Source organism: Caballeronia sp. ATUFL_F1_KS4A, from assembly GCF_023630905.1.
Lineage (GTDB): Bacteria > Pseudomonadota > Gammaproteobacteria > Burkholderiales > Burkholderiaceae > Caballeronia > Caballeronia zhejiangensis.
Genome location: NZ_JALQEB010000002.1, coordinates 395,823 through 453,493, shown reverse-complemented (window position 1 = coordinate 453,493; position 57,671 = coordinate 395,823). Strand labels below are relative to the sequence as shown.

Genomic DNA, 57,671 nt, shown 5'->3' with positions numbered 1-57,671 from the left:
GCTGTCGCTGATCGTCGTGTACGGCAATCGCTGGCCGCAGATCAGCTTCGCGACGCTCTTCATGATGGTCGTCACGCTGGAAGAGCATTTCACGCCGATGCAGGCGCTCATCAACGCATCGTGGATTTTGCTGGGCGGCCTCTGGTACACGTATTGGGCGACGCTGGTCTCACGGCTGCTCGTCTATCGCATCGAGCAGCAGGCGCTGGCCGAAAGCATCTTCAGTTGCGCGGAGTATCTGCTCGCGCGCGCCGAGTTCTACGACAGCGACGCCGATCTCGACGAGTGTTATCGCGTGCTCATCGAAAAGCAGATTGCGGCCGTCGAGCGGCAGGAAGCGGCGCGCGACATCGTGCTGCGCAACTTGCCGAAGGTGAAGAGCGGCAAGCTCAACGCGCGGCGCGCGCGGCTCTTCAATCTGTTCATCAACGTGGTCGATCTGCACGAGTTCTTCGTCGGCGCGCATACGGACTATCCGCTCGTGAGAAAGACGTTCGCCGGCTCCGACGTGCTGATCTTCTATCGCGACCTGATGCGCAAGGCGAGCGCGGATCTCGAGGAAATCGGGCTCGCGGTGCTGCAGAACAAGGCGGCCGGCCGGCAGATCAGCATGAAGGCCGAACTGCGCGCGATCGAATACGAACTGGAACTGATGCGCAAGCACGGGCTGCCGGAGAAGAATCCCGAAGCGTACGCGGCGGCGGCCGCCGTGTTCAGGCGTCTGTGGAGCGCGACGCGTCTCATCGACAAGATGCGCCGCCGCACGCGCGACGAACCGAGCGTCACCGAAACCGAAGTGCAGATCGACCACGCGCTGTCGCGCTTCATATCGAGCCGGCGCGTGCCGTTCATGCAGATATTCTCGAACCTCACGATGTCGTCGCCGAGTTTCCGGCATGCGCTGCGCGTGACGATCGCCGTGGGTATCGGCTTCTGGCTCGGGCGTCTCTTGCCGCTCACGAACGCGTACTGGATCGTGATGACGACCGTCATCATTCTGAAGCCCGGCTACTCGCTCACCAAGCAGCGCAACACGCAGCGGATCATCGGCACGGCGATCGGCTGCGCGGTGACCATCGCGCTGATCCTGTTCTTCAAGGAGCCGCATATCCTGCTCGTCGTGATGTTTGCGTCGATGGTGATGAGCTACAGCCTCCTGCTTTTCAACTATGCGGCGAGCGTCGTGTTCACGTCGTCGTATGTGCTGCTGATGTTCCATCTGCTCGCGCCGGGCAACATGCGGATCATCGGCGAGCGCGCGATCGACACCGTCGTCGGCTGCGCGATCGCGATCGCGGCGAGTCATCTGTTTCCGTACTGGGAATATCGGCTGATGGGCAAGCCCGTGAAGGATCTGCTCGCCGCGACGCGCAATTATCTCGAAGCGAGCTGGTGGTGGCGCGGGACGCAGACCGACAAGGCGCGCGCGGCTGCGGTTCACGCGCCGGCGGCCGAAACGCCGGTCGATCGCGCCGTGTTCGCCGATGCGAATGCGGGTGCGGTGGCGGCGACGTCGTCGGCCGTGGCGACGCCCGCGCAAACGGTGACGATCGCGGCGGAAGCGGTCAGCGAACCGGTCGAGCCGATGGCCGCCACGCCGCCTCCCGCCGCCGATTCCGCGATGAAAGCCGCGAGCGCGACGGCGCAGCGTTTATCGCCGGTGAGCATCGGCGAGAGCACGGCGGCCACGGCGAGCAAGGGCGCATCCGCCGCGGCGACGGTGACCGCCACGGCGCTCGACCGCGACTTCCGCTACCGGCTCGCGCGCAAGAACGTGCATATCGCGTTCGCCAATCTCGCGCAGGCGTTCCAGCGCATGATGCTGGAGCCCAAGGCGCAGCAAAGGTATGCCGCCGAATTGAACGATCTGCTCGTGCAGAGCCATGTGCTCGCCTCGCAGATCACCGCCGCCGCGCCGCTGCTTCAATCGCTCAACGAGGTGGGCGGTCAGCCGTTCGAGCCGGTGCAGCGCACCTTCGGGATCGTGCGCGACAATCTCGCCGAGGCCGAGGGCGAACTGCCCGGCGCCGCCAAGCCCGATGCGCCGCCCGCTCACGCGGACGCGCTCAAGCAACTGCGGCGCGATCTGGACAAGATGGTCGTCGATGCAGAGCGCGCGCAGTCGCTGCCCGCCGATGCGCTTCACGATCTCAAGCTGCTCGCGCATCAATGCAAGCAGATGCTGACGGCGTCATCGCTGATCGAGAAGGACGCCGCGCAGATTCGCCTGCCGGTTTGACGCGTGCCTACTGCGACGCGCCGACCGCCGGCACGGCGGGGCGCACGTCGCTCGCCGCGGATGGCTGCGCGTTTTCCTCGTCGAACTCGCGCTTCTCGCGGATCGCGTTGAACAGGATCGTGCCGATCACGATCAGCACCACGACGACGATGAACACGCTGACGGCGCGGGTCGGATTCTTTTTCGGCGTACCGTCCGGGCGGCGCGGATCGCGGGGGTCGTGGCTCATGAATGGATTCGTGGCGGCGTGTCGGGAAGAACCCGCTATGGTACTCGGGTTGGGTTTCAGTTGGATTGCGGGGCGCCCATCGTCGTTTCGCAACCCGCGCCGCCATCGCGAAATTCTCTGCTGCACGCGCGCGCTTGAACGCGGCCCGTCCGATTGACGATACTAGTCACGATTCCATGCGCGTCCGATCCCGGGAAGGGCTAAAGGGGCAATCCCGGGATACCTAGTGACCGGACGTGTTGAGCCGCCCGCCCGGGCGGCTTTTCTTATGTGTCGGCGGTTCAGGGTTCGAGCGTGGGGCGCACCGGCAACGCCGTCGAATACTTGATCTGCTCCATCGCGAAACTCGAGCTCACGTCATACAGCGGCACGGCGCGAATGAGTTGCTTGTAGACGCGATCGTAGTCGTCGATATCCGACACCACGACGCGCAACAAATAATCGGTCTCGCCGCTCATCCGGTACACCTCGACCACTTCCGGAATATCGCGCACGGCGCGCGTGAAATCGTCGGCCCAGGTCTGCGTGTGCTGGTTGGTGCGTACCGCGACGAACACCGTCGTCCCGACGCCCAGCTTCTTCGGATCGCACAACGCAACCTGCGCGCGGATCACGCCCGTCTCTTTCAGACGCTGCACGCGTTTCCAGCACGGCGTCTGCGAAAGGTTCACGCGCTGCGCGAGTTCCGCGATGGGCATCGTCACATCCTGCTGAAGCAATTCGAGCAGCTTGCGGTCGATGAGGTCCATTCCCATGCTGCACCCCTTATAGGAAATTATTCTATTTCTTGATGGTCGAGCGGAATTATATGGAAACTAATTCTGGAGGCAAGCCGGTATAAATGAGCGGATCGAACAACAACGACGCGACGGCTCATCCACTATGCGACTCGAACATGTCAGCCGCCTGGCGCGGCCCTCTTCATCGGCTTTGGCGGCTTCCCCGGCCGCCGATTGTGCCGCGTTACGAAGCCCCGCGCTCGAACGACTGTGCCGCGAAATCGACGCCGCATTCGCCACCGCCGAAGCGGATTCGCGCGCGTCGTTCGGCGAGCGCGTGCGCCTCGCGCTGCAACGCGCGATCGCCGATCCGGGCCTGCTGCGTCCCGATCAGCGCGTGAGCGATCCGCGGAACTATTGCCGTCATCTGCTCGCCGCCGACCCGCTCAACCGTTACGCGATCGCCGCGCTCGTCTGGGAGCCGGGGCAAGCGAGCCCGGTGCATGGTCATCGGACATGGTGCGGCTATGCGGTGATCGATGGCGCGCTCGAAGAAACGCTTTATCGCTGGGATGCAGTCGCCCATCGCGCGATCGAGACGCGGCGTCATCCGCGCGCGCCGGGCGCGGTGTCCTATGTGGATGCGGGACGCGGCGCGATTCATCAGCTCGGCAATCCCGCCGATGCCGCCGCGCGCGCCGTATCGCTGCATGTCTACGGCGTCGCGGGCGAGCAGATCGCCACACACGTCAACGATCTGCTCGCCGCCTGAAAAAAGCTCAGCCCTTCCCCGGCTCGGACGCGGTCGGAATCTGCGGCGGAATCTGCACGGATTGATCGGTCGGCGGCGGCGCCGGCTGGGGTTCGTGCGAAACGTCGCGGGCCGCGGCTGCGGCGATCTTCGTCTCGCGCACAAAGGCCGGCCCGGCCGCGAGTTCTTCTTCCTCTTCCACCGGCGCCGGCGCCTCGCCCGTCCAGATGCGCCGCGCGCGCTCGCGTCCTTCGGCGTCCGCGCCCGACATCGCGTCGCGCGTCATTTGCACGTGCATCTGCGGAACCGGAATCTCGATGCCGGCTTCGTCCATCTTGCGCTTGATACGCAGATTGAACGCCCGCGCGACGCTCCATTGCTGCAACGGGCGCGTCTTGATCTGCCCTTTCACGACCATCCAGTTCGGATCGAAGCGGTCGAGTCCCCACACTTCGACCGGCCCGAGCATTTCGAGCCGATAGCGGAAATCGTCCAGCAGATCCGCGCCGACTTCGCGAATCATCTGCGTGACCTGGTCGACGTCCGCCGAAAACGGCACGCGCACCTCGAACACCGCGTACGCGAAATCGCGCGACAGATTCTTCACCGTCTTGATCTGCGAGAACGGAATCGCGTGGATCGCGCCCTGGCCGTCGCGCAGGCGCACGGTGCGGATCGTCAGGCTTTCGACGATGCCCGCGTGACCGCCTTCGACCTCGATCGAATCGCCGACCGAAATCGTGTCCTCGATGATGATGAAAAGCCCGGTGATCAGATCCGCCACGAGCGATTGCGCGCCGAAACCCACCGCGAGGCCGATCACGCCCGCGCCCGCGAGCAGCGGCGTCACATTCAGGCCGAGATTCGCGGCGGTGACGATCGCGGCGACCGTCAGCAGGAACACGAACACCACGTTGCGCACGAGCGGCAGCATCGTGCGGGCGCGCATGCTCGGGCCGCGTCCGCCGCGCCGCGCCGCGTCGGGCCTGAGCGCTTCCTGAATGCCCGTGTCGATCAGAATCCAGATCAGCCAGACGACGAAGAACGTCAGCACGATCATCCCGACCGCGTGCGTGATGCCGCGCGCGGCGACGCTCTCCTCGGCCATGTGCGCGAGCGAGAATCCCCAGAAACGCGACGACAATTCGAGGAACACGAGCCAGACGCCGACCACGATCATCGTGCCGACGAACTTGACGAGCCTGCGCACATACGCCGACTGGCGGCGCGGTTTTCTCGACTTGGGCCGCGTGATACGCACGACGATCGCCGAGAGAAAGAACGCGACGACGAGCAGGCCCGCGGTGGCGATCGCCATCTGCAGCACGTTTTCCGACGTACCGATGCCCATGAGCGTCGCCACGACCGACGCCGACGCGAGCAGCAGCAGCGGCAACTGCCAAAGCGACGCGACCACTTCGAACGTCTCGGTCGCGGCCTTGCGCGTGTTGCGCTGCTCGTACGTGCGGCTGCGGATCAGATGCGCGACGGGCCGCTGGAACGCGAGCGCGAAATACGCGGTGAGCGCCGCGGCGCCCATGTTCGCGCACGTCGAGATCAGCGCGGAGAGATTGGTGCCGAGCTGCTGCGCGACGTCGTAATTCGCGGCGGCGTCGCCGAGCGCGCCGAGCGTGCCGATCAGAAAGAGAAGCCGCCGCGCGCGGCCGATGAGCAGGTTCACCGCGACGCGCCGGTGCGCCGAGCCGAACAGCGAGAACATGATGAGACAGATTGCGGAGAACACCGCGCCCGCGACGATCGCGTAAGCGGTGACCATCGCGAGCGTGCGGCCGAGCGACAGCGGCATGTAGTGCGTGAACGTGAGCGCCGCGAGGAACGCGAACAGGTACGGCGCGACGCGGCGCAGCGTGAAGAGCAGCAGTTCGCGCGTCGTCGGGTTCGAATGCAGGCCGCTGTCGATGCCGAATCGCGCCCGCACGCGCCGCTGCAGATAGACGAGCGCCATCGCGCATGCGCCCCAGCCCGCGAGCGTCGCGAAATAGTTGAAGAGCGTGCGGCCGAACGATTCGCGGCTCTGGCTCGTGACGATCGTGAAAAGCTCGTTGCCGGCGGCGTTGAAGCGTCCGACCCAATAGGCGATAGGCGTCTTGCCGCGCTTCACGTCGGCCTCGATGTTCGTGAGCGCCGACGCGATCGCGCCCAGCAAGCCCGCGTTCTGCGCGATGGTCGCCACGACCGACGATGCCGTCGTTCCCGAAGTCGGCTGTGCGCCCGCTGCCGTGCCGCTCGCGGCGGTGTCCGCCGTCGCGGAGGCCGCCGCGGCGCCGGATGCCGGAGCGGTGGAATCGGCGGCGCGCTTCGCATCGCGCAGATGCTTGAGCTGCGCGACGAGCGCCGTGCGCTGCTTGTCGCTATCGAGGGTGGCGATGATGTTGTCGAGCGAGCGCAGCATCTCGGCGTCGGACATCGCGGGCGCCGACGCGGCATCCGGTGCGGATGCGGGCGCGGCCGGCGTGATCAGTTCCTGGAACGTGGGCAGCGTGAGGGCCTGTGCGGCCTGGACGGCAGGCGAGGCGAACACGATCGACGCGGCCAGCGCGGCGAGCATCGACGACATTGCAAGCGAAAACGCGCGCGCAGCGTGGCGCGCGAGTGCGGCGCGCAACAGCACGCACGCCGCCATCCAGGAGATCGCGCCAGACGCCGCCGCGCTTCGCGGCGCGAGCTTGCGTGACTTCATAACGGTCTCGATTTCTGAAAGTCCGCCAGTTTAGCGGCTATAACAGGGAGGCCGCCCAAAGCGGACGTAACCGAATGTTAAGCGCTTCTGCGTTGATTTTTCAGACGAAACAGCTCTATTTATCCATCTCGGTGCGCGCGCCGCTGGACTCGGACGTGGGTCCGGCGACCGAGCCTTGCGCGCTCGCTTGCGGATTCGACGCGCCGCCCGACTGCGCGGACCATTCCTGCAGCTTGCGCCCCGCCGATTGCAAGCCCGCGCCCGTCGCGCTCGCGGCATTGTTGATCGCGGCGTTCGTCGCGCTCGCCGCGCTGTCGAAGTTCGATCGCGCCGTCGCGGCGACGCTGCTCGCGGAGACATCGGGCATCGATCCGGCGCTGTCGATGTTCTGCTGCGCCGATTGTTTCGCGGCATCGACCTTCTGGCCGACGTAGCTCGCCGCCTGGTCGAACTTCTGGCTTGTCTGGCTCGCCAGATTGTTGAGAGCGCTCGCGGCCTGCCCCGCGGTTGCGTCGTGCTTCTCGCACGCGGCCAGCACGCCCAGCGCGGCGAGCGTCACGGCGATGCGGGTCATGGGAGTCATCTGCATGGTGATACCTTCCTTCGTCTCGAAACTCGCGCCCATCATACGCTGTCGGTGCGCGTCGCTTCGCGCTGTCACATGCGAAGCGCGGCGCGAATAGTAGACTGATCCGCGCGGCGCGAGCGCGATGGAGCGGCGCGCGGCATCGAGCATCCGACAACCCATTCCCTGACGAGGTTAGCGATGGCTGCCAAGAAGATTCTGTTTCTCACCGGCGATTTCGCCGAGGACTATGAAACGATGGTTCCGTTTCAGGCGTTGCAGGCCGTCGGCCATACGGTGGATGCGGTGTGCCCCGGTAAAAAGCGCGGCGACACCGTGAAGACGGCGATCCACGATTTCGAAGGCGATCAGACTTATACGGAGAAGCCGGGACATCGCTTCACGCTGAATGCGAGCTTCGACGACATCGATCCGGCCCGTTACGACGCGCTCGCGATCGCAGGCGGCCGCGCGCCGGAATATCTGCGCCTGAACGATCGCGTGCTCGAACTCGTGCGGCACTTCGCGCAGGCGAACAAGCCGATCGCCGCGGTCTGCCACGGCGCGCAATTGCTCGCGGCGGCGGGCGTGATCGAAGGGCGGCGCATTTCCGCGTACCCGGCGTGCGCGCCCGAAGTGCGGCTCGCGGGCGCGACTTACGCCGATATCGCCGTCGATGAGGCCATCACCGATGCGAATTTCGTCACCGCGCCCGCATGGCCCGCGCATCCGGCGTGGATCGGGCAATTCCTGACGCTGCTCGGCACTCGAATCGAACTTTGAAACCTTGCATCGCAGGGGAACCTCGCCTCTGGTCAACGGGGTGCGCCAGCCTTACATATAGCTGGCGCAAACGATTTACCCGCGGTGAGCGGCGAATAGAATTTTCCCTCTACATTTCGGAGACTTCTGGTTTTGGCACCCTATTCGGTTGGCATATATTTGCCGCCGTCCCGCCTCCCACGAAGTCTCGCACCATGCTCTTCATGAATGTCGCCGTCGCCCTTGTCGCAGGGTTGATGCTCTTCGAGCCGTTCACTCGCGCCCCTGTCTCCCGCTTCACCACTCCACGCATGCGTCGCAGTCTCGCTCACCGCGCTTTCTGTCAGGCGGGCGCTGCATTCTTCGCGGCTCTGCTCATCGCGACGAGCCCGCCCGCGCCCGAACGAATTTCGCCGCTCGTCGTGTACTCGGTCGCGCTATTGCTGGTGTGCGCAGCGGTCTACTGGATCGGGCGCGGCAAACGCTTGCTTCGGCAGCCACGCGTGTTTGCGAACATGTATTGATCTCCCAGCGCGGCGCACATTGCGCCGCGTTTTGCTTTCGGCAGCGAAGATGACTGCCGCTTCTCTCCCCATCATTTCCTTTCGACGTCCGAACGACGAGACCCGGCTCCCCCGCGCTTTCCGGTATATTCGCGCCAAGACTTTCGACGAACGCACGGACGAAAAAAAAGGCGCTACGTTTCCGTAGCGCCTTAAAAGTTCTAGCCATTCCGAGGGCCGTGCTAGAACCTGAGAGCCTGTCTCCGAAGCTCGGGCGGTAAGCGCTGAAGCGCACGTCACCCCGGGTTTCGAAATTCGGTTCCATTTTTTCCGGGATCGCTGCTCAAGTCAAGCAAAATCTCGCGGTCCGGGCAACTGCCCAAGTTTCGTTCAACATGCACCGAAACACATAAAAGTTTCATTGCGGGTACAGCTTATCCTGAAGGTTTGCATCGTTTGCAAGTTTCTCGTGCTGGCCTTGTAGAATTGCGCCAGGTCATCAAACAAAACGATGTTTCACTTAACGAATGCCTATGCAAAACGAACCGTCGGTGGGCCGCGAACGCGCCCGGGAGAAGGACGGCGAGGAAGTGACCGCGCTCGCCCGCGGGCTCGATGTGCTGCGCCGGATCGCCGCCGCGGACGCGCCGGTGAGCAATCGCGAACTGACCGACTGGACGGGAATTCCGAAGCCCACGATATCCCGGATCACCGCGACGCTCGTCGGCGCCGGATTGCTGCACCGCTTGCCCGACAGCGAGCGCTTCGTGCTGACGGCGTCCGTTCTCGAACTGAGCAACGGATTCTTACGTAATTTCGATATTCGCGCTCGAGCGCGCCCGTTTCTTATCCGTCTCGCCGAGCGCACTGGTCTCTCGGTGCACCTCGCCGTGCGCGATCGTTTGGAGATGGTTGTAATCGATGCCATTCGGCCGCGGTCCGCCGTTCTGGTGTCGCGGCTGGAAGTCGGCGGCAGGATGGACCTGAGCCGCACCGCTGTCGGACGCGCGTATCTCGCGGTGTTGTCCGACGCGGATCGGCGTGCGCTGATCGGCAGCTTGCAGATCGCATCCGGCGACGACTGGCCGGCCATCGCGGGCGGCTTGCAACGCGGCCTCGACGATGCGTTGCGCCTCGGCTTCGCGATCTCCATCGGCGAATGGCATCACGGATTGAATGCGGTCGCGGCGGGCTTCGTCGGGCCGTCCGAAGAACGCTATTCGGTCAATTGCGGCGGCGCCGCGCATCAGTGTCCGCGCGACATATTGATCGACGAGGTCGCGCCCGCCCTGCTCGATTGCGTCGAGCAGATCACACGCGAGATCGGCGGAACGCACGCCCCGAACCTATTGCGCGCCGCCAGTTAGACTACGCGACGGCCGCTGCGCGGCCGAACGCCTTCGAAAGCGCGGCCGGTTGCGCGTGTAACACTCGTAATCAACAGAAAGAAAGGCCGGTGGACGCCCTCGGGTGCGGGACGTAGCATCATGCTTCGCGCGCACCGGGGTCGCGCCGGATCGCTCGCCTGGCTCGACAGGCAGCCTTTCCAGCCGCTTTCAACGGCCCCGCGTCATTCACGGCCTCCGCTTCGGTCTCGGTTCATGCGCGCGGCGCATCGTCTGGCGCTTGAACCGTGACCGCCGCCCGTCCGCGCTCCGAACAGATTTGAAAGACCAGCCTCCGAACCGATGGACGACCAAAAGAATCCCCCAGGGCACTCGCGCCCGACGCCTCCGACGCCTGCCGCCATCGAACCCGCGCCGCGGCGGCGCCGGGTCGTGCCGCTCATCGTCGCGATCCTGATCGTCGCCGGCGCAGTTGCGTGGTGGCATCCGTGGAATCGCGGCGAGAGCGGCGGCACGAGCGGCGCGCCGGAAGCCCGTCAAGGCGGAAGGCGCGGCATGCCGAATCCGATGAATCAGCCGCAGCCGGTGCATGTCGCGACCGTCACCCAAGGCGAAATGCCTGTGGTCATCAATTCGCTCGGCACCGTGACGCCGCTCGCGAACGTCACGGTCAAGACGCAGTTGAACGGCACGCTCGTCGATGTCGCGTTCAAGGAAGGCCAGATGGTCAAGAAGGGCGACGTGCTCGCGCAGATCGATCCGCGTCCGTATGAAATCTCGCTGCGCAACGCCGAGGGCACGCTCGCGAAAGACCAGGCGCTGCTGCAGACCGCGCGCCTCGACCTGCAGCGCTATCAGACGCTGCTCTCGCAGGATTCCATCGCGAAACAGCAGGTCGACACGCAGGCGTCGCTCGTCAAGCAGTACGAAGGCGCGGTGAAGTCGGATCAGGCCAACGTCGATACCTACAAGCTCGATCTGACCTACGCGCGCATCACGGCGCCGGTGTCGGGGCGCGTCGGCTTGCGTCAGGTCGATCCGGGCAACTACGTGACGACGGGCGACACGAACGGCGTCGTCGTCATCACGCAGTTGCAGCCGATCAGCGTGATCTTCACCACGTCCGAAGACAATCTCGCCGCGATTCTCAAGCCGCTGCACGCGGGCACGAAGATGTCGGTCACGGCGTATGACCGCGCCAATACCACGTCGCTCGAAGCGGGCTATCTCGAGACCGTCGACAACCAGATCGACACGACGACCGGCACCGTCAAGCTGCGCGCTACCTTCGACAACAAGGAAGGCATGCTTTTCCCGAATCAGTTCGTGAACACGAAGCTGCTCGTCGATGTCATCAAGAACGCGACCATCGTGCCGACGCCGGCGGTGCTCAACGGTTCGTCGGGCGCGTTCGTGTACGTCGTGAAGCCGGACAACACCGTCACCGTGCGCAACGTGAAAACCGGCCCGGTCGACGGCGAGCGCACCAGCATCAAATCCGGACTGCAAGTCGGCGAGCGCGTGGTCATCGACGGCTCGGACCGCCTGAAGGAAGGCGCGAAAATCACGATTCCGGCTGAAAAGGCGAAAGCGGCATCGGGCGCGTCGGGTGCATCGGGCGCGTCGGCTGCGGCGCCGGCTTCGGCGGCGTCGGGTGCGCGCCACGGCGGTCATCGGCGTCAGCAATCGCAGCAGTAAGCGCAATTCGAAAGCATGAATCCATCCCGCATTTTTATTCTGCGTCCGGTCGGCACGGCGCTCCTGATGGCGGCGATCATGCTGGTCGGCCTCGTCGCGTTGCGCTTTTTGCCGCTCTCGGCGCTGCCCGCCGTCGACTATCCGACGATCCAGGTCCAGACGTTCTATCCGGGCGCGTCGCCCGACGTGATGACGTCGAGCGTCACGGCGCCGCTCGAAAAGCAGTTCGGGCAGATGGCGAGCCTGAACCAGATGTCGTCGCAAAGTTCGGCGGGCGCATCGGTCATCACGCTGCAGTTCAGCCTTGATTTGCCGCTCGATATCGCCGAACAGGAAGTGCAGGCGGCGATCAACGCAGCGGGCAACCTGCTGCCGTCCGACCTGCCCGCGCCCCCGATCTACGCAAAGGTGAACCCCGCCGACGCGCCGATCATGACGCTCGCGGTCAGCTCCAAAACCTTGCCGCTGACACAAGTGCAAGACCTCGCCGACACGCGTCTCGCGCAGAAGATCTCGCAGGTCGCGGGCGTCGGCCTCGTATCGGTGAGCGGCGGCAATCGCCCTGCCGTGCGGATTCGCGCGAACACGCGCGCGCTGGCGTCGTATGGCCTGAACATCGACGATCTGCGCACGACGATCTCGAACCTCAACGTCAACACGCCGAAGGGCAACTTCGACGGCCCGACGCGCGCCTACACCATCAACGCGAACGACCAGCTCACCGACGCCAACGCGTACAAGAGCGCGGTCGTCGCGTATCGCAACGGCCGTCCGGTGATGCTGACGGACGTCGCGAGCATCGTCGAGGGGCCGGAGAACACGAAGCTCGGCGCATGGGTCGATTCGACGCCCGCGATCATCCTGAACGTGCAGCGTCAGCCGGGCGCGAACGTGATTGCGGTGGTCGACGGCATCAAGAAAATCCTGCCGCAATTGCAGCAATCGCTGCCGGCCGCGCTCGACGTGCGCGTCGTCACGGACCGCACGACGACCATCCGCGCTTCGGTGCGCGACGTGCAGTTCGAACTCGCGCTGTCCGTCGTGCTGGTCGTGCTCGTCATCTATCTGTTCCTCGCGAACGTCTACGCGACCATCATCCCGAGCTTGTCGGTGCCGCTGTCGCTCGTCGGCACACTCGCGATCATGTACCTGTGCGGCTTCTCGCTCGACAATCTCTCGCTGATGGCGCTGACCATCGCGACCGGCTTCGTGGTCGACGACGCCATCGTGATGATCGAGAACATCGCGCGTTACGTCGAGGAAGGCGATCCGCCGCTCGAAGCGGCGCTGAAGGGTTCGAAGCAGATCGGCTTCACCATCATCTCGCTGACGGTCTCGCTCATCGCCGTGCTGATTCCGCTGCTCTTCATGGGCGATGTCGTCGGCCGCCTCTTTCACGAGTTCGCGATCACGCTCGCGGTGACCATCGTCATTTCGGCAATCGTCTCGCTCACGCTCGTGCCGATGATGTGCGCAAAACTTCTGCGCCACACGCCGCCGAAGGAAAGCAAGCGCTTCGAGGCGCGCGCGCATCAGTTCATCGATTACGTGATCGGGCGTTACGCGGTCGCGCTGGAATGGGTGCTCGCGCGCCAACGCGCGACGCTGTTCGTCTTCGTGCTCACGCTCATTCTGACCGCCGTGCTGTACGTGTACATTCCGAAGGGCTTTTTTCCGACGCAGGACACCGGTGTGATCCAGGCGATTACGCAGGCGCCGCAGGCCGCGTCGTATCAGGCTGTCGCGGACCAGCAGCAGGCGCTCGCGAAGAAGATTCTGCAGAACCCGGACGTCGAAAGCCTCACCTCGTTCGTCGGCGTGGACGGCTCGAACATCACGCTGAACAGCGGGCGCATGCTCATCAACCTGAAGCCGCGCGACGACCGCAGCAATACGTCGAGCGATGTCATCCGCGAGATTCAGAGCGAAGTCGCCGATATTCCCGGCATCAAGCTGTACATGCAGCCGGTGCAGGATTTGACGATCGATTCGACCGTCAGCCCGACGCAGTATCAGTTCATGCTGACGGACCCGAACGCGTCGGAGTTCGCGGAATGGGTGCCAAAGCTCGTCGAGCGGCTGCAACACACGTCCGTGCTGACGGACGTCGCCACCGATCTGCAGCAGAACGGCCAGTCGGTTTATATCGAGATCGACCGCGAGACAGCCGCGCGCTTCGGCATCACGCCCGCGACCGTCGACAATGCGCTCTACGATGCATTCGGCCAGCGCATCATCTCGACGATTTTCACGCAATCGAACCAGTACCGAGTGATTCTCGAAGCCGAACCGTCCGACGCGCATTACAGCGAAACGCTGAACGGCATCTATCTGCCCTCTTCCACCGCGACCAACGGTCAGGTGCCGCTCTCGGCCATCGCGAAGTTCCACGAACGCGCGGCGCCCTTGCTCGTCACGCACCTCGGCCAGTTCCCGGCGACGACCGTTTCCTTCAATCTCGCGAAGGGCGCGTCGCTCGGCGAGGCCGTGAAAGCAATCGAGCAGGCCAAGGAGGAAATCGGCTTGCCCGCGTCGTTCCAGATCCGCTATCAGGGCGCCGCGCTCGCGTTCCAGGCGTCGCTGTCGAACGAGCTGTTCCTGATTCTCGCGGCCATCGTCACGATGTATATCGTGCTCGGCGTGCTGTACGAGAGCTTCATCCATCCGATCACGATTCTCTCGACGCTGCCGTCCGCAGGCGTCGGCGCCCTGCTCTCGCTGATGATCACCGGGCACGATCTGGACATCATCGGCATCATCGGCATCGTGCTTCTGATCGGCATCGTGAAGAAAAACGCGATCATGATGATCGACTTCGCGCTCGAAGCGGAGCGCGATCAGGGCAAGCCCCCGCGCGAAGCGATCTTCCAGGCGTGTCTGCTGCGCTTCCGCCCGATTCTGATGACCACGATGGCCGCGCTCCTCGGCGCACTGCCGCTGATGCTCGGCTGGGGCGCGGGCTCGGAGCTGCGGCGTCCGCTCGGCGTGGCGATCGTCGGCGGCCTGATCGTGTCGCAGTTGCTCACGCTGTTCACGACGCCCGTCATCTATCTCGGCTTCGATTCGCTCGCCCGCAAGCTGCGCGCGCGCTTTCATCGCGACGCGCCGCCGGCCCCGGCCAGCGAGGGCCGCTGAGTCATGAACCTGTCGCGCATCTTCATCGCCCGGCCCGTCGCCACGACGCTGCTCGCGGTCGGCATCGCGCTCGCGGGCATGTTCGCGTTCGTGCGCTTGCCGGTGGCGCCGTTGCCGCAAGTCGATTTTCCGACCATCTCCGTGCAGGCGTCCTTGCCCGGCGCGAGTCCGGAGACGGTGGCGACGAGCGTCGCGAGTCCGCTGGAGCGACATCTGGGCACCATCGCCGATGTCAGCGAAATGACCTCGATGAGCTCTGTCGGCACGACGCGCATCACGCTGCAATTCGGCCTGAATCGCGATATCGACGGCGCCGCGCGCGACGTGCAGGCCGCGATCAACGCCGCGCGCGCCGACCTGCCGACCGCGCTGCGCCAGAATCCGACGTACCACAAGGTCAACCCCGCCGACGCGCCGATTCTCGTGCTCGCGCTCTCCTCGCCCACGCGCACGGCGGGCTCGCTCTACGATTCCGCGGCGACCGTGCTGCAGCAGACGCTCTCGACCGTGCCGGGCGTCGGCGAAGTGGACGTGAGCGGCTCGGCGAATCCGGCCGTGCGCGTCGAGCTCGAGCCGGGTGCGCTCTTTCACTACGGCATCGGGCTGGAGGACGTGCGCGCCGCGCTGGCGTCGGCGAACGCGAACAGTCCGAAGGGCGCGATCGAGTTCAAGGGCACGCGCGTCCAGCTCTACACCAACGATCAGGCGAGCAAGGCCGCGCAGTACAAGGACCTCGTGGTCGCGTACCGCAACGGCGCGGCGGTGAAGCTTTCGGATGTCGGCGAAGTGGTCGATTCCGTCGAAGACTTGCGCAATCTCGGCCTCATCAACAACAAGCGCGCGGTGCTCGTGATCCTGTATCGCCAGCCGGGCGCGAACATCATCGAGACGATCGACCGCGTGAAGTCGATGCTGCCGCAGTTGCAGGCCGCGCTTCCCGCCGACGTGCAGATCACGCCGACCGCCGACCGCTCCACGACCATCCGCGCATCGCTGCACGATACCGAGCTCACGCTCGTGATCGCCGTGGCGCTCGTCGTGATGGTCGTGTTCCTGTTCCTGCGCAACTGGCGCGCGACGCTGATACCGAGCGTCGCCGTGCCGATCTCGATCATCGGCACGTTCGCGGCGATGTATCTGCTCGGCTTCTCGCTCGACAATCTCTCGCTGATGGCGCTGACCATCGCGACGGGCTTCGTCGTCGACGACGCGATCGTCGTGCTCGAGAACATCACTCGGCATGTGGAAAAAGGTGTGCCGCGGATGCAGGCCGCCATACTCGGCGCGCGCGAAGTCGGCTTTACGGTGCTGTCGATCAGCGTGTCGCTCGTCGCCGTGTTCCTGCCCATTTTGCTGATGGGCGGCATCGTCGGGCGGCTGTTCCGCGAATTCGCGCTCACGCTGTCGCTCGCGATCGCGGTGTCGCTCGTCGTCTCGCTGACCGTCACGCCGATGATGTGCTCGCGCCTGCTCGAAGAGCCGCACGAGCGCAAGCAGGAAGGCCGCGTCGCGCGCTGGCTGGAGCGCCAGTTCGATCGCATGCAGCGCGGCTATGCGCGCACGCTCGGCTGGGCGCTCACGCATCCGCGCACGATTCTCCTGATCCTGCTGGCGACCATCGGGCTGAACGTTTATCTGTACGTCATCGTGCCGAAGGGCTTTTTCCCGCAGCAGGACACGGGCCGCATCATCGGCGGCATTCAGGCGGACCAGAGCACGTCGTTCCAGGCGATGAAACTCAAGTTCGCCGAGATGATGAAGATCGTCGAAGCGGACCCGGCCGTCGACAGCGTCGCGGGCTTCACGGGCGGGCGCTCGACCAATTCGGGCTTCATGTTCATCTCGCTCAAACCGAAGAGCGTGCGCAAGGTGTCCGCCGATCAGGTCATCAACCGCCTGCGCAAGCCGCTCGCGGATGTCGCCGGCGCGCGCACCTTCCTTCAGGCGGTGCAGGACATTCGCGTGGGCGGGCGGCAATCGAACGCGCAATATCAGTTCACGCTGCTGTCCGACTCCACGGCGGACTTGTACAAGTGGGGGCCGCTTCTCACCGAGGCGCTGCAAAAGCGCCCCGAACTCGCCGATGTCAACTCCGACCAGCAGCAAGGCGGCCTCGAAGCGATGGTCACGTTCGACCGCGCGACGGCCGCGCGCCTCGGCATCAAGCCCGCGCAGATCGACAACACGCTCTACGACGCATTCGGCCAGCGGCAGGTATCGACCATCTACAACCCGCTGTCGCAGTATCACGTCGTGATGGAGCTCGCGCCGAAATACTGGCAGGACCCGGAGATGCTCAAGCAGATTTACATCAGCACGTCGGGCGGCACGGCGAGCGGTTCGGCATCGACGCAATCGACGACCACGTCCGGCACGACGACGACCGCGTCCACTTCGGCGACGGGATCGACGGGCGCGGGCGGTTCCTCGACGAGCACGTCCGACACAACCGCTGCCCTTGCGCTGGCCGCCGTGAAGAACTCGGCGACCAACGCGATCGCCGCGACGGGCAAGAACGGGTCGTCGTCGGGCGCGGCGGTGTCGACATCGAAGGAAACGATGGTGCCGCTTTCCGCGATTGCGAAGTTCGGGCCGGGCAACACGCCGCTTTCGGTGAATCACCAGAGCCAGTTCGTCGCATCGACGATCTCGTTCAATTTGCCGCCGGGCAAGTCGCTCTCCGACGCGACCGCGGCGATCTACGAGACCATGGCCACGATCGGCGTGCCGCAGACCATTCACGGCAGCTTCCAGGGCACGGCGCAGGCGTTCCAGCAATCGCTCAACGACCAGCCGCTCCTTATTCTGGCGGCGCTCGCAGCGGTTTACATCGTGCTCGGGATTCTGTACGAAAGCTACATCCATCCGATCACGATTCTTTCTACTTTGCCGTCGGCGGGCATCGGTGCGCTGCTCGCGTTGCTGTTGTTCAAGACGGAGTTCAGCATCATCGCGCTGATCGCGGTTATTTTGCTGATCGGCATCGTGAAGAAGAACGCGATCATGATGGTCGATTTCGCGATCGAGGCGACGCGCCACGGCGCGCAGACGCCGCAGGACGCGATTCGCGAGGCGTGTCTGTTGCGCTTTCGCCCGATCATGATGACGACCGCCGCCGCCCTGCTCGGTGCGCTGCCGCTGGCGTTCGGCAGCGGCGAAGGTTCGGAGATGCGTGCGCCGCTCGGGATCGCGATCGTTGGCGGGTTGATCGTGAGTCAAATGCTCACGCTCTATACGACGCCTGTGGTCTATCTTTATATGGATCGGTTTCGGATTCGCGCGGAAGAACGGCGCGCTCGGCGGCAGCGCGGGGCGGGGCCGGCTGGCGCGGCGGAGTGAGGTTTTGCTCTTTGTTTTCTCCGGATCGGGGAGTGGGCGTTTGTTGTTGGTCCTTCGCCGGATCCCGGAGTGGGCGTTTGTTCTTGGTCCGTCGCCGGATCCCGGAGTGGGCGTTTGTTCTTGGTCCTTCGCCGGATCCCGTTTTGCTCTCGGTCTATTAGCACTGCCCCTGTGCGGGGCGGCAGTCACTTTCTTTGCTGCTGCAAAGAAAGTGACCAAAGAAAGCAGCTCGACACGCCCGCGGTCACACGCAATTTGGGTAGTCCTCTCGTCCACGGCGGCACTCGCCTAAAGAGTGCCCTCAAAGGACTAACCGGGCTTGGATCGCGCACGGTCTGACGAGCTAGTTTTCCAAGGACACTGGTTCAGCACGAAAGAGCTTCGGCACAGCGCTACGCGCTGCCGCCGGCTATGCAAGGGAAACCAACGTGCGGCGATTGCAGTGAGATGGAGACGTTAGTAGAGAAGCACGCGCGGACCCGATTGACCCATCGGCCGCGAAGCGGGCCGGAGCTATTTGGTGCTGAACCAGTTTGGTGTGTGGCGAGTGAAGGCAGACCGTGCGCGAGCCAAGCCCGGTGATTGTGATGAGGGCACTCTTTAGGCGAGTGCCATCGAGAACGAGAGAACTACCCAAATTGCGTGTGACCGCGGGCCTGAAAAGCTGCTTTCTTTGCTTACTTTCTTTGCAGCAGCAAAGAAAGTGAGTGCCGCCCCGCACAGGGGCAACGTTAATAGACCGACACGAAAACGGGATCCGGCGAAAGCCGAAGCCACCGACCAAAAAAGGAACCGCAAGCAAAGGAGACTTCCGCACATGAACTCGCTGAAGGTTCTGCTGATCGGCGCCCACGGCCGCACGGGCCGCCTCATCGCCGAGCGATTGCATCGGCAAGCCATGCCATTCCGCGCAATGCTGCGCAAATCCGCGCACAAGAGCGAGTTCGCGGCGATGGGCGCCGAAATCCTGCTAGGCGATCTCACCAACGACTTTTCTCACGCCTTCGATGACATCACGCATGTGATCTACGCAGCCGGATCGGCGGACAACGAAGGCGTCAACGAAGAACGCGCGATCGATCGCGATGCCGTCATGCGCACCGCCGATTACGCCAGGCGCCGCCGCGTGCAGCAGCTCGTCGTCGTGAGCGCGCTATCCGCACTTCATCCGGCGCGAAGCAGTTTTGCATTGCGCCATTACTCGCGGATGAAGCGCGAAGCCGACGAATACGTCGCGCATCGCGGTGTGCCGTTCGCGGTTCTTCGGCCAGGGCCTTTATCGGACGCGCCGCCGCGCGGGACCATCGCGCTCGCCGACGAACTCACTGAACACACGCCCGAAGTCGCACGCGCCGACGTCGCGCGCATCGCCGTGCGATGTGTGACGCTCGGCATCCGCGACCGATTGATCGCGTTCGTCGGCGGGGACGTGCCGATCGATACCGCGCTCGCTTCGCTCAGCGCGGTCCGTCACGCCACGCCGACGAGCCTGTAACCCACGCCCGTCTCGGTCACGATATGTTCCGGCTGCGCGGGATCGCGCTCCAGCTTCTGCCGCAGATGCGCCATGTAAATGCGCAGATAATGCGGGCTTTCGACATGCGACGGCCCCCACACTTCCACCAGCAATTGCCGATGCGTCAGCACTCGCCCCGCGTGACGCACGAGCGTCGATAGCAGCCGGTATTCGATCGGCGTCAGATGCACGTTTTCGGCGTGCTTCGTGACGCGGCGCAGCGCGAGATCGACGGTCACATCGCCGAAAGTCACGACCGGCGTCTCGCTCGCGGACGCCTGATTGCGCCGCCGCAAATGCGCGCGAATCCGCGCCATCAGCTCGGAAACGCCGAAGGGCTTCGTGAGGTAATCGTCGGCGCCGGCATCGAGCGCGGCGACTTTCTCCTCCTCCTGCGTGCGCGCCGACAGCACGATGATCGGCAGCGCGGTCCAGCCGCGCAGTTCGCGGATCACGTCGATGCCGTCGGTGTCCGGCAGGCCGAGATCGACGATCACGAGATCGGGCTTGCGCGTCGCGGCTTCGACGAGACCTTTCTGACCGGTGTCCGCTTCGTGGACCGTCATGCCCTGCGCTTCGAGCGACACGCGCACGAAGCGCCGAATCTGCTTCTCATCCTCGATCAGGACGACGGTAAAGGACGGCTCGCTCATCGGATAGCCGTCCGCGCGGTTTCGCGTCGCTTCACGGCAGAAGAATCGTCGAGCCGGTCGTCCTGCGCGCTTCGAGGTCTTCGTGCGCGCGCGCCGCTTCCGACAGCGGATAACGCTGGCGCACGTTCGTCTTCACTTTCCCCGACGACACGACATCGAACAGTTCCGCCGCCATCGTGTCGAGATCGCTGCGTTTGGCGATGTAGCTGAAAAGCGTCGGCCGCGTGAAATACAGCGAGCCGCGACCGGCCAGCTCCGACGAATCGAGCGGCGGCAACGGGCCCGACGAATTGCCGAAGCTCACGAAAAGCCCAAGCGGCGACAGGCAATCTAGCGACGCGATATACGTGTCCTTGCCGATCGAATCGTAGACGACAGGCACGCCCGCGCCGTTCGTGATCTCGCGCACGCGCTGCGTGAAATTCTCGCGCGTGTAGACGATCGGATGATCGCAGCCGTGCGCCTTCGCGAGCTCGGCTTTCTCGTCGGAGCCGACCGTGCCGATCACCGTCGCGCCGAGCGCCTTCGCCCACTGACACGCGAGCATGCCGACGCCGCCGGCCGCCGCGTGGATCAGCACCGTGTCGCCCGCCTTCACGCGATACGTCCGGCGCAGCAGATATTGCGCGGTCAAACCCTGCAGCATGATCGACGCGGCATCTTCGTAGCCGATCGAATCGGGCAGCTTGACGACGTAATCCGCCGACATCACGCGCTCTTCCGCATAGGCGCCCGGCGGGCGCGACGCATAGGCGACGCGATCGCCCGGCTTGAACTGCGTGATGCCCTCGCCCACCGCCGTCACCTCGCCGGCCGCTTCCATGCCGAGGCCGCCCGGCAGCGGCATCGGATACAGGCCGGTGCGAAAGTACACGTCGATGAAATTGAGGCCCACCGCATGATGCTTCACGCGGATTTCGCCCTTGCCCGGCGCGCCCACGTCCACGTCGACCCACTTCATGACTTCGGGGCCGCCTGCTTTGTCGAATCGGATTGCCTTGGTCATCGCTCGTTCGTCTCCTTTGATCTTCAGGACGCCCGCGCGAAGCGCAGACGCAAGTCGTCGAGAATCATGCGCGCCGTCGCGATGTTGGTCGCGCACGGCACGTTGTGCACGTCGCAGGCGCGCACGAGCGCGTTGATGTCGGGCTCGTGCGGCTGCGGCGTCATCGGGTCGCGCAGGAAGATCACGATGTTCACGCGCCCTTCCGCCAGTTCCGCGCCGATCTGCAGGTCGCCGCCGTGCGGGCCGGACAGCTTGCGCTCGATCTCCAGCCCGTGCGCCGCCGCGATGCGTCCGCCGGTCGTGCCGGTCGCGACGAGATTGCATTGCGCGAGCGTGTCGACGAACTCGCCCGCCAGCGTGACGATGTCGTCCTTCTTCATGTCGTGCGCGATGAGCGCGACGCGTGTGGTCATCAGAGGCTCCGTCTCAGTAGGTGCCGGGATAAGCGCCGCCGTCGATCAGCAGATTCTGACCAGTGATGTAGCCCGCATGCACGCTGCAGAGGAACGCGCATGCCTTGCCGAATTCCTCCGATGTGCCGAAGCGGCCCGCGGGCAGGCTTTGCGCACGGCGCGCCCGCATTTCGTCGATCGAAATGTTCTGCGCCTTCGCCTGCGCTTCCATCGTCACGGCGATACGGTCGGTGTCGAACGTGCCCGGCAGGAGATTGTTGATCGTGACGCCCGTCGATGCGACCTTGCGCGCGACGCCGGCGACGAAACCGGTCAGGCCCGAGCGCGCGCCGTTCGAGAGACCCAACACGTCGATCGGCGCCTTCACCGACGAACTCGTGATGTTCACGACGCGCCCGAAGCCGCGCTCGATCATCCCGTCGATGGTCGCCTTGATGAGCTCGATCGGCGTCAGCATGTTGCCTTCGAGCGCCTTGATCCACATCTCGTGCGTGAAGGTGCGGAAGTCGCCCGGCGGCGGCCCGCCCGCGTTGTTGACGAGAATGTCCGGCGCGGGACAGGCGGCGAGCGCGGCGGCGTGGCCTTCGGGCGTCGTGATGTCGCCCGCGACGGTCGTCACGGTGACGCCGTAAGTCGAGCGGATGTGCGCTGCCGTCGCTTCGAGCGTTTCCGCCGTGCGCGCGGTGATGACGAGATTCACGCCTTCGGCGGCGAGCGCTTCGGCGCAGCCACGTCCCAGGCCCTTGCTCGCCGCGCATACCAACGCGGTGCGGCCCGCGATTCCCATATCCATCGTCTTTCCTCCAGTTGTCTTTCGTCACAGATCGTGACGTCTTCGCGCAATTCTAGAAGAATCGGGGCAGCAACGTCGGCGGCGGAAACGCCAAGGCCCGCGCGAATCTTCTTAGGCGTGCGCGGGCTTTTGGGTAAACTGTCGCCACTGTCCGCTCCCCGAGCGTCAGAGGCAGAACATCACACGAGCAGGACGCGCCGCGCGCGAGACCCATGAAACAAGACAGCCGCTTTCCCAATCTCTTCATCACCGATCATCCGCTGATCCAGCACAAGCTCACTCACATGCGCGACAAGGACACGTCGACGCGCACGTTCCGCGAGCTGCTGCGCGAAATCACGCTGCTGATGGGCTACGAAATCACGCGCAATCTGCCGCTTACGACCAAGCGCGTGGAAACGCCGCTCGTCGGGATCGACGCGCCGGTGATCGCCGGCAAGAAGCTCGCGATCGTGCCGGTGCTGCGCGCGGGCATCGGCATGTCGGACGGCCTGCTGGATCTCGTGCCCTCGGCGCGTGTCGGGCATATCGGCGTGTATCGCGCGGACGATCATCGTCCGGTCGAGTATCTCGTGCGTCTGCCGCCCGATCTCGAAGAGCGCGTCTTCATTCTGTGCGATCCGATGGTCGCGACGGGCTACTCGGCGGTGCACGCCGTCGACGTGATGAAGCGCCGCAACGTGCAAGCCGAAAACATCATTTTCGTCGCACTGGTCGCCGCGCCCGAGGGCGTGAAGGTGTTCCAGGACGCGCATCCGGATGTGAAGCTGTATGTCGCGTCGCTCGATTCGCATCTGAATGAGCATGCGTATATCGTTCCGGGTCTCGGCGACGCGGGCGACCGTCTCTTCGGCACGAGGAATTAAGCGTTCGCCGGAACCATTCCAGCCGCCGCGCGATTCTGCGCGGCGGTTTGCGTTTACGGCTTCGTTCGCGCGAATTCCACGCGATTCGATGGAATTTCGCACGGTTTGCGCCGATTTTCGCGTTCCGGCCCGTGCCACACGGCATTGAGAGCGCACGACGCCATGCTAAAATTTCGGTCTGTTCCTATTCGGGTCAGGCCGGATCGAAACGATCCCCGAGCGAACCCGACCGCGGCCGAGCAGCGCGCGGCAGACAGACACATTCAGCACGACAGCACACTAGGCGCCCGGCAGGTCCGCGCGCGATGGAGAAAGGTAATGGCGGGTCATTCGAAATGGGCCAACATCAAGCATAAGAAAGCCGCGGCCGACGCGAAGAAAGGCAAGGTCTGGACGCGCCTCATCAAGGAAATCCAGGTCGCGGCGCGCATGGGCGGCGGCGAGATCGATTCGAACCCGCGCCTGCGCCTCGCCGTCGACAAGGCCTACGACGCCAACATGCCGAAGGACAACATCAACCGCGCGATCCAGCGCGGCACCGGCGGCGTCGATGGCGCGAACTACGAGGAAATCCGCTACGAAGGCTACGGTATCGGCGGCGCGGCGATCATCGTCGACACGATGACGGACAACCGCACCCGCACCGTCGCGGAAGTGCGCCACGCGTTCTCGAAGTTCGGCGGCAACATGGGCACGGACGGGTCGGTGTCGTTCATGTTCGATCACGTCGGCCAGTTCCTGTTCGCGCCCGGCACGCCGGAAGACAAGCTGATGGACGCCGCGCTCGAAGCCGGCGCGGACGACGTCGTGACGAACGAGGACGGCAGCATCGAAGTGGTCTGCCCGCCGAACGATTTCCAGAAGGTGAAGGACGCGCTCGAAGCCGCGGGCTTCAAGGCGGAACTCGCCGAAGTGACGATGAAACCGCAGACGGAAGTCGAATTCAGCGGCGACGACGCAGTGAAAATGCAAAAACTGCTCGACGCGCTCGAAAATCTCGACGACGTGCAGGAAGTCTATACAAACGCCGCGATCAACGAAGACTGAGCTTTCCGAGCTTCGTAGCGCAGGGGCGCGGCGGCATCGAAGTCCGCCGCGGCCTCGCATGGAACATCTTTCGCTTCGGCTGCCATGCCGGAGCAGCGCCGCACGGCCTTCGCGGCGCGGCATCGCCCGAGGAAGGCGCGTGACGCAGCCGATGTCAGCGCGAGCCGCCTTCGCGACGCCATGACGAGTGTCATACGCGCGCTTTACGGTCGATGCGCCCGCCGCTTTTTCTCAAGCCGCTTTTTGTCAGGATTTCGGGGATTCACATGAAGTTACTCGTCGTCGGTTCCGGCGGCCGCGAACATGCGCTGGCCTGGAAGCTCGCGCAATCGCCGCGCGTGCAGATCGTCTATGTCGCGCCGGGCAACGGCGGCACCGCGCAGGACGAGCGCCTGCGCAACGTCGACATCACGGATCCGGCGGAACTCGCCGATTTCGTCGAGAAGGAACATGTCGCGTTCACGCTCGTAGGGCCGGAACAGCCGCTCGCCGCGGGCATCGTCAATCTGTTCCGTTCGCGCGGGCTGAAAATCTTCGGCCCGAGCAAGGAAGCCGCGCAGCTCGAAAGCTCGAAGGACTTCGCGAAGGCGTTCATGAAGCGCCACAACATTCCGACCGCCGAATACGAGACGTTTTCCGAGCTCGCCGCCGCGCACGCCTACATCGACGCCAAAGGCGCGCCGATCGTCATCAAGGCGGACGGCCTCGCCGCCGGCAAGGGCGTCGTCGTCGCGATGACGCTGGAAGAAGCGCACGCCGCCGTCGATTCGATGCTCGCCGACAACAAGCTCGGCGACGCCGGCGCGCGCGTGGTGATCGAGGAGTTTCTGGCGGGCGAGGAAGCGAGCTTCATCGTGATGGTCGACGGCAAGCACGTCCTGCCGCTCGCGTCGAGCCAGGACCACAAGCGCCTGCTCGACGGCGACAAGGGCCCGAACACCGGCGGCATGGGCGCGTACTCGCCCGCGCCGATCGTCACGCCGCAACTGCACGCGCGCGTGATGCGCGAAATCATCCAGCCGACGGTGCGCGGCATGGAAAGCGAAGGCATCCGCTTTACCGGTTTCCTGTACGCCGGCCTGATGATCGACGCGAACGGCAATCCGAAAACGCTGGAATTCAACTGCCGCATGGGCGACCCCGAGACGCAGCCGATCATGGCGCGCCTGAAGGGCGATTTCTCGAAGGTCGTGGAAATGGCGATCGACGGCAAGCTCGACACCGTCGATCTGGACTGGGACCGCCGCACCGCGCTCGGCGTGGTGCTCGCGGCCCATAACTATCCGGATACGCCGCGCAAGGAGGACCGCATCAGCGGCATTCCCGCGGAAACCGAGAATTCGGTCACTTTCCATGCCGGCACGACGCTCACCGACGGCAAGCTCACGACCTCGGGCGGGCGCGTGCTGTGCGTCGTCGGCCTGGCGGATTCCGTGCGCGGCGCGCAATCCGTGGTCTACGATACAGTCAACCAGATCTCGTTCGACGGCATGCAGTATCGGCGCGACATCGGCTATCGCGCGCTGAATCGCAAGCAGACGGCGGAAAAACCCGGCGACAAGCACTGACACGGCGCGGCGCACGCCGCCCAAGCACCCGCGCTGCCGGACCTCGTGTCCGGCAGCGTGCTTTTGAGAGTTTCGATACGAAGGGTTAACCCCTGCCATTCAAGGCCGCCCACAGGGGCGCACGCAGCAATCGATGAGTGAACCGAACCGCAGCGCGGAACAACGCACACAATCCGACGCAGCCCACGATATCGCCGCCGTTCGCGATTATCTGAGGGGCCTGCAGACGCGCATCGCCGATGCGCTCGGCGCCTTCGACGGCACCGCCTTCGCTACCGACGCCTGGACCCGCGAACCCGGCGCGCATCTGCGCGGCGGCGGCGTGACGCGCATCCTCGAAGGCGGCGCGTTTTTCGAGCGCGGCGGCATCGGCTTTTCGGATGTGCAAGGCGACGCGCTGCCGCCCTCGGCGAGCGCGGCGCGTCCGCAACTCGCCGGACGCGGTTTCGAGGCGCTCGGCGTCTCGCTCGTCATGCATCCGCGCAATCCGCACTGCCCGACCGTGCACATGAACGTGCGCATGCTCACGGCGACCAAAGACGGCGAAGCGCCGATCTTCTGGTTCGGCGGCGGCATGGATCTCACGCCGATCTACGGCTACGAGGAAGACGCGCGGCATTTCCATCAGGTTTGCCGCGATTCGCTCGATCCGTTCGGCGCGGAGTTGTATCCGCGTTTCAAGACCTGGTGCGACGAGTACTTCTATTTGAAGCATCGCAACGAGCAGCGCGGCATCGGCGGAATTTTCTTCGACGATTTCTCGGAGCCGGGTTTCGAGCGCTCGTTCGCGATGATGCGAAGCGTCGGCGATGCGTTCCTGAAGGCGTATCTGCCGGTCATCGAACGACGCCGCGACACGCCCTACACGGAGCGCGAGCGCGAGTTTCAGGCGTATCGGCGCGGGCGTTATGTCGAGTTCAATCTCGTGTTCGACCGCGGCACGCACTTCGGCCTGCAAAGCGGCGGACGCACCGAATCGATTCTGATGTCGATGCCGCCCGTCGCGAGCTGGCGCTATGACTGGAAGCCCGCGCCCGGCACGCCGGAAGCGCGGCTGTACGAAGACTTTCTGGTGCGCCGGGAATGGCTGTGACGCCCTGCGCCAAGCGCGTCGGCCTGCTCGGCGGCACATTCGATCCGATCCACAACGGGCATCTCGCGCTCGCGCGGCGCTTCGTCGAGTTGCTGCAACTGACCGAGCTCGTACTGCTGCCCGCCGGACAGCCGTGGCAGAAGGCGGGCGTATCGGCGCCGGAGCATCGGCTGGCGATGACGCGTGCGGCGGCGGCATCGCTTTCGCTCGATGGCGTGCAGATCGTCGTCGCCACCGATGAGATCGACCGCCACGGCGACACGTACACCGTCGACACGCTCGCGCACTGGCGCGAGCGCGAAGGCGCGGACGCGTCGATCACGCTCTTGATGGGCGCGGACCAGTTGGTCAAGCTCGATTCGTGGCATCAGTGGAAGCGGCTCTTCGACTACGCGCACATTTGCGTGGAAACACGCGCCGGCTTCGACGTCGCGACGCTGCCCGCCCCGGTCGCGACCGAATTCGAAGCGCGCCGCGCATCGCCCGACGTTTTGCGCGGGAGTCCGCACGGTCACATGCACATCGACGAAATGCTGCTACTCGACGTATCCGCCACGGCGATCCGCGAAGAAGCGCGTTCGATGAACGGTGCGACCGACGCCCGCGCGCAGGTCCCATCCGCCGTATGGGACTATATTGTTCAACATCACCTGTACCAGACATCGTAACTATGGAACTTCAGAAGCTGCAACGCGCGATCATCGACGGTCTCGAAGACGTCAAGGCGCAAGACATCAAAGTGTTCAACACGACCCATCTGACGTCGCTGTTCGACCGCGTGGTCGTGGCGAGCGGCACGTCCAACCGCCAGACCAAGGCGCTCGCCAACAGCGTGCGCGAGAAGGTCAAGGAAGCGGGCGGCGACATCGTCAGCACGGAAGGCGAAGAGATCGGCGAATGGGTGCTGGTCGACTGCGGCGACGCGGTCGTGCACATCCTGCAACCCGCTCTGCGTCAGTACTACAACCTCGAGGAAGTCTGGGGCGACAAGCCCGTGCGCGTGAAGCTCCAAAGGCCGAACATGTTCGGCGGCGCGAGCGTCACCGCCGATGAAGACGAGGACGACGAAGACGACGCGCCCGCCGTCAAACGTCCCGCGCGGAAGACCGTGCGCAAGCACTGACACCGCTTCGTTTCATGAAGCTGGTCATCCTCGCCGTCGGACACAAGATGCCCGACTGGATCACGAATGGCTTCGACGAATACGCGAAGCGCATGCCGCCCGAACTGCGCATCGAGCTCAAAGAGATCAAGCCGGAACAGCGCTCGTCGGGACGCAATGCCGAGAGCGTGATGGCGGCCGAAAAGCAGCGCATCGAAGCCGCCTTGCCGAAGAACGCGCGCGTGGTCGCACTCGACGAACGCGGCCGCGACTGGACCACGATGCAACTCGCGAACGCCCTGCCCGGCTGGCAGCAGGACGGGCGCGACGTCGCGTTCGTGATCGGCGGCGCGGACGGGCTGCATCCGGAGGTGAAATCGCGCGCGGAACTGATGCTGCGCATTTCGAGCCTGACGTTGCCGCATGGCATGGTGCGCGTGCTGCTCGCCGAACAGCTTTACCGCGCGTGGAGCATCACGCAGAATCATCCCTATCATCGCGCTTGAGGGTGCTTCGACGCTGGATCGAATGCCCCGCGCGTCATTCGAATCCACATCACGATGCCGACTCATCCCTACGTTTATCTCGCCTCGCAAAGCCCGCGCCGTCAGGAGTTGCTTCTTCAACTGGGCGTGCAGTTCGAACTCCTTCTTCCCCGTGCCGATGAAAACGCCGAAGCGCTCGAAGCCGAGTTGCCCGGCGAAGCCGCCGATGCGTACGTCGTGCGCGTGTGCGCGTTAAAGGCAAAGGCCGCGCGCGCGCGATTGGTCGCCGGCGGCTTCGCGTCCGCGCCGATTCTCGTCGCCGATACGACCGTCACCATCGACGGGCTGATTCTCGGCAAGCCGCTTCACGAAGAAGACGCCGTCGCGATGCTCGAACGCCTCGCAGGCCGCGAGCATGAAGTGCTGACGGCGCTCGCCGTCGTCGATGCCGATGGCGCGTTGCTGGAACCCGCGCTCTCGCGCTCGCAAGTGCGTTTTTCGAACGTCGACCGTGCTGCGCTGCAACGCTACGCGGCATCGGGCGAGCCGCTCGGCAAGGCGGGCGCGTACGGCATTCAGGGCCGCGCGGCCGAGTTCATCGAGCGAATCGACGGGTCCTATTCGGGTATCATGGGTCTGCCCCTTTTCGAAACCGCTGCTCTCTTGCGCCTGGCGCGCGTCGCATTCTAAACAGGCCATGAACGAAGAAATCCTGATCAACGTCACACCCCAGGAAAGCCGCGTCGCACTGGTTCAGCAAGGCGCCGTTCAGGAGCTTCACGTCGAGCGCACGCTTTCGCGCGGGCGCGTCGGCAACGTCTATCTCGGCAAGGTCGTGCGCGTGCTGCCGGGCATGCAGTCCGCGTTCATCGACATCGGTCTCGAGCGCGCCGCGTTTCTTCATGTGGCGGATATCTGGCATCCGCGCATCGCGGGCGAGCCGCATAACTCACAGCCGCATACGCCGATCGAAAAGATCGTCTTCGAAGGTCAGTCGCTGATGGTGCAGGTCGTGAAAGACCCGATCGGCACCAAGGGCGCGCGCCTGTCGACGCAGGTGAGCATCGCGGGACGCACGCTGGTGTATCTGCCGCAGGAGCCGCATATCGGCATCTCCCAGAAGATCGAGAGCGAAGCGGAGCGCGAGGCCGTGCGCGCGCGACTGACCGCCGTCCTGCCCGCCGACGAGAAAGGCGGCTACATCGTGCGGACCATCGCCGAAGACGCGACGAGCGAAGAACTCGCGGCCGACGTGGCGTACTTGCGCAAGACCTGGGCGACGATCGTCGCGCAAGCGCAGCGCGTGCCGCCCACCACGCTGCTCTATCAGGATCTGAACCTCGCGCAACGCGTGCTGCGCGATTTCGTCAACGACGAAACCACGCGTATTCAGGTCGATTCGCGCGAGACGTTTCAAATGCTCGCGGATTTCGCCGCGGAGTTCACGCCGGCGGTGGCGTCGCGTCTGCATCATTACACCGGCGAGCGGCCGCTCTTCGATCTGTACAACATCGAGGCGGAGATTCAGCGGGCGCTGTCGCGGCGCGTCGATCTGAAGTCGGGCGGCTATCTGATGATCGACCAGACCGAAGCGATGACGACCATCGACGTGAATACGGGCGGGTATGTCGGCGCGCGCAACTTCGACGACACGATCTTCAAGACCAATCTCGAAGCCGCGCATACGATCGCGCGGCAACTTCGTTTGAGGAATCTCGGCGGGATCATCATCATCGATTTCATCGACATGGAGAATGTCGAGCATCGCGATCAGGTGCTGGGCGAGCTGAAGAAGGCGCTCTCGCGCGACAGAACGCGCGTGACCGTGAATGGCTTTTCGCAGCTCGGGCTCGTCGAGATGACGCGAAAGCGCACGCGCGAGTCACTGGCTCACGTGCTGTGCGAGCCGTGTCCGGTGTGTCAGGGCAAAGGTCAGGTGAAGACGCCGCGCACCGTCTGCTACGACGTGCTGCGCGAAATCATGCGCGAGTCGCGGCAATTCAATCCGCGCGAGTTTCGCGTGGTGGCTTCGCAGCAGGTGATCGATCTGTTTCTGGAAGAGGAATCGCAGCATCTGGCGATGCTGATGGACTTCATCGGGAAGCCGGTTTCGCTGCAGGTGGAGAGTAATTTATCGCAAGAGCAATACGACATCGTGTTGATGTAGCCTCGCCCAAAGTCATTCGAGCGAGGCCGACTGCCTCACGCCGCCTGCTGCTGATACTGAATCCGATGCAGATGCGCGTACAAGCCGTCCTTGCGCAGCAACTCCGCATGACTGCCCTGCTCCGCGATCTTCCCCGCTTCCATCACGAGGATGCGGTCGGCGCGCTCGATCGTCGACAGCCGGTGCGCGATGACGAGCGTCGTGCGTCCTTTCATCAGCGTCTCGAGCGCCGACTGCACGTGCCGCTCCGATTCCGAGTCCAGCGCCGAGGTCGCCTCGTCGAGAATCAGGATCGGCGCGTCCTTGTAGATCGCGCGCGCGATCGCGAGACGCTGGCGCTGCCCGCCCGACAGACGCATGCCGTTGCCGCCGACGAGCGTGTTGATTCCGTCCGGCAAGGACGCGACGACATCCGCGAGATTCGCCGCCGTCAGCGCCGACATCACGCGTTCGGAGTCCGGCGTCTGCCCGTACGCGACATTCGCGGCGATCGTATCGTTGAAGAGCACGACGTCCTGGCTGACCATCGCGAGCTGGCCGCGCAGGTCGTGCAGGTTGTACTCGCTGATCGGCACGCCATCGACGAGCAACTGGCCGGCGCGCGGATCGAAGAAGCGCGGCAGTAGATTCACGAGCGTCGTCTTGCCGCTACCAGAGGGGCCCGCGAGCGCGACCATCTCGCCCGGCGCGACCTTGAACGACACGCGATCGAGCGTCGGCCGGTCGACCGAGCCATAGCTGAACGACACGTCGCGGAATTCGACTTCGCCGCGCGCGCGTTCGAGACGCCGGCCGCCGCCAGCGGGCTCGGCCGGCTCGTCGATCAGGCCGAAGATCAGCTCGGCCGCCGTCATGCCGCGCTGCAAGGGCTGATTGATGTCGATCAGATGCTTGAGCGGCGAGATCACGAGCAGCATCGACGTGACGAACGCGACGAAGCCGCCGACCGTCGTCTGATCGTTGGCCGATTGTACGACCGCGATCGTGATGACGATGGCGAGCGCGATCGATGCGAGAAACTGCGTAAGCGGCTGCGCGAGACCACCCGAGACTTGCATGCGCATCGAGTAGCCGCGCAACCGCTGGCTCATCTCCGTGAAGCGGTCGATTTCGTACGGCTCGCCGTTGTGCACCTTGACGACTTTGTAGCCGCCGACCGTCTCCTCGACGATATACGACAGATCGTTCGTCAACGACTGATGCTCGCGATTCAGGCGCCGCAGCCGGCGGTTGATCTTGCTGACGAGCCAGCCGATCGCCGGCAGGATCACCGCGACGATCAGCGTGAGCCGCCAGTTGAGGATGAACAGATAGCCGAGCAGGAACACGACCGTGAGCGAATCGCGCACGAGCGTCACGACCACGCTCTGCAGCACGCTCAGGATCTGATTGACCTCGAAGACGATCGCGTTGATGACCGTGCTCGCGGTTTCGCGCTGAAAGAAGCCCGCGCTCGTATGGATCATGCGCTGGAACATTTCGAGCCGCAGTTGCAGCAGGATCTTGTTCGTCACGTAGGAGAGAAAATAGCCCGATGCGTATTGTGCCCCGCCGCGCACCAGCGCAAGGCCGATGACCGCTGCGGGCACGAGCCATTTCGCATGATCGCTGCTCTTCGAGCCGAAACCATGGTCGAGCAGCGGCTTGAGCAACATCGGAATGCCGGCCTCGGTCGCGGCGACGATGCCCATCGTCAGCAGGCCTAGCATCACCATGCCGAGCAGCGGACGGATATACGGCCATAGCCGTTTCATGACGGCCATGGGCGAGCTGGCTTCGCCCGTGCCGATGGTCTTGCGCAATGTCTGCTTCTCGCTCAAATCTTTCCTCGGTGTTCGGTTTGCATGGAAATGCGTCGTTTCGATTCGCGGTGCGGATCGGCACACGAGAATTCGATATTCTAATCCTGTGTCGATCACGCGCTCGACGGAACGTCGCTATTACCGGGCTTGCGCCGATCCGTCCGGCGCGCCGGCGCGAGGCGGCGGCAGGCGTCGTGTCAGACGTTCGCCGCGGCCGAGCATCAGTCCGGCGAAGCACCAGAAGGCGAGCGCCGTCGTCTGCCACATGAAGTCATCGGTCGAATTCTTCGCGATCATGCCGCCGACCAGTGCGATGCCACCCGCGGCAAGCCACGGCAATTCGCGCCGCAAGCGCCAGAAGCGGACGACGAGTGCCGCGAACAGCAACACTTCGAGCACGACGCCGACGACGCCCGTCTCGAGCCACGTATTGAGGAAGAGGTTGTGGGCGTGGGTCAGCGCTTGCGGCTCGGCGGCGAGCAGGCGCGGCGGCATTTCCTTCGCGTACACCTCGCCCGGCAGCGGCTTGCCGAAACCGATGCCGGTCCACGAATGCCGCTCGCCGGCCTTGCCGTAGAAAGCCCAGAGGCGCGGGCGCGTATCGGCGGCGAGCGTATCCGCAATGCCCGGCAGAAACGACGGCACCGGAACGCGATCGCCCTCGATCGTCACGCCGTGTGCAGGGAGCGCCGTCGGATGCAGCGGGAGACGGCTGCGCGAACTGAATTCGAGCGCACCGACCACCGTCACGGCGAGAATCAGAAGCACCACGGCCGCGAGCGCCATGTGTCGTCGATAGAGCGGGTACAGCGCGATCAGCAGCGTGACGAACGCCGCAAGCCCGAAGAAACGGTTGAGCGTCGCGACGCCGATGAACACACTGAGCAGCACGCCCGTCACGCCGATCACGCGCCATTTGCCGAGCATCATGCCGGTGAAGAGCGCTATCGCGAAAAGCGCGATCGTGCTCGTGTGGCCCACGCGATTGTAGTAGTGCAGCATGAAGGTGTCGGCGGTGGGCGGCTGCAGTTGCCCCCAATAGACGACGCTGATAACCGCGACGAGCACGCAGCCGAGCCAGTGCGCGACGACGAAGCGTTCGGGCCTCGCCGTGCGGGCCCCGAGCAGCCAGAATGCATAGAACGTGACGAGCGGATACAGGACTTCGTCCAGCCACGCGTGCATGCTTTCCGACGGATACGCCGACCACGACACCGACGCGAACGTCCATGCCGCCCAGAGCCCCGCGGGCGCAAGGAGTGGCCAGTGCAGCGGAGACGGCGCCTTGCGCGTCGCGGCCAGCGTGAGCGTGCCGATCCCGATGAATCCCAGCGCGATATTCTCGAGCGCGGTCATATGCGCGAACGCCACGACGAAGAGAATGACCGGCGCGCCGATCCATAGAAACCAATCAGGCTGAAAGCGAACCGTTCTTGTCGTCATAGACCTTCGGCCAGCATTTCTTCGAGCGCCCCGCGCACCATGTCGAGCGAGATGAGGCCCATACAGGCCGCGTGATCGCCGCGCCAGGCGACGCACGTCGTTTCATTGCGGTCGCAGCGACGGACCCACGCAATCTTTCGCCGAAAGATGTCCGGCTCGTCGCGGCACGGCATGTCGACGATAGTAACCGGTCTGAAGCGCGCATCGCGCCAGAATTCGCCGGCACCGTGGATCATCGCGTTGCCAGGTCCGAAGAGCGCGATCGTCGGCACGCTCACCATGCGCCCCAAATGCGCAACGCCCGTGTCCGGGCACACCAGTGCTCGCGACCCGGCAAAGAGATGCCACAGATCGCCGAGTCCGACGCGGCCCGCGAAGCTCACATAGCGCGCTTCGGGGTCGATTGCGCGGATCAGCTCCACTTCGCCCGGTCCGCCGCTCCATACGGGCGTATAGCCGAGCGTTTCGACATGCCGGGCGAGCGCACGCCAGCGATCGTGCGGCCAGCGTTTGACCGACGTGCTCGCGCCCGGATGCAGCACGACATACGGTTGCGCAAGCAACGCGGCGTCCGACGGCGCGAAACTCGCGGCCACCGGCGCCGGCCAGTCGCTCGGCCGATAACGCGCCGGCGCGGGCCCGTCGATCAGCGTGGCCGCGATGTCGGCCCACGCGGCCGGCTTTGACGGATAAGCATGCGACTCGTCGAGCGGCCAGTTTTTCCACGCAGGCGTGTCGTCGCCATGACCGACGATCCAGCGGCATTTCGCGGCAATCGCAAGCCATGCATGACGATTGTCCCCGACGACGATGCCGAGATCGTACGGACCGGACTTCAGCACGGCCGAGACGCTTGCGGCATCGCGAGGATCGAAGGGCAGCGCCTCTGCGCCATAGGGATGTCCCGCGTAAAGCGGCACGATCGCCTTCGGGCACGTGAGCGCCATGCGCGCCTGCGGATAGCGCACGCGCAGCTTCGCGACGAGCGGCGTGAGCAGCAACGTATCGCCGAGCAGCAGATGATGGGCGATCAGAATGCTCGACACGTCGGTCGGCTTATTGCGAAACGCCTTGAAAGCAAGCTTGGGTATCGCTCGGGCAATGATGCGTATGCGCCCGGAGAGTCGGCTCATAGAATCAAAACAGGATTGCTTGCGGGCTGCCGCACGAGGAACACCGGCGCCATTACGCGCTCCTGTTCGCAAATGGAGTCCCTCATGCCGGACGTCATCATGGGCGACGATGCGATGCGGTGCGCGAACCAAAAACCCCGGTTCTTGACGACGGATGTGATGGGAACCAAACTCGCCTCGATCGATCTTTTGCGACGCGCTCGCGTGAGGCAAACTAGCGACCTCGGTCGACCCGGACAACAAAAAGAGGCCTGAGGCCTCTCTGAATGCTCGATTCAGGCAGGGTGAATTAGACCGCATCGCGCCTTGCCGAACTAATAATTCAAGAATTATACCAACACTAACGCCACTCCAACGCTCCATGTCCCGCCCAACCCTCGGCATCGCCATCATCACCCACAACGCGGCCGCGCGGCTCGCGCAATGCCTGCAGGCCGTTTCCTTCGCCGATGAAATCGTCGTCGTCGACGGCGGCAGCAGCGATGCGACCGTGGGCATCGCCGAGGCGCATCGCGCGCGCGTGATCGTGGCGCGCGACTGGCCAGGCTTCGGCCCGCAGAAGAACCGCGCGCTCGACGCGCTCTCGACCGACTGGGTGCTGTCCATCGACGCCGACGAGATCGTGTCGCCCGAACTGGCCGCTTCGATCCGCGCCGCGATCACCGATCCGCAAGCCGACGTCTACGCGGTCGACCGCCTGTCGAGCTTCTGCGGCACATGGGTGAAGCACAGCGGCTGGTATCCCGACTGGATTCCGCGCCTGTTCCGGCGCGGCACGGCGCGCTTCTCGCCCGATCTCGTGCACGAGCGGCTCGTGCTGTCGACCGGCAAGCCCGTCGTGCGCCTTTCCGGCAAGCTGATGCACTACTCCTACGAGGATTTCGAAGCGGTATTGCGCAAGCTCGACGCCTACTCGACGGCGGGTGCGCAACAACGCCACGCGGCCGGAAAGCGCGGCAGCTTCGGCATCGCGGTGTCGCGCGGCGCGTGGGCGTTCGTGCGGACTTACGTGCTGCGCCGCGGCTTTCTGGACGGCAAAACCGGCTTCATGATCGCGCTATTCAACGCGCAGACGGTCTACTACCGGTTCCTGAAGCTGGCGCATCTCAACGAAGCGCGCTGATTGGCTCAGCGCTTCGCATCGATGTCACGCGCGAGATCGAGCAAAGCGCGCACATGCGACTCGACGCTCGCGTCATAGCGCACCGCGCCGGCTAACGCGCGCGGGGCGTCGCGCCGCGCTTCGATCGCCTCCTGCACCGTGCGGCGCAGATCGTCGGCGTCGCCAGGTTTGAAGACGTGCTTCGCGTGATCTGCAATGGCGTCGCAACAGCCGATGCACGCCGGGAAGATCACCGGCGTCCCGGACATCACCGATTCGATGCCGACGAGTCCGAATGGCTCGTAGCTCGACGCAAGAATGGTGAAATCCGCCGCGCGATACGCATCTTCGATGTTCTTCGCGTAGCCGACATAGCGCACGTTCGCTGCCGGCTTCTCGGGCGCGCGGCCCGCGACGGCGATCACGACGTTCATCCCGGCGAGCGCCTTCTCGATCAGCGGCAAGCCCTTGCGCTCGTGGCTGCTCGACGGAAACAGCAGCACGGTTTCATCCGGTTCGAAGCCGAACTGCTCGCGCAGACGCGCACGCGCAGCGGCACCGACGGGCGAAAATCGCGCGCCGTCGACGGGCGGATAAAGCACGCGAATCTTGCGGATATCCACGCCATACAACGCGCGCAGCTCGTCGCTCATCATGTCCGAATGCGCGACGACCACGTTCGCGTGCGCGTATTGACGCCGCTCCAGTGCGATCTGCCGCGTGTCCGAGGGTTTCTCGCGCCGCCCGGTCGCGCGCAGGAAGCCGATATGGGTGCCGCCGCAAATGGCGATCTCGGAACCTTCCACGCGATTGCAGCCGATGAGCACGTCGACCTTCGCCTTCTTGCGCGCACGCTTGAGCGCCCACGAGAAATACGCGTCGCGCAGCTTGCCCGGCAGAAACGACACCTTGATGCGATGCGGCTCGATCAATCGGCTTTCGGGCAGCGACGTGTCGATCTTGCGGGCGAAAAACGCGGGCTTGCGCTTGCCTTCGAAGCCCGCGGCGGCGAGGCCGCGCACGAGATCCATCGCGTAGCGTTCGAGTCCGCCGGAATGCTTGAGCGCATTCGCCGAAATGCCGATCCGCATCAGTAGACGATTTCGATCGCGCTGCCCGCGAATTCGCCGCGCAGCGCCGTGATGAGATCGTCGGTCGGCTTCACGCGCCACGCGTCGCCGAGGCGCACTTCGCCTTCGGCATGCTCGCTGCGATAGACGATGCTCACGTTCAGGCCGTTCGGAATCGGCGCGCTTTGACGCTGGCGGCCGTTCTCCTTCACGGGCATGGGCGGCGGCGCTTCCTGCGCGCCCGCCGCATGCGCTTGGAGCACGCGGCGCAGGCGCAAGGCATCGGCGTTGCCGTTCATCTCGACCTTGACCGACTGCGCGTAGCGGCTGCGCGCGCGTTCGAGGTCCATCGCCGTATCGACGGTGAAACGGATGCCGCCCGTGAACGCGTCGTTGCGCGCCATGCCCTGCACGACGAGCAGCTCGTCTTCCTTGAAGAGCGCCTTGTTCGCTTCGAACTGCTCGTTGAAGACGGTGACTTCGCATTGGCCGCTGCCATCGTCGAGATTCACGATCAGCATCTTGCCGCGCTGGGTCATCTGCGTGCGCATGGCGGAGATCACGCCCGCGATGAGCTTGTCGCGCCCTTCCTTTAGCTCGCCGATCTTCTGGCGCACGAAGCGGCGCACTTCACCCTTGTAGGCATCGAACAGATGGCCCGACAGATAGAAGCCGAGCGCGGTCTTTTCTTCCTGCAGACGCTTCTTGTCGGACCACTCGGCTTCGTCGACGTACTCGTGCTTCGCGAGCGGCGCGTCGCCCATGTCGAAGAGGCCGGCTTGCATTGCGTTGGCGGCGGCCTGATCGGCGGCTTCCATCGCCATCGGGACGGAGGCGAGCAACTGCGCGCGATTCGCGTGAATCGAATCGAACGCGCCCGCGCGGATCAGCGCTTCCACCGTGCGCCGATTCACGACACGACGGTCGATGCGCTCGCAGAAGTCGAACAGATCGACGAACGGGCCGTCTTCGCGCGCACGCAGAATCTCTTCGATTGCGTTCTGGCCGCTGCCTTTCACCGCACCCAGGCCGTAGCGAATGGTTTTCGAGCGCTTGCCATCGGCTTCCGCGACCGGTTCGAAGCGATACGCCGACTGGTTGATATCGGGCGGCAAAACCGCCATGCCGTTCGCCAGGCAGTCTTCGAACAGGATCTTGACCTTGTCCGTGTCGTCCATGGCGAGCGACATGTTGGCGGCCATGAATTCCGCCGGATGATGCGCCTTCAGCCACGCCGTGTGATACGCGAGCAACGCATACGCCGCCGCGTGCGACTTGTTGAAGCCGTAGCCGGCGAACTTCTCCATCAGGTCGAAGGTCTCGTCCGCCTTCTCGCGCGTGAGGCCGTTCTTCGCCGCGCCTTCCGCGAAAATCTCGCGATGCTTGGCCATTTCCTCGGGCTTTTTCTTGCCCATCGCGCGACGCAGCAAGTCCGCGCCGCCGAGCGAGTAGCCGCCGATGATCTGCGCCATCTGCATCACCTGCTCCTGATAGACCATGATGCCGTAGGTCTCTTTCAGAACAGGTTCGACGCGCGGATCCGGATATTCGACGATCTCGCGCCCGTGCTTGCGCGCGCAGAAGCTCGGGATCAGGTCCATCGGGCCCGGCCGATACAACGCAACCAGCGCGATGATGTCCTCGAAGCGGTCCGGCTGCGCGTCCTTCAGCATGCCCTGCATGCCGCGGCTTTCCAGCTGGAACACGGCGACGGTGTTCGCTTTCTTCAATATCTGAAACGAGGCCGGATCGTCGAGCGGAACCTGCGCGAGGCTCCAGTCCTTCTTCGACGGATCGAGGCGGCGAATATAGCGCTCCGCCCAGTCCAGAATCGTCAGCGTGGTGAGGCCCAAAAAGTCGAACTTCACGAGGCCGACGGCTTCGACGTCGTCCTTGTCGTACTGACTGACGACGCCGCCGTCTTCGCCTTGCGTGTAGAGCGGGCAGAAGTCCGTGAGCTTGCCCGGCGCGATCAGCACGCCGCCCGCGTGCATGCCGACGTTACGCGTCAACCCTTCAACGCGCTGCGCGAGTTCGAGCAGTTGATGCACTTCGTCTTCGGAATCGAAGCGTTCCTGAAGCGTGGGCTCTTCCTTCATCGCGTCCGCGATGGTCACGTGCTTGCCCGGCTTGAACGGAATCAGCTTCGCGACGCCGTCGGTGAACATGTAGCCGAGATCGAGCACGCGGCCGATGTCGCGCACCGCCGCCTTCGCCGCCATCGTGCCGAAGGTCGCGATCTGCGACACGGCATCCGCGCCGTACTTGCCCTTCACGTACTGAATGACGCGGTCGCGCCCTTCCTGACAGAAGTCGATGTCGAAGTCGGGCATCGACACGCGTTCCGGGTTCAGGAAGCGCTCGAACAGCAGGTTGTAGCGCAGCGGATCGAGATCGGTGATGCCGAGCGCGTACGCGACGAGCGAACCCGCGCCCGAGCCCCGCCCCGGACCGACTGGCACGCCATTGTTCTTCGCCCACATGATGAAGTCGGCGACGATCAGGAAGTAGCCCGGAAAGCCCATCTTGATGATCGTGCCGCATTCGAAATCGAGGCGCGCGTAGTACGTTTCGCGCTGCGCGCTGCGTTCGGCTTCATCGGGATAAAGCTGTTGCAGACGGACTTCGAGGCCTTCCTTCGACAACTGCACGAGGTAGTCGTCGAGCGACATGCCGTCGGGCGTCGGGAACAGCGGCAGCTTCGGCTTGCCGAGTTCGAGCGTCAGATTGCAGCGCTTCGCGATCTCGACAGTGTTCGCGAGCGCCGACGGAATGTCCGCGAAGAGCGCGCACATCTCGTCCTGCGTGCGGAAATACTGGTCCTGCGTGAAGCGCTTCTGCCGACGCGGATTCGCGAGAATATCGCCTTCGGAAATGCACACGCGCGCTTCGTGCGCGGTGAAGTCGTCGGGCGTCATGAACTGCATCGGATGCGTCGCGACGACCGGCAACTTCAGCTTCGCCGCGAGCTTGACCGCTTCCTGCACGTAAGCCTGCTCGCCCGGCTGACCGGCGCGCTGCAGTTCGATGTAGAACGCGTTCGGAAAGAGCTTCGTCCAGCGCTCGGCGTTGCGTTGCGCGGATTGCACGTTGCCCGCCGCGAGCGCCATGCCGATATCTCCGCCCTGCGCGCCCGAAAGCGCGAGCAGTCCCGTTGCGAGCCCTTCTTCGAGCCATTCGACCATCACCTCGGCGCGGCCGCGATACTGGTTCGTGAGCCACGCGCGGCTCAACAGCTCGCACAGGTTGAGGTAGCCCTGTTTGTCGCGAACGAGTAACAGGAGGCGCGAAGGCTTGTCGCGATCGGCGGGATTGGTAATCCAGACGTCGCAACCGGCGATGGGCTTCACGCCCATGCCGCGCGCTTCCTTATAGAAGCGCACGAGACCGAATGCGTTGCCGAGATCGGTCAGCGCGAGCGCGCCTTGCCCGTCTTTTGCGGCAGCCTTGACGACGTCGTCCAGCCGCACGATGCCGTCGGCGATCGAGAATTCGGAGTGGACGCGGAGATGAACGAAGCGGGGATCTGACATGGCGGTATTGTACATGCGGGCCATCGGCTGAACCGGCGCCGAAGGGCGCGTTAGCCGAACGGATAAGGCCCGCGCCGCGCCCGGAATTGCGCGTGCGCAAGGCTTCGCGACGCGACAGCGGGAATCCGGCGAAGATGCGGGCCGTTTGCGGGATAATACGTGTTTTGCGCGCGATTTTCGCCCGCACTTTTTACCCGTCACAGCCGTTTTGCGCGTCATCCGATCATGAGCATCCTGAATCTCTCCGCCTATAAATTCGTCACCATCGAAGACGGCCCCGCGTGGCGGCCGCTCGTCACCGAACGCTGCAACGCGCTCGGTCTGAAGGGCACGATTCTGCTGGCGCCGGAGGGCATCAATCTGTTCATCGCTGGGCCGGTCGCCGAGGTCCGCGAGTTCATCGACTACATCCGCACGGACGCGCTCTTCGGCGGCCGCTTCGCCGATCTGCAATTCAAGGAAAGCCTTTCCGCGAAGCAGCCGTTTCGCCGCATGCTGGTGAAGCTCAAGCGCGAAATCATCACGATGAAGAAGCCCGCGATCAGGCCGGAACTCGGCCGCGCGCCGTCCGTCGACGCGCCCACGCTCAAAGCCTGGCTCGACCGCGGCCACGACGACGAAGGCCGTCCTGTCGTGATGCTCGACACGCGCAACGCATTCGAGGTCGATGTCGGCACGTTCGACAACGCGCTCGACTACCGCATCACGAAGTTCAGCGAGTTTCCTGAAGTGATCGAGCAGAATCGGGCGGATCTGGACGGCAAGACGGTCGTGTCGTTCTGCACCGGCGGGATTCGCTGCGAGAAAGCCGCGATTCACATGAAGGAAGTGGGCATCGAGCATGTTTATCAGCTTGAAGGCGGCATTCTGAAGTATTTCGAGGAAGTCGGCGGCGCGCACTACAACGGCGAGTGCTTCGTGTTCGATTACCGCACGGCGCTCGATCCGAACCTGCAGCCGACCGCAACCGCACAATGTTTCGGCTGCCGCGCGGTGGTGTCGGTCGAAGATCAGCAGTCGCCGTTCTACAAGCCGGGCGAGGCGTGCCCGGCTTGCCATCCCGACGCGAAGGTCGGCGCCGCCGCGTAATGATTTATCGAGGACGATTTGCGCCCTCACCCACCGGCCCGCTGCATGCGGGCTCGCTCGTCAGCGCGCTCGCGAGTTTTCTCGATGCGCGCGCGCACGGCGGACGCTGGATCGTGCGCGTCGAAGATGTCGACGCACCGCGCACGGTTCCCGGCGCCGCCGATGAAATCCTCGCGACGCTCGAACACTTCGGCATGCACTCGGACGAGCCGCCCGTCTGGCAGAGCGCGCGCGGCGACGCGTATCGCGCCGCGTTCGAGCGTCTTCAGGCGACGGGTCTCATCTATCCGTGTGGTTGCACGCGCCGCGAAATCGCCGACTCGCTGGTGAACGCCCACGCGCGCCATGCGACGCTCGCCTATCCGGGAACGTGCCGCACCGGCCTGCACGGCAAGCCCGCGCGCGCGTGGCGGCTGCGCGTGCCGGACGGCGACGCGGCAGTCGTCAGGTTCGTCGATCGCTGGCAAGGCGCGCAGACGCAGGATCTCGCGACCGAAGTCGGCGATTTCGCGCTGAAACGCGCCGATGGACTGTGGGCCTATCAGCTCGCGGTCGTCGTCGACGATGCCGATGCCGGCATTACCCACGTCGTGCGCGGCGCCGACCTGCTCGATTCGACCGCGCGGCAAATCTACTTGCAGCAGTGCCTTGGCGTGCCGACGCCGGAATACCTGCATGTGCCTGTGGTCAACAACGGCATCGGCGAAAAGCTGAGCAAGCAGACGGGCGCGGCGCCGCTCGATCGCAACGCGCCGCTCGATGCGCTCGTCGAAGCGGCGCGGCATCTGGGCATCGAAGCGCCGGCCGCATCGCTGGAAACGTTCTACAGCGCCGCAACGGCGGAATGGGCGAAGCGTTTCGCGCGCTAGACGCAAAAAAGGCAGCCGCGCGGGCTGCCTCTTTCGATTCGAAGCGCAACGAAAATCACGACTTGCGCGGCATGCCCAGACCGCCGAGCAACGCCGCGAGCGGCTGCTTCGGCGCGCTCTTGCGCTCGGGCTCGACCGTTTCTTCCTGACGCTTCATCGCCGAGGGCGACGGCTCGTACGGCTTTAGGAAAAATTCGTCGATGGGCTGCTGACGGCCGCGCGGGCGATCGTGCGTGCCCGTCGTGCGGCGGCGCGGACCCGACTCGTCGCGCGGCGAATGCCGATGCTCCGTGCGCTCCGGTCGACCGAATCGCTCGTCACGACGCGGCGCCGATGCGTCGCGGCGCGCGCGAATCGTCACTTCGAGCGGCTCGACCTGGAGCGGACGCTTGATCAGCTTCTCGATGTCGGCGAGCTGCTTGCGCTCGTTCGCGCTGCACAGCGACAGCGCATCGCCCGATGCGCCCGCGCGCCCGGTCCGGCCGATGCGGTGCACGTAATCTTCCGCGTTGAACGGCAGATCGAAGTTGATGACCGCCGGCAATTCGGCGATATCGAGACCGCGCGCGGCGACGTCGGTGGCGACGAGCGCCTCGATCTCGCCGCGCTTGAACGCGTCGAGCGCCTGCATGCGTTCGCTCTGCGAGCGGTCGCCGTGAATCGCCGTCGCGACGATGCCGTCCTTCTCCAGCACGCGCGCGAGGCGGCTCGCGCCGATCTTGCTATTGCAGAAAACGATCACCTGCTTCAGTTCGCGCTCGCGGATGAGCTGCGCGACCGCGCCGGATTTGTCGCTCTCGTGCACTTCGTAGACGATCTGGCGCACATTCGCATTCGTCGAATTGCTGCGCGCGACTTCGATCGTCTGCGGATTGCGCAGATACGTGGACGCGAGCTTCTTGATTTCCGGCGAGAACGTCGCCGAGAACAGCAGCGTCTGACGTTCCTTCGGCAGCAGATTCAGGATGCGCTGGAGATCGGGCAGAAAGCCCATGTCCAGCATGCGATCGGCTTCGTCGAGCACGAGCATCTGAACCTGACCGAGATTCACCGTCTTCTGCTGAACGTGATCGAGCAGACGGCCCGGCGTCGCGATCAGGATCTCGACGCCACGGCGCAACGCGTCGGACTGCGGATTCATGTCGACGCCGCCGAACACGACCGTGCTGCGCAGCGGCGTGTGCTTCGAGTACGTCTGCACGTTGGCGGCGACCTGGTCAGCGAGCTCGCGCGTCGGCGTGAGCATCAGCGCGCGCACCGGATGACGCGCGGGCGAGGCACTCGTGTTCGCGCTCGGCAAGAGCCGCTGGATGATGGGCAGCGAGAAACTCGCGGTCTTGCCGGTGCCGGTCTGCGCGGCGCCCATGACGTCGCGGCCCGCGAGGACGACGGGAATGGCCTGCGCCTGAATCGGCGTGGGCGTCGTGTAGCCGGACTCGCGCACCGCTTTCAGGATGTCGGCGGACAAACCGAACTGGTCGAACGTCGGCGCTGCGGCCGGTGCGGTGGACGTGTTCGTGGCGACGGAATCGGACATGGTGACTATATTGGCTTTCGCTAAAATGCCGCACGATGCGGCGCGCGTAAAAAACTCGGTCGGTTGTTTCGGTCGATCGTCGCGATCGGTTGCTTACGCGGATGGTTTCGTTGGTGCACGCGGCGCGTCGGTCAAGCGCAAGGTGCGCGCGCTGGACGGGGCGGCCGGTCAATCGAGCATCACGCCCCGCTCATTGCTCTGTTTCGATCCGCGTGCCGGCGTTCCGATGGAACACGGCTTCGATGACGCCTTCAAGGCACGCGGCATCGCGCGATCTGTCTTCCAAAGCGGCCGGGCGCTCGACGCCCATGTGCCCGCTCAAGCGGCATCGAACGGCGATGCCGGAAATTCTGGACTCGATCCGGCCGCGATATTAACAGCCGGAAAGCCGCACATTGTAGCACCGCGCGCCGAAGCGCTCCGGCGGCGCGAGAGCGCACCCGGAGCGTACAGCAAGCGGCGCGCCTATTTCTTGCGCGCCTCGCAATCGGCGAGCAGCGGCGGCGAATCTTTCGCGGCCATCTCATCGTAGAGATTCGCCTGCGGGCCCTTGGTCCACCACGTATATTGATCGGCGACGTATTTCGCGCCCGATCCCGCGATCACGTTGACGAACAGGAGCTTACGTCCGTCGACGGTCAACGCCGCGAAGCTCTGATGGTTGCGCGTGTTCGTGTATTAAACGGACACGCTTTTGCCGTCCTTGCAGTCGTAGCGCGTGGTCTGCGTCGACGCGGTCTGGATCTGCGGCACGGTGAGCGGCATGGCGAGCGCCGCCTGGGCGCCGAGCAACGCGAGCATGATCGCAATCGGTTTTTTCATCGTTCGATTCACTTGTGTTTGGTGCGCGAGGCAGCGCTCAAGGGTCGATGACTTCCGCGCATGCGTCGGTCGGCGCGGCAGCGACATGCCCGACCACCGGCACGATTTTCAGTCCCGCCGACGCGATCCGGCACGGCGCCGCCGCAAGTCCGCAGCCCGAAAGCGCCACGCAGACCACGACGAGCGCGGACATCGGTTTCCATTTCACTTGCTCGCTCCCGCCGGCGCGCGCGCCGGTCATCTGGCCGAAACCGGCCTCACCTTCGACGCTGCGAGTTTCGCGCGTTCGCGCGCTTCGCCGGTGTCGGCGCCCGTTGCGAGCGCGACGCCCATGCGGCGCTTCACGAAACTTTCCGGCTTGCCGAAAAGCCGCAGATCCGCACCGGGCACGGCGAGCGCTTCGGCGACGCCCTCGAACGCGATGCCCGCTTCATCCAGCCCGCCGTAGATCACCGCCGACGCGCCGGGCGCGCGCAAAGCGGTATCGACGGGCAAGCCGAGGATCGCGCGCGCGTGCAGTTCGAACTCGGAGAAACGTTGCGTCGCGAGCGTGACGAGGCCGGTGTCGTGCGGACGCGGGCTCACTTCCGAGAACCAGACGTCGTCGCCGCGCACGAAGAGTTCGACGCCGAAGAGTCCGCGCCCGCCGAGCGCGGTCACGACCTTCGCGGCGACATCGCGCGATTTGGCGAGCGCGGCCGGGCTCATCGCCTGCGGCTGCCACGACTCGACGTAATCGCCCGCGACCTGAACGTGACCGATCGGATCGCAGAAGTAAGTTTGCGTCTCGCCGCTCGCGGGGTCCGCCGCGCGCACGGTGAGCTGCGTGATCTCGTATTCGAAGTCGATGAAGCCCTCGACGATCACGCGCCCGTGATTCACGCGCCCGCCCGCCATCGCGTAGTTCCACGCGGGTTCGACGTCGGCGTCGCTTTTGAGCACCGACTGGCCTTTCCCCGACGACGACATCACCGGCTTCACGACGCACGGAAAGCCGATCTTCGCGATCGCCGCCTTCATCTCGTCGAGCGATTGCGCGAACGCGTACGGCGAAGTCGGCAAGCCCAGTTCTTCGGCCGCGAGCCGCCGGATGCCTTCGCGATTCATCGTGAGCTGCGTGGCGCGCGCCGTCGGGATGACGGTTGCGAGCCCGGCCGATTCGATATCGGCGAGCGCTTCGGTCGCGATCGCCTCGATCTCCGGCACGATCAGATGCGGCTGCTCCTTCTCGACGAGCGCGCGCAGCGCGGCGGCGTCGGTCATGTCGATCACGTGCGCGCGATGCGCGACTTGATGCCCCGGCGCGTTCGCGTACCGGTCCACCGCGATCACTTCGACGCCCAGCCGCTGCAATGCGATGATCACTTCCTTGCCGAGTTCGCCCGCGCCGAGCAGCATCACGCGCGTGGCATTGGGAGAAAGCGGCGTGCCGAGGCGCGTGGCGCCGGTGCGGCGTGGATCGGTCTGCATGAGTGCTCCAGAATCGGGTGGTGAGGTCAACGAGGCGCAAAGCGGCTGAATTGGGCGCGATGTTAACACGCAGCACCAGCGGCGACACTTTGCCGTTCGGCCTATTGACAGGCGAATGCGCGTCGGAATTCCCGGCGCGTTTCCGATCGATGGCAAGCTCCCGAAAGCGCAGCCAGTCATTTTGTTGCATCGCGGCGCTGGACAAATCACAGGACGCGTGCGATACCCTTACGCTTTCGCCAGCTTCAGGATCATCGATGCCCACGCACTTCCCTCGCGCGTCCGCGCTTACCTCGCCGCGCTCCTCGTCAAATCCGCTGTGGCGCCGCAAGAAGGCGCTCGCGCTGGTCTCCCGCACGTGCGCGCTCGTGGTCGCGGCGAGCGTCGTCGCCGGCTGCGCGATGCCGAAGCACACCGATGCAAGCGCCCCGCCCACCGATCCCTATAATCCTGCCGCCACGCAACTGCTCGACGATACGCAATGGGCGCTCACGAGCTGGACCGATGCGAGCGGCCAGCCGCGCGCCATCCCGCACGCGGGCGAGAACAACGCGCAGCCGCTCACGCTCGATTTCTCTACCGCGAACGGACGCCGTCAGGCGAGCGGCTTCTCGGGCTGCAACCGCTTTGCGGGCGCCTACGAGCTGAAGAACGGCAAGCTCACGTTCGGTCCGCTCGCCGGCACGCGCATGGCGTGCGTGTCCGGCGCGGGCGCGGCGCTCGAGCGGCCGTATCTCGACGCGCTCGCACACGTCGCGAAGAGCGGCGTGCAGATGAATCCGCCGCAAGCGCTGCAACTGACGCTCGACGACGCTCAGGTGCTCACCTTCGCGCCACGTGGGAAATGATGTGTTGCGTACTCGCGGCAGGAACGTCGTGCGCGTGCGCCAGCCGTTAAACTGCTCGATCGAACAGCCCGGCCGACCGGCGATATCGCTGCGGCCGGGCAGCAGTCTCATTTGTTTCACCCAACATTGATTCAATCTCAAGCATGCACATGGTAGTTCTCGGCTGGTTCGGTGCATCGGTCGTCTGGTTCCTTCCGCTCTTCTGGCGCATCGTCAAACAGGCGCTGCCCGGCGGCGCAGGCGTGCGCGGCCCCGGAACGATCCGCCTCTGGATCGGGTTTGTCGCCGTGCTGATCGCGAGCAGCACGCTCGAAGGCGCGCTCGCAAACTCGCTCGAAACGCAGGCGAACATCAATCGCATCGGACTCGCGCTCGCCGCGGCGCTGAGCGGCCCGGCGCATCTGGCCGGCGCGGGCGCGATCGCGGCGCTCGTGCTCGCCATCTTTCTGCCCTGGCTGATCGAATTCAGCTGGCGCTCGGTGCTCGCATGGGCCGACGAAGCGTTCGGCTTCGGCCTGCCGCAAAGCTGGCTCACGCCCCGCGAACGCGAAAGCGAGTCGCGGCAACAGTCGACGGCCCGTGACAAGGCGCGCGACAAAACGCGTGACAAGACGGCGAACTGGTTCGAACGGCGCGCCCGCGCGAAGACCGCACGCGATTCGCAGGAACGCGCCCATCGCGCCGAGCGTTTCGATTCGCCGACGCCGCGCACCTTGCCCGACGAGCCGACGCTCGGTCTGCCGACCGGTCATCGCAGCACACGTTATCAGCGGCCGACAGCGTGGCGCCCGCCCGCGACCGGCAAGAGCGGCGCGAGCCGCACCGTGGCGGCCGCCGCGAGCGCCGTCGCCACGGCCGAGGCGTACGCGAAACGCCCCGCCTTCGAGGCCGCAGGCGTCGCTCCTCCCGTGACGCAGACCGAGCCGGTGGCGCCTTCGGGCTGGTTGAATTCGTCGCCATCGGCGGCGAATCGCGAGGCCCGGGCGCCGTTTGCGCCGCGTCAGGCGTCGGCGTTCGAGCCTTCCGGATCGGGCCTGCGCGCATCCGTCGCCGTCGACAAGCCGCGCGTCCAGACGCCGCCTCTAGCGCCGCGCGTGGATCGCCCGCGCAGTCCGGCGACATCGATGCCCGCGCAGCGATCGACGGGCGTGGCGAGCATGTCGACATCCGTCGGCACGAATCCCGGCACGAATCCCGGCGCGTCACGCCGGCCGCCTGTGACGCAAGCCCCGCAGGGCTTCAGGCGTCCCCCGGCGCGTCCGGCCGCAGCCGCCGCAGCCGCCGCAGCCGTTTCGACGCGCGAGTTCGCGCCCTCGCCGCTCGCCGCGCCCGCGTTCTCGCGTCCTGCCGCGCCGCTCGGACCGCCGACGCCGCCGCCCGCGCCCGAAGCCATCCAGGCGGCGCTGCGCTCGATCGAAGAGAAGACCGCGATGTGGACGTCACTCGCGGGCGCGAGTCTCGCGCGCGGGCATGTGGCGATGGCGCGCGCCGCGCAGCCCGAAGTCCAGCCGGCCGCCGACGTACCGGAGCTGGCGGCGCCCGTGAAAAGCATCGTCGAAACGGCGCCGGAAGTGACGCCGCTCGTGGACGTGCAGGAAATCGATGAGCGCATCGATCCGCCGTCGATCGACGCGCACGTCATCGCGCCCGCGCTCGTCGAACCGCCGCCGCTTTTCGACATGCGTCTGCCCGAGCCGTCGATTCCCGAATTCGCGGCCTCCGAGCCCGACACGCCGCCCGCGATCGAGGCCGTCGAAGAGGAAGCGGAAGAAACTGCGATGCCGGAGCCGGCGCGCATCGATTTGCCGTCCGAACCGCCGCTGCCTCGCCCGGACGCAACGACGGCAGAACCCGCGCCTGTGGTCCGGGAGCGAGAACCCGAGCCCGAGCCGGACCTGCGCGATCTTGCGCAAACGCCGCCTTGGCTGGACGCGCCCGAGCCCGCCGACGAGCAAGGCGAGCCCCCTCCCCCATCGCTGCTTCGAGTGGTCGATGAGCCGGACGAAATGCCCGCCGAAGATGAACAACCGGTCGCCGAACAGCAGGCATCGGGCGACGAGTTCGCGACGCCGTCGAACATCGTGCGCTTTCCGGTAATCGCCGCCGCGCCGGTCGCGCCGCTGCCAGCGGTCGCCGCGCCCGCCGCTGCGCCCGTGGTGAATCAGCCGAGCCCGGCGCCCGAACCGCGCCCGCCGGTACGCGGTTCCGCGCCGACGGAATTCGAATTCCACGCGCCGCACGCATCGGCGGTGGAATTGCCGACGCTCGATCTGCTCGAACCCGCATCCGATGAAGTCGAGCCAGTCTCCGAGGAGCGTCTGAACGAAACCGGCCTGCTCATCGAGCAGCGCCTTCAAGAATTCAAGGTGCCGGTCACGGTCGTCGGCGCGTCGGCGGGTCCGGTCATCACGCGCTTCGAGGTCGAACCCGCGCTCGGCGTGCGCGGCAGCCAGATCGTCGGCTTGATGAAGGATTTGTCGCGCGGCCTCGGCCTTACGTCGATTCGCGTCGTCGAGACGATTCCCGGCAAGACCTGCATGGGCCTCGAACTGCCTAATCCGAAACGCCAGATGATCCGCCTTTCGGAGATCCTCGAAGACGACGTGTACCGCAACTCGAAGTCGAATCTGACGATCGCGATGGGCAAGGACATCATCGGCAATCCGGTCGTGACGGATCTCGCGAAGGCGCCGCACATGCTGGTCGCGGGCACGACGGGCTCGGGCAAGTCGGTCGCGATCAACGCGATGATCCTCTCGCTGCTTTACAAGGCGAAGCCCGAGGACGTGCGCCTCATCATGATCGACCCGAAGATGCTGGAGCTTTCCGTCTACGAAGGCATTCCGCATCTGCTCGCGCCCGTCGTCACCGACATGAAGCTCGCGTCGAACGCGCTCAACTGGTGCGTCGGCGAAATGGAAAAGCGTTACCGGCTGATGTCGGCGGTCGGCGTGCGCAATTTGCAGGGCTTCAACCAGAAAATCCGCAACACCGAAGCCGCCGGCAAGAAGCTCACGAACCCGTTCTCGCTCACGCCCGATGCGCCCGAGCCGCTCTCGACGCTGCCGCTCATCGTCGTGGTCATCGACGAACTCGCCGATCTGATGATGGTCGCGGGCAAGCAGATCGAGCAACTGATCGCGCGTCTCGCGCAAAAGGCGCGCGCGGCCGGCATCCATCTGATTCTCGCGACGCAGCGGCCATCGGTGGACGTCATCACTGGCCTCATCAAGGCGAATATTCCGACGCGCGTGGCGTTTCAGGTGTCATCCAAGATCGATTCGCGCACGATTCTCGACCAGATGGGCGCGGAATCGCTGCTCGGCGCGGGCGACATGCTGTTCCTGCCGCCCGGCACCGGCTACCCGCAGCGCGTGCACGGCGCGTTCGTCGCGGACGAGGAAGTGCATCGCGTGGTCGAACATCTGAAGCAGTTCGGCGAACCGGAGTACGAGGAAGGCATTCTGTCCGGACCGACGCCCGAAGGCGGCGGCACGCAGGATCTTTTCGGCGATTCGTCCGATGCCGAAGCCGATCCGCTCTACGACGAAGCTGTCGCATTCGTCGTGCGTACGCGGCGCGCGTCGATTTCGTCGGTGCAGCGGCAATTGCGCATCGGCTATAACCGCGCGGCGCGGCTCGTCGAGCAGATGGAAGCAGCAGGCCTCGTCTCGCCGATGGGCAGCAACGGCAACCGCGAAGTGCTCGCGCCGCCCGGCCCCGCCGAATAAGCGGCGCGCCTGAAGCGTTACCAGAGCCGCAAGCGGCGCAACAGAAAGATCGTGATGGCGGCGCAGCACGCCATCACGCCCACCACGATCCAGAACGACGCCGGATCTTTCGTGCCGGGCAAACCGGCCACGTTCATGCCGAAAATGCCGGTCACGAGCGTCGCGGGCAAGAGCAAGGCGGACATGATCGCGAGCCACAGCAGCTTGCGGTTGATGTCCTCCGAAAGCGCCGCGGCGATCTCGTCCTGCAACAGCTTCGCGCGTTCGTACAGCCCTTCCAGACCGCCGCCCAGGCCGTTCAGCACCTGGATCGCCTGCACGAGCGCTTCCATCGAACGCGGCTCGGCCCATTCGAGCTTGCGCAAGACGAGCTGCGTGAGCGCATTGCGCTCGGGATCGATGAAGCGCCGCACTTCCACGAGCCGCCGACGCACGTCGCCGAGCACGGAGCGGCACCTGGCGTGGCCGCCTTCGAGCACGCTTTCCTCGACATCGTCGAGACAGTCGCCGATTTCGTCGATGCGATCCGCGAAAGTGTCGTTCAGCGCGCGGATCAGGCCCGCGAAAAGATCGACGGTATCGCGGAACATCGCGCCTTCGAGCACGGCGTGACGCAGCCGGTCGGTCGATTGCAGCGGCCGCGCGCGCACCGTGATCATGCGATGCCGGTCGACGTAAAAGCGCAGCGCGCCGGTCGCGCGGTTCGCCTCGCGGGCATCGGGCGCGGTGGCGTCCGGCGTCTTCGCGACGAGCTCCAGGTCCGCGACGACGCCATACATGAAGTTCGATCCGATATGCACGCGCGGACGCTTGTCCTCGCCGTTCAGGAATTCGCGCGCGACGTCCGGCATCGACGTGACGCCTTCGAGCCAGCCTTCGACGGCGTCGTCGTTCGCGGACAGATGCAGCCACGTCGGGCCATCTCCGGCGACGGCTGCGCGCGCTTCGTCCCACGTCAGCCGCAACGCCTCGCCGCCCGCGAAGCTGAATGCGCTGATGAATCCCGGCGGCGCCGGTTCGTTGCGCTTCGCCGGGCGCTCGCGGGCGTCGAATGTATGAGTCGTGTTCAAGTTGCTTTCCCTGCTATTGCCTTTCGATTTCCTCAGTACACCTTTCAGTCGATGCGAAAGACAGGCGTATCAAAAAGGCATCGTACTAGAACTCGTAGCGGCCCCAGAAGAAGGCGACGTTCCCGTCGTTGAGACCGGGAATGTGCGGGATGATCGTCGCCATCACCGACGTGCTCCGGTAGCGGATCGAGCCGATCGGCAGCGCGAGCGGCAACGGCAGGTAATGCGCGATGTCGCTGCGCGCCGTGAAGCCGACGAAGAATCCGCCGCCCGCCTGCAATCCGCCGAGCACCGGCTTCGTGTACCACTGGCGCGCGTAGCCGCCGATCGGCTCGAAATTGTGATGCGAATCGGAAAAGGCGAATGCGAACAGGATGTCTTCGTTACCGTTCGCGTCGGTCCAGTGCTTGCCCGCGCCGCCGCCCCACGACCACGGATTCAGTTCGCTGCGATTGTCGAAGCCGTTGATGTGCCAGCCGTAGCCCGTCACGTAAAGATCCCAGGTGCCTTCATGCGCGACGCGCATCACGCGCTGGCACGCCGACGACATCCAGTCGCGCTTGTAATCGCATTCCTTGTCGTCCGCGTGGGCCGCGCACGACACGCACAGCATCGAAATCGTGACCGCCTTGACCAGTGTTGTTTTCATCGTCCGCGCCCGGTCGTTTCAATCGCCGCGATCGACGCGTCACGAAGGCGATACGAACTTGAAATCGACCGGCGAGCCGATCGACAGCCGCTTCGGGTCCGACGCAAGCTCGCCCGTCTGCGGATCGCGGCGAAAGAAATACGCGCTGTCGCTCTCCTGATTGCCGACGATGAGCCAGCGCCCGGTCGGATCGATTGCGAATTCGCGCGGCGTCTTGCCGAGCGTCGGATAGCGCTTGACGAGCTTCAGATGGCCGTTCGCCGGATCGATCGAGAACTGCACGAGTTCGTTGGCGTCGCCGCGATTGGTCGCGTACAGGAAGCGCCCGTCGGGCGACAGATGAATCGCGCCGCCGCCGATCTTCCCTCTGAAACCCGGCGCGATCAGCGAGGCAGTCTGGATTTGCGTGAGCTTGCCGTCGCGGTAATCGAACGCTAGCACCGATGCGTTCAGCTCGGTCGTCAGATAAGCGTGTTTGCCGCTTGCGTCGAAGACCAGATGGCGCGGCCCCGAGCCCGCCTTGATCGGTGTGTAGCGCGATTCGGTCGGACCCAGCAGACCGCGGCTCGATGCGGACGGATCGGCCGTGTACCGATAGGCGAACACCTTGTCGACGCCGAGATCCTGCGCGAAGAGATACTTGCCGTCGGGCGAGAACACGGTCGAGTGGACATGCGAATTGTCCTGCCGTCCTTTCACCGGGCCGGCGCCTTCGTGATGCACCGTCAGCACCGAATTGCCGACGTGGCCATCGGAAGCCAGCGGAAACACCGCGAAGCTGCCGCCCGGATTGGACGCGACCGAATAGTTGGCTGTCAGCAGATATTTGCCGTCGGGCGATATCGCGAGATAGCACGGATCGTTGCCGTCGGATGACACGCGATTGAGAAAGCTCAACTGGCCGCTCGCGCGATCGAAGCGAAAGGCGCTGACGCCGCCGCGTTGCGTTGCCGGGCCGTTGTCGCCGGGCAATTCGTTCACTGCGTACACGTAATGGCGGTCGCGGCTCACGACGAGATACGACGGATTCACCGTCTGCGCCGACGCGATGCGGGACAGCTCGCCGCTGCCCGTGTCGAACCGATAGACATAGATGCCTTCGCTCTTGCCACCGCCCGTATAGGTGCCGATGAGCAGATCGTAGACGTCGCCGCTGGCCGGTTTCGACGCGGCGACGTCGCTCGCGGTGCCCGGCGCGGCGGGCGTCGCGCCCGTTTGCGCGAAGGCCTGCGCCGCTGCAAACGAGAGCATCAGCGCGACGCCTTTCGCCCACGCGACGCGCTCGGCGCGCTTCGGGCGCGCGTCTTGCAAGACGTGCATCAGCGGATTCGCGCCGCAAGGTTGGCTCGGGTGCATGAAACCTCCTCTTCGTCTCTTTGATGCTTGTTATCGGGAGCGGCGCGCGAAACCGCCGACATCGCAAGGCCCAAGGACGTGCGGGAGCAAGTTCCGCTCCAAACGATGAAAACGACGATACACCTTTGCACGACCAGCCAACCGACACGATTCGAACCAACAACAGGAGTTGCCGCGATGACCATCCACCTAAGCCTCGCCCCGCTCGTCTCGCTGGTCGCAGGGATCCTCATTCTCATCATGCCGCGGCTGTTGAACTTCATCGTCGCGATCTATCTGATCGTGATCGGGCTGATCGGCCTGTTCGGCATGGGATCGGCTCATTTCTGACGGGCGCGCGACTGTCGTTGTGACGCCGATTCACGTCGGCGGTTCCGCGGACGCGCACGAACGCGCGAACGCACGCGTACGGAATGTCCGTGCGCGTGCGCAAAGTGTCACGAAAGAAGGACGCGCGGGCCTGCCGCGCGGATCGGCCGTGTCAGCCGTTGGCGAGCTGATCGAGACGCAGGCGTCCCTGCAGCGACAGCGCACCGACCGACACGCCGGTCACGCCGAACGTATAGCGGTTGAAACAGCCGCGCTCCGTAAGGAACGCGGCGGCGGCGTCCATCGCGTTGCGCGACAGTCCGAGGTTCTTGTGATCGAGCGCGAGGAGCATGTCGGCGTCCGATACGCGGCTCGCGGCGGAAAGAATGGCGATGCAGTCAGCTTTCGACGGATAGAGCATGGGATTCTGTTCCTCGAAAACGCTACGTTGAAAACCGGAAGAGACGTTGCGCGAAGCGACTGCATGACCCGCGCGCGAGACGACCGGGAACATGCTGAAAGACAAATGAAAGGCACGGAAAGTTTCCGCGCCCTGCTCGAAAAGGCCGCGGCGCGGATGCCTTTCACGAAGCTTCATTCTAAACATCAGTCGAAAGCAGAAGCAACGGTGCGTTCGGCGCTTCGCTAGTCATTTTCCGCCAACCGTTCGACACGTCCCGATGACGCCCGGCCCGGTTTCCTGCTCGCCGTGAACGATTGCGGCAGAATGCGGCCAGAAAGCATGCATGACGTCCGTCGCCCCGACCGCCGACGACGCCGCGTTTCGCTCGGGCGCTCGTGTCCCGAATCGTTTGCTCAACCCGCGGCGCGTTTCGATTCGGCCCGCGCCGCCTGCAGGAAGATGTTCGCTTATGCCCGCACTGATCGAAGACTATGCAATGGTCGGCGACGGCCACACCGCCGCCCTCATTTCCCGCGACGGCTCCGTCGACTGGCTCTGTTGGCCCCGCTTCGATTCGGGCGCGTGCTTCGCCGCGCTGCTCGGCACGCCCGAGCACGGCCGATGGCTCCTCGCGCCCGACATGCCCGACGGCGAGTCGCCTGTCGTCAGCCGCCGCTATCGAGATGACACGCTGGTCCTCGAAACCGACTTCGAGACACCGCAAGGCGCGGTGACGATCGTCGATTTCATGCCGCTTCGCAACGGCCATTCGGAGCTGGTGCGTATCGTGATCGGACGCCGCGGCACGGTACGGATGAAGATGGAACTTGTGCTGCGCTTCGATTACGGCTCCGCGGTGCCGTGGGTTAGCCGCCTGCCCGACGACAGTGGCATCCGCGCGATCGCCGGGCCGGATCTCGCGGTGCTGCGCACGCCCGTCGATCTCGTCGGCGAGAACATGCACACGACCGCCTGCTTCGATGTGAGCGCGGGCGAGCGCGTGCCGTTCTCGCTGTGCTATTCGCAGTCGCATCTGCGCTTGCCGCACGCATCCGATCCGAATACGCAACTCGCGCGCACCGAAAATCACTGGCGCGAGTGGTCCGGGCAAAGCGAGCTCAACGGCCGCTGGGCGAGCGCGATCCGCCGCTCGCTCATCACGCTGAAGGCGCTCGCGTACGAGCCGACGGGCGGCATCGTCGCCGCGCCGACGACATCGCTGCCGGAACAGCTCGGCGGCACGCGCAACTGGGACTACCGATACTGCTGGCTGCGCGATGCGACCATCACCCTCCTCGCGATGATGCGCGGCGGCTACTACGACGAAGCCCGCGCATGGCGCGCGTGGCTGGGCCGCGTGATGGCGGGCTCGCCCGCGCAGATTCAGATCATGTACGGCATCGCGGGCGAGCGCCGCCTGCCCGAATGGGAGATCCCGTGGCTGCCGGGATACGAAGGCGCGGCGCCGGTGCGGATCGGCAACGGCGCGGTCGACCAGTTGCAGCTCGACGTCTACGGGGAAGTGATGAACGCGCTCCATCTCGCGCGCGTCGGCGGGCTGCAGAGCGATGAAACCGCGTGGTCGATCCAGTGCGCCATGCTGCAACACCTCGACACGATCTGGGAAGAACCCGACGAAGGCATCTGGGAAGTGCGTGGCGGCAAGCAACACTTCACGTTCTCGAAGGTGATGGCGTGGGTCGCGTACGACCGGGCGATCAAGTCGGCGGAAAGCTTCGACCTGCCTGGCCCGATCGATCACTGGCGGGAGATGCGTGCGCGCATCCGCGCCGAGGTGCTGAAGAGAAGCTGGAATCCGAAGCTCAACTCCTTTACGCAGGCTTATGGCAGCGACGCGCTCGATGCCAGCCTGCTGCTCATTCCGTTGCTCGGATTTTTGCCGCCAAAAGATCCGCGAGTGACCGGAACCGTACATGCGATCGAGACCGATTTGACGCACGATGGGCTCGTCAAGCGCTACCACACCGCGGAAGTCGCGGACGGGCTGCCGCCCGGGGAAGGCACGTTTCTGGCTTGTAGCTTCTGGCTGGTCGACAATCTGGCGCTGCAGGGCCGGATCGACGAAGCGCATCAAATGTTCGAGCGCCTCGTCGGTCTCGCGAACGATGTCGGGTTGTTGGCCGAGGAGTACGACACGGTGGCGAAGCGCATGGTCGGGAATTTCCCGCAAGCCTTTACCCACGTGGCTCTCGTGCACACCGGGATGAACCTGATGCGTCACGAGGAAGAAATGGCGAAGGCGACCGGTCAGCCGTCCGGCTCGGAACATCACGCCGAATCGGAAGCGCAGGCCGAAATCGACGCTGCGGCCGGAAAGTCATAAATCTCTGTTTTATTGGCGAAATCAGTGTTTTGACGGTAATATTTGTGCAATGCACAAAAAGTATGATTGCAGGATGTGTTGTTTCCAGGCGAGCAATTTCAACCGATCGGTTGAATTGAACGTTTAATGCGCGGAAAATATTGCCTCGACTCAAGTTGCATTCTTCCCGCGTCGATAACGCGCGGGTGCCAACGCGAAAAGGCACGCGAAGCATCGCAGGAAGTCAGTGCCCCGGCAGCAAGGCGACAGCCCGCCGCGCCGCCGGGGATCTTCGAAAGCCGTTGAAGTTCGTCGCCGGAAGCATTGCCGGGATCAACGGGCGTACCGGTTTCCACCGGAGTTACTGGGGCAACCATGCTCTATCAAATTCACGAATTCCAACGCGCCATGCTGTC

48 protein-coding genes and 1 pseudogene (2 of these 49 cut by a window edge) are annotated in these 57,671 nt (G+C 64.8%); 28 read left to right on the top strand and 21 right to left on the bottom strand.

Annotated features, from left to right (window positions below; all coding sequences use genetic code 11):
• Positions 1–2,239 carry the 3' portion of an FUSC family membrane protein gene (locus NCS03_RS05235; RefSeq protein WP_250528882.1) on the top strand. The gene continues 308 nt to the left of window position 1, outside the view, so only the last 2,239 of its 2,547 coding nucleotides appear in the window; its start codon lies off the left edge, out of view; it ends in the stop codon at positions 2,237–2,239.
• A gap of 7 nt (positions 2,240–2,246) precedes the next feature.
• On the opposite strand, the gene NCS03_RS05230 is transcribed toward NCS03_RS05235, so the two are convergent.
• Positions 2,247–2,468: a hypothetical protein gene (locus NCS03_RS05230; protein WP_008350594.1), complete on the bottom strand. Its 222-nt coding sequence runs from the start codon at positions 2,466–2,468 to the stop codon at positions 2,247–2,249.
• Between the two features lie 281 nt (positions 2,469–2,749).
• Positions 2,750–3,223, bottom strand: a complete 474-nt coding sequence (locus NCS03_RS05225; RefSeq protein WP_033536869.1) for an Lrp/AsnC family transcriptional regulator — start codon at positions 3,221–3,223, stop codon at positions 2,750–2,752.
• A 127-nt stretch (positions 3,224–3,350) separates the two neighbouring features.
• Here NCS03_RS05225 and NCS03_RS05220 point away from each other — a divergent pair, with 127 nt between their 5' ends.
• Positions 3,351–3,959: a cysteine dioxygenase family protein gene (locus NCS03_RS05220; RefSeq protein WP_250528881.1), complete on the top strand. Its 609-nt coding sequence runs from the start codon at positions 3,351–3,353 to the stop codon at positions 3,957–3,959.
• Positions 3,960–3,966: 7 nt separating this feature from the next.
• On the opposite strand, the gene NCS03_RS05215 is transcribed toward NCS03_RS05220, so the two are convergent.
• Entirely contained in the window at positions 3,967–6,639 is a 2,673-nt protein-coding gene (locus tag NCS03_RS05215; protein ID WP_250439451.1) for a mechanosensitive ion channel family protein, read from the bottom strand.
• Positions 6,640–6,754: 115 nt separating this feature from the next.
• Positions 6,755–7,228 (bottom strand): BCAL1086 family glycoprotein, encoded by a 474-nt coding sequence (locus NCS03_RS05210; protein ID WP_051079045.1) that lies wholly within the window; start codon positions 7,226–7,228, stop codon positions 6,755–6,757.
• 177 nt (positions 7,229–7,405) lie between these two features.
• Between NCS03_RS05210 and NCS03_RS05205 the strand changes: the two genes are divergently transcribed.
• From NCS03_RS05205 to NCS03_RS05175, 7 genes are all read left to right on the top strand, one after another.
• Positions 7,406–7,987, top strand: coding sequence for a DJ-1/PfpI family protein (locus NCS03_RS05205; RefSeq protein WP_250439448.1), 582 nt, complete (start codon positions 7,406–7,408; stop codon positions 7,985–7,987).
• Positions 7,988–8,181: 194 nt separating this feature from the next.
• The gene (locus NCS03_RS05200; RefSeq protein WP_144403775.1) at positions 8,182–8,490 is read left to right on the top strand and encodes a hypothetical protein; all 309 of its coding nucleotides are present in this window, start codon (positions 8,182–8,184) and stop codon (positions 8,488–8,490) included.
• 512 nt (positions 8,491–9,002) lie between these two features.
• Positions 9,003–9,836, top strand: a complete 834-nt coding sequence (locus tag NCS03_RS05195; protein WP_008350606.1) for an IclR family transcriptional regulator — start codon at positions 9,003–9,005, stop codon at positions 9,834–9,836.
• Between the two features lie 321 nt (positions 9,837–10,157).
• Positions 10,158–11,513, top strand: a complete 1,356-nt coding sequence (locus tag NCS03_RS05190) for an MdtA/MuxA family multidrug efflux RND transporter periplasmic adaptor subunit (protein WP_008350608.1) — start codon at positions 10,158–10,160, stop codon at positions 11,511–11,513.
• A gap of 15 nt (positions 11,514–11,528) precedes the next feature.
• Positions 11,529–14,648, top strand: coding sequence for an MdtB/MuxB family multidrug efflux RND transporter permease subunit (locus tag NCS03_RS05185; RefSeq protein ID WP_008350610.1), 3,120 nt, complete (start codon positions 11,529–11,531; stop codon positions 14,646–14,648).
• Positions 14,649–14,651: 3 nt separating this feature from the next.
• Positions 14,652–17,987: an efflux RND transporter permease subunit gene (locus tag NCS03_RS05180; protein ID WP_034471185.1), complete on the top strand. Its 3,336-nt coding sequence runs from the start codon at positions 14,652–14,654 to the stop codon at positions 17,985–17,987.
• Between the two features lie 817 nt (positions 17,988–18,804).
• Positions 18,805–19,482: an SDR family oxidoreductase gene (locus NCS03_RS05175; RefSeq protein ID WP_008350614.1), complete on the top strand. Its 678-nt coding sequence runs from the start codon at positions 18,805–18,807 to the stop codon at positions 19,480–19,482.
• On the opposite strand, the gene kdpE is transcribed toward NCS03_RS05175, so the two are convergent.
• Genes kdpE through NCS03_RS05155 form a run of 4 tightly spaced genes read right to left on the bottom strand, consistent with a single transcriptional unit; the run spans position 19,458 to position 22,368 of the window.
• Positions 19,458–20,156: a two-component system response regulator KdpE gene (gene kdpE / locus NCS03_RS05170; protein WP_250434315.1), complete on the bottom strand. Its 699-nt coding sequence runs from the start codon at positions 20,154–20,156 to the stop codon at positions 19,458–19,460. The genes NCS03_RS05175 and kdpE overlap by 25 nt on opposite strands.
• A gap of 31 nt (positions 20,157–20,187) precedes the next feature.
• The gene (locus NCS03_RS05165) at positions 20,188–21,162 is read right to left on the bottom strand and encodes a quinone oxidoreductase family protein (protein ID WP_008350618.1); all 975 of its coding nucleotides are present in this window, start codon (positions 21,160–21,162) and stop codon (positions 20,188–20,190) included.
• Between the two features lie 23 nt (positions 21,163–21,185).
• A complete protein-coding gene (locus NCS03_RS05160) occupies positions 21,186–21,575 on the bottom strand; it encodes a methylglyoxal synthase (RefSeq protein WP_008350620.1) in 390 nt (129 codons plus the stop codon).
• 13 nt (positions 21,576–21,588) lie between these two features.
• Positions 21,589–22,368, bottom strand: a complete 780-nt coding sequence (locus tag NCS03_RS05155; protein ID WP_008350622.1) for an SDR family oxidoreductase — start codon at positions 22,366–22,368, stop codon at positions 21,589–21,591.
• Positions 22,369–22,580: 212 nt separating this feature from the next.
• On the opposite strand from NCS03_RS05155, the gene upp reads away from it, so the two are divergent.
• The 9 genes from upp (at position 22,581) to rng (ending at position 30,696) form a co-directional block, all read left to right on the top strand.
• Positions 22,581–23,234 carry a uracil phosphoribosyltransferase gene (gene upp, locus NCS03_RS05150; protein ID WP_008350624.1) on the top strand — a complete coding sequence of 218 codons (654 nt, stop codon included), beginning with the start codon at positions 22,581–22,583 and terminating at the stop codon, positions 23,232–23,234.
• Positions 23,235–23,552: 318 nt separating this feature from the next.
• Entirely contained in the window at positions 23,553–24,281 is a 729-nt protein-coding gene (locus NCS03_RS05145) for a YebC/PmpR family DNA-binding transcriptional regulator (protein ID WP_008350627.1), read from the top strand.
• A gap of 266 nt (positions 24,282–24,547) precedes the next feature.
• Positions 24,548–25,849, top strand: coding sequence for a phosphoribosylamine--glycine ligase (gene purD / locus NCS03_RS05140; protein ID WP_250528880.1), 1,302 nt, complete (start codon positions 24,548–24,550; stop codon positions 25,847–25,849).
• A 133-nt stretch (positions 25,850–25,982) separates the two neighbouring features.
• A complete protein-coding gene (gene hemF / locus NCS03_RS05135; RefSeq protein ID WP_250528879.1) occupies positions 25,983–26,942 on the top strand; it encodes an oxygen-dependent coproporphyrinogen oxidase in 960 nt (319 codons plus the stop codon).
• Positions 26,933–27,610 carry a nicotinate-nucleotide adenylyltransferase gene (locus tag NCS03_RS05130; RefSeq protein WP_250528878.1) on the top strand — a complete coding sequence of 226 codons (678 nt, stop codon included), beginning with the start codon at positions 26,933–26,935 and terminating at the stop codon, positions 27,608–27,610. The genes hemF and NCS03_RS05130 overlap by 10 nt, the downstream gene beginning before the upstream one ends.
• A 2-nt stretch (positions 27,611–27,612) precedes the next feature.
• Positions 27,613–28,065 (top strand): ribosome silencing factor, encoded by a 453-nt coding sequence (gene rsfS, locus NCS03_RS05125; RefSeq protein WP_008350631.1) that lies wholly within the window; start codon positions 27,613–27,615, stop codon positions 28,063–28,065.
• A gap of 14 nt (positions 28,066–28,079) precedes the next feature.
• Positions 28,080–28,550 (top strand): 23S rRNA (pseudouridine(1915)-N(3))-methyltransferase RlmH, encoded by a 471-nt coding sequence (gene rlmH / locus NCS03_RS05120; protein WP_008350632.1) that lies wholly within the window; start codon positions 28,080–28,082, stop codon positions 28,548–28,550.
• A gap of 54 nt (positions 28,551–28,604) precedes the next feature.
• A complete protein-coding gene (locus tag NCS03_RS05115) occupies positions 28,605–29,219 on the top strand; it encodes a Maf family protein (RefSeq protein WP_250496737.1) in 615 nt (204 codons plus the stop codon).
• Between the two features lie 7 nt (positions 29,220–29,226).
• Complete coding sequence (gene rng / locus NCS03_RS05110) at positions 29,227–30,696, top strand: ribonuclease G (RefSeq protein WP_008350634.1); 1,470 nt, start codon at positions 29,227–29,229, stop codon at positions 30,694–30,696.
• Positions 30,697–30,731: 35 nt separating this feature from the next.
• Here the strand turns inward: rng and msbA are convergent, their stop codons facing one another.
• The 3 genes from msbA to NCS03_RS05095 form a co-directional block, all read right to left on the bottom strand.
• Complete coding sequence (gene msbA, locus NCS03_RS05105) at positions 30,732–32,459, bottom strand: lipid A export permease/ATP-binding protein MsbA (protein WP_502801513.1); 1,728 nt, start codon at positions 32,457–32,459, stop codon at positions 30,732–30,734.
• 177 nt (positions 32,460–32,636) lie between these two features.
• The gene (locus NCS03_RS05100; protein ID WP_175981885.1) at positions 32,637–33,941 is read right to left on the bottom strand and encodes an O-antigen ligase family protein; all 1,305 of its coding nucleotides are present in this window, start codon (positions 33,939–33,941) and stop codon (positions 32,637–32,639) included.
• On the bottom strand, positions 33,938–35,074 hold the full coding sequence (locus tag NCS03_RS05095) for a glycosyltransferase family 9 protein (RefSeq protein WP_175981883.1): 1,137 nt from the start codon (positions 35,072–35,074) through the stop codon (positions 33,938–33,940). Before NCS03_RS05095 ends, NCS03_RS05100 begins: the two co-directional genes overlap by 4 nt.
• Positions 35,075–35,158: 84 nt before the next feature.
• Between NCS03_RS05095 and NCS03_RS05090 the strand changes: the two genes are divergently transcribed.
• Positions 35,159–35,329 (top strand): hypothetical protein, encoded by a 171-nt coding sequence (locus NCS03_RS05090; protein WP_175981880.1) that lies wholly within the window; start codon positions 35,159–35,161, stop codon positions 35,327–35,329.
• 106 nt (positions 35,330–35,435) lie between these two features.
• Positions 35,436–36,197, top strand: coding sequence for a glycosyltransferase family 2 protein (locus tag NCS03_RS05085; RefSeq protein WP_175981878.1), 762 nt, complete (start codon positions 35,436–35,438; stop codon positions 36,195–36,197).
• A gap of 5 nt (positions 36,198–36,202) precedes the next feature.
• Here the strand turns inward: NCS03_RS05085 and NCS03_RS05080 are convergent, their stop codons facing one another.
• Both NCS03_RS05080 and dnaE read right to left on the bottom strand, forming a co-directional pair.
• Positions 36,203–37,267, bottom strand: a complete 1,065-nt coding sequence (locus tag NCS03_RS05080; RefSeq protein ID WP_008350640.1) for a glycosyltransferase family 4 protein — start codon at positions 37,265–37,267, stop codon at positions 36,203–36,205.
• On the bottom strand, positions 37,267–40,794 hold the full coding sequence (dnaE, locus tag NCS03_RS05075) for a DNA polymerase III subunit alpha (RefSeq protein ID WP_175981876.1): 3,528 nt from the start codon (positions 40,792–40,794) through the stop codon (positions 37,267–37,269). Before dnaE ends, NCS03_RS05080 begins: the two co-directional genes overlap by 1 nt.
• A gap of 210 nt (positions 40,795–41,004) precedes the next feature.
• On the opposite strand from dnaE, the gene NCS03_RS05070 reads away from it, so the two are divergent.
• The gene (locus NCS03_RS05070; protein WP_244807851.1) at positions 41,005–41,868 is read left to right on the top strand and encodes a sulfurtransferase; all 864 of its coding nucleotides are present in this window, start codon (positions 41,005–41,007) and stop codon (positions 41,866–41,868) included.
• Positions 41,868–42,737: a tRNA glutamyl-Q(34) synthetase GluQRS gene (gene gluQRS / locus NCS03_RS05065; protein ID WP_008350646.1), complete on the top strand. Its 870-nt coding sequence runs from the start codon at positions 41,868–41,870 to the stop codon at positions 42,735–42,737. The genes NCS03_RS05070 and gluQRS overlap by 1 nt, the downstream gene beginning before the upstream one ends.
• 55 nt (positions 42,738–42,792) lie before the next feature.
• Here the strand turns inward: gluQRS and NCS03_RS05060 are convergent, their stop codons facing one another.
• Positions 42,793–44,274: a DEAD/DEAH box helicase gene (locus NCS03_RS05060; RefSeq protein WP_034471240.1), complete on the bottom strand. Its 1,482-nt coding sequence runs from the start codon at positions 44,272–44,274 to the stop codon at positions 42,793–42,795.
• Between NCS03_RS05060 and NCS03_RS05055 the strand changes: the two genes are divergently transcribed.
• Positions 44,273–44,806, top strand: coding sequence for a hypothetical protein (locus tag NCS03_RS05055; RefSeq protein ID WP_250528876.1), 534 nt, complete (start codon positions 44,273–44,275; stop codon positions 44,804–44,806). The two genes, NCS03_RS05060 and NCS03_RS05055, sit on opposite strands and share 2 nt — an antisense overlap.
• Here the strand turns inward: NCS03_RS05055 and NCS03_RS05050 are convergent.
• The 3 genes and pseudogenes from NCS03_RS05050 to purT all read right to left on the bottom strand — a co-directional run bounded on the left by NCS03_RS05050 (position 44,740) and on the right by purT (position 46,566).
• Positions 44,740–45,096: pseudogene (locus NCS03_RS05050) on the bottom strand (MliC family protein). The gene NCS03_RS05055 and the pseudogene NCS03_RS05050 sit on opposite strands and share 67 nt — an antisense overlap.
• A gap of 37 nt (positions 45,097–45,133) precedes the next feature.
• Entirely contained in the window at positions 45,134–45,289 is a 156-nt protein-coding gene (locus NCS03_RS05045) for a DUF6726 family protein (protein WP_308196654.1), read from the bottom strand.
• Positions 45,290–45,333: 44 nt separating this feature from the next.
• A complete protein-coding gene (gene purT / locus NCS03_RS05040) occupies positions 45,334–46,566 on the bottom strand; it encodes a formate-dependent phosphoribosylglycinamide formyltransferase (protein WP_008350653.1) in 1,233 nt (410 codons plus the stop codon).
• A 257-nt stretch (positions 46,567–46,823) separates the two neighbouring features.
• Between purT and NCS03_RS05035 the strand changes: the two genes are divergently transcribed.
• Positions 46,824–47,414 (top strand): META domain-containing protein, encoded by a 591-nt coding sequence (locus tag NCS03_RS05035; RefSeq protein WP_250528875.1) that lies wholly within the window; start codon positions 46,824–46,826, stop codon positions 47,412–47,414.
• A gap of 143 nt (positions 47,415–47,557) precedes the next feature.
• Entirely contained in the window at positions 47,558–51,145 is a 3,588-nt protein-coding gene (locus NCS03_RS05030; protein ID WP_250528874.1) for a DNA translocase FtsK, read from the top strand.
• Positions 51,146–51,162: 17 nt separating this feature from the next.
• On the opposite strand, the gene NCS03_RS05025 is transcribed toward NCS03_RS05030, so the two are convergent.
• The 3 genes from NCS03_RS05025 to NCS03_RS05015 all read right to left on the bottom strand — a co-directional run bounded on the left by NCS03_RS05025 (position 51,163) and on the right by NCS03_RS05015 (position 54,220).
• A complete protein-coding gene (locus NCS03_RS05025; RefSeq protein WP_008350659.1) occupies positions 51,163–52,215 on the bottom strand; it encodes a transporter in 1,053 nt (350 codons plus the stop codon).
• An 85-nt stretch (positions 52,216–52,300) separates the two neighbouring features.
• Positions 52,301–52,864 (bottom strand): phospholipid:lipid A palmitoyltransferase, encoded by a 564-nt coding sequence (locus NCS03_RS05020; protein WP_008350661.1) that lies wholly within the window; start codon positions 52,862–52,864, stop codon positions 52,301–52,303.
• Positions 52,865–52,903: 39 nt separating this feature from the next.
• Positions 52,904–54,220, bottom strand: coding sequence for a lactonase family protein (locus NCS03_RS05015; protein WP_250501851.1), 1,317 nt, complete (start codon positions 54,218–54,220; stop codon positions 52,904–52,906).
• A gap of 177 nt (positions 54,221–54,397) precedes the next feature.
• On the opposite strand from NCS03_RS05015, the gene NCS03_RS05010 reads away from it, so the two are divergent.
• Positions 54,398–54,550: a DUF3096 domain-containing protein gene (locus tag NCS03_RS05010; protein WP_250528873.1), complete on the top strand. Its 153-nt coding sequence runs from the start codon at positions 54,398–54,400 to the stop codon at positions 54,548–54,550.
• Positions 54,551–54,701: 151 nt separating this feature from the next.
• On the opposite strand, the gene NCS03_RS05005 is transcribed toward NCS03_RS05010, so the two are convergent.
• Positions 54,702–54,950, bottom strand: a complete 249-nt coding sequence (locus NCS03_RS05005; protein ID WP_033536686.1) for a hypothetical protein — start codon at positions 54,948–54,950, stop codon at positions 54,702–54,704.
• Between the two features lie 451 nt (positions 54,951–55,401).
• On the opposite strand from NCS03_RS05005, the gene NCS03_RS05000 reads away from it, so the two are divergent.
• Both NCS03_RS05000 and NCS03_RS04995 read left to right on the top strand, forming a co-directional pair.
• Complete coding sequence (locus NCS03_RS05000) at positions 55,402–57,276, top strand: glycoside hydrolase family 15 protein (protein WP_250528872.1); 1,875 nt, start codon at positions 55,402–55,404, stop codon at positions 57,274–57,276.
• A gap of 354 nt (positions 57,277–57,630) precedes the next feature.
• On the top strand, positions 57,631–57,671 hold the beginning of the coding sequence (locus NCS03_RS04995) for a polyhydroxyalkanoate depolymerase (RefSeq protein ID WP_008350671.1). 1,231 nt of this gene lie beyond the right edge of the window; 41 of the gene's 1,272 nt are visible here — the first part of the coding sequence; the start codon lies at positions 57,631–57,633; the stop codon falls past the right edge of the window.

Excerpts from the sequence above, each read along its gene's own strand:
- NCS03_RS05230 (WP_008350594.1), bottom strand. The coding sequence starts at position 2,468 with ATGAGCCACGACCCCCGCGATCCGCGCCGCCCGGACGGTACGCCGAAA.
- NCS03_RS05225 (WP_033536869.1), bottom strand. The coding sequence starts at position 3,223 with ATGGGAATGGACCTCATCGACCGCAAGCTGCTCGAATTGCTTCAGCAG.
- NCS03_RS05220 (WP_250528881.1), top strand. The coding sequence starts at position 3,351 with ATGCGACTCGAACATGTCAGCCGCCTGGCGCGGCCCTCTTCATCGGCT.
- NCS03_RS05215 (WP_250439451.1), bottom strand. The coding sequence starts at position 6,639 with ATGAAGTCACGCAAGCTCGCGCCGCGAAGCGCGGCGGCGTCTGGCGCG.
- NCS03_RS05210 (WP_051079045.1), bottom strand. The coding sequence starts at position 7,228 with ATGCAGATGACTCCCATGACCCGCATCGCCGTGACGCTCGCCGCGCTG.
- NCS03_RS05205 (WP_250439448.1), top strand. The coding sequence starts at position 7,406 with ATGGCTGCCAAGAAGATTCTGTTTCTCACCGGCGATTTCGCCGAGGAC.
- NCS03_RS05200 (WP_144403775.1), top strand. The coding sequence starts at position 8,182 with ATGCTCTTCATGAATGTCGCCGTCGCCCTTGTCGCAGGGTTGATGCTC.
- NCS03_RS05195 (WP_008350606.1), top strand. The coding sequence starts at position 9,003 with ATGCAAAACGAACCGTCGGTGGGCCGCGAACGCGCCCGGGAGAAGGAC.
- NCS03_RS05190 (WP_008350608.1), top strand. The coding sequence starts at position 10,158 with ATGGACGACCAAAAGAATCCCCCAGGGCACTCGCGCCCGACGCCTCCG.
- NCS03_RS05185 (WP_008350610.1), top strand. The coding sequence starts at position 11,529 with ATGAATCCATCCCGCATTTTTATTCTGCGTCCGGTCGGCACGGCGCTC.
- NCS03_RS05180 (WP_034471185.1), top strand. The coding sequence starts at position 14,652 with ATGAACCTGTCGCGCATCTTCATCGCCCGGCCCGTCGCCACGACGCTG.
- NCS03_RS05175 (WP_008350614.1), top strand. The coding sequence starts at position 18,805 with ATGAACTCGCTGAAGGTTCTGCTGATCGGCGCCCACGGCCGCACGGGC.
- kdpE (WP_250434315.1), bottom strand. The coding sequence starts at position 20,156 with ATGAGCGAGCCGTCCTTTACCGTCGTCCTGATCGAGGATGAGAAGCAG.
- NCS03_RS05165 (WP_008350618.1), bottom strand. The coding sequence starts at position 21,162 with ATGACCAAGGCAATCCGATTCGACAAAGCAGGCGGCCCCGAAGTCATG.
- NCS03_RS05160 (WP_008350620.1), bottom strand. The coding sequence starts at position 21,575 with ATGACCACACGCGTCGCGCTCATCGCGCACGACATGAAGAAGGACGAC.
- NCS03_RS05155 (WP_008350622.1), bottom strand. The coding sequence starts at position 22,368 with ATGGATATGGGAATCGCGGGCCGCACCGCGTTGGTATGCGCGGCGAGC.
- upp (WP_008350624.1), top strand. The coding sequence starts at position 22,581 with ATGAAACAAGACAGCCGCTTTCCCAATCTCTTCATCACCGATCATCCG.
- NCS03_RS05145 (WP_008350627.1), top strand. The coding sequence starts at position 23,553 with ATGGCGGGTCATTCGAAATGGGCCAACATCAAGCATAAGAAAGCCGCG.
- purD (WP_250528880.1), top strand. The coding sequence starts at position 24,548 with ATGAAGTTACTCGTCGTCGGTTCCGGCGGCCGCGAACATGCGCTGGCC.
- hemF (WP_250528879.1), top strand. The coding sequence starts at position 25,983 with ATGAGTGAACCGAACCGCAGCGCGGAACAACGCACACAATCCGACGCA.
- NCS03_RS05130 (WP_250528878.1), top strand. The coding sequence starts at position 26,933 with ATGGCTGTGACGCCCTGCGCCAAGCGCGTCGGCCTGCTCGGCGGCACA.
- rsfS (WP_008350631.1), top strand. The coding sequence starts at position 27,613 with ATGGAACTTCAGAAGCTGCAACGCGCGATCATCGACGGTCTCGAAGAC.
- rlmH (WP_008350632.1), top strand. The coding sequence starts at position 28,080 with ATGAAGCTGGTCATCCTCGCCGTCGGACACAAGATGCCCGACTGGATC.
- NCS03_RS05115 (WP_250496737.1), top strand. The coding sequence starts at position 28,605 with ATGCCGACTCATCCCTACGTTTATCTCGCCTCGCAAAGCCCGCGCCGT.
- rng (WP_008350634.1), top strand. The coding sequence starts at position 29,227 with ATGAACGAAGAAATCCTGATCAACGTCACACCCCAGGAAAGCCGCGTC.
- msbA (WP_502801513.1), bottom strand. The coding sequence starts at position 32,459 with ATGGCCGTCATGAAACGGCTATGGCCGTATATCCGTCCGCTGCTCGGC.
- NCS03_RS05100 (WP_175981885.1), bottom strand. The coding sequence starts at position 33,941 with ATGACGACAAGAACGGTTCGCTTTCAGCCTGATTGGTTTCTATGGATC.
- NCS03_RS05095 (WP_175981883.1), bottom strand. The coding sequence starts at position 35,074 with ATGAGCCGACTCTCCGGGCGCATACGCATCATTGCCCGAGCGATACCC.
- NCS03_RS05090 (WP_175981880.1), top strand. The coding sequence starts at position 35,159 with ATGCCGGACGTCATCATGGGCGACGATGCGATGCGGTGCGCGAACCAA.
- NCS03_RS05085 (WP_175981878.1), top strand. The coding sequence starts at position 35,436 with ATGTCCCGCCCAACCCTCGGCATCGCCATCATCACCCACAACGCGGCC.
- NCS03_RS05080 (WP_008350640.1), bottom strand. The coding sequence starts at position 37,267 with ATGCGGATCGGCATTTCGGCGAATGCGCTCAAGCATTCCGGCGGACTC.
- dnaE (WP_175981876.1), bottom strand. The coding sequence starts at position 40,794 with ATGTACAATACCGCCATGTCAGATCCCCGCTTCGTTCATCTCCGCGTC.
- NCS03_RS05070 (WP_244807851.1), top strand. The coding sequence starts at position 41,005 with ATGAGCATCCTGAATCTCTCCGCCTATAAATTCGTCACCATCGAAGAC.
- gluQRS (WP_008350646.1), top strand. The coding sequence starts at position 41,868 with ATGATTTATCGAGGACGATTTGCGCCCTCACCCACCGGCCCGCTGCAT.
- NCS03_RS05055 (WP_250528876.1), top strand. The coding sequence starts at position 44,273 with ATGGTGACTATATTGGCTTTCGCTAAAATGCCGCACGATGCGGCGCGC.
- NCS03_RS05060 (WP_034471240.1), bottom strand. The coding sequence starts at position 44,274 with ATGTCCGATTCCGTCGCCACGAACACGTCCACCGCACCGGCCGCAGCG.
- NCS03_RS05045 (WP_308196654.1), bottom strand. The coding sequence starts at position 45,289 with ATGTCCGCGCTCGTCGTGGTCTGCGTGGCGCTTTCGGGCTGCGGACTT.
- purT (WP_008350653.1), bottom strand. The coding sequence starts at position 46,566 with ATGCAGACCGATCCACGCCGCACCGGCGCCACGCGCCTCGGCACGCCG.
- NCS03_RS05035 (WP_250528875.1), top strand. The coding sequence starts at position 46,824 with ATGCCCACGCACTTCCCTCGCGCGTCCGCGCTTACCTCGCCGCGCTCC.
- NCS03_RS05030 (WP_250528874.1), top strand. The coding sequence starts at position 47,558 with ATGCACATGGTAGTTCTCGGCTGGTTCGGTGCATCGGTCGTCTGGTTC.
- NCS03_RS05020 (WP_008350661.1), bottom strand. The coding sequence starts at position 52,864 with ATGAAAACAACACTGGTCAAGGCGGTCACGATTTCGATGCTGTGCGTG.
- NCS03_RS05015 (WP_250501851.1), bottom strand. The coding sequence starts at position 54,220 with ATGCACCCGAGCCAACCTTGCGGCGCGAATCCGCTGATGCACGTCTTG.
- NCS03_RS05010 (WP_250528873.1), top strand. The coding sequence starts at position 54,398 with ATGACCATCCACCTAAGCCTCGCCCCGCTCGTCTCGCTGGTCGCAGGG.
- NCS03_RS05005 (WP_033536686.1), bottom strand. The coding sequence starts at position 54,950 with ATGCTCTATCCGTCGAAAGCTGACTGCATCGCCATTCTTTCCGCCGCG.
- NCS03_RS05000 (WP_250528872.1), top strand. The coding sequence starts at position 55,402 with ATGCCCGCACTGATCGAAGACTATGCAATGGTCGGCGACGGCCACACC.